Annotated in this window: 57 protein-coding genes and 1 tRNA gene (1 of these 58 only partly in view); 30 read left to right on the top strand and 28 right to left on the bottom strand. The window is 69.4% G+C overall.

Annotated features, from left to right (window positions below):
• The 9 genes from V7Z82_RS16145 to V7Z82_RS16105 form a co-directional block, all read right to left on the bottom strand.
• Positions 1–127, bottom strand: partial view of a tripartite tricarboxylate transporter permease gene (locus V7Z82_RS16145; protein ID WP_334152680.1) — the beginning only. The gene continues 1,538 nt to the left of window position 1, outside the view; 127 of the gene's 1,665 nt are visible here — the first part of the coding sequence; its start codon is at positions 125–127; the stop codon falls past the left edge of the window.
• Positions 124–660 (bottom strand): tripartite tricarboxylate transporter TctB family protein, encoded by a 537-nt coding sequence (locus V7Z82_RS16140; RefSeq protein WP_334152678.1) that lies wholly within the window; start codon positions 658–660, stop codon positions 124–126. Before V7Z82_RS16140 ends, V7Z82_RS16145 begins: the two co-directional genes overlap by 4 nt.
• A 17-nt stretch (positions 661–677) precedes the next feature.
• Entirely contained in the window at positions 678–1,646 is a 969-nt protein-coding gene (locus V7Z82_RS16135) for a tripartite tricarboxylate transporter substrate binding protein (RefSeq protein WP_334152676.1), read from the bottom strand.
• A gap of 108 nt (positions 1,647–1,754) precedes the next feature.
• A complete protein-coding gene (locus V7Z82_RS16130) occupies positions 1,755–2,417 on the bottom strand; it encodes a GntR family transcriptional regulator (protein WP_334152673.1) in 663 nt (220 codons plus the stop codon).
• Positions 2,418–2,464: 47 nt separating this feature from the next.
• Complete coding sequence (locus V7Z82_RS16125) at positions 2,465–2,890, bottom strand: heat shock protein transcriptional repressor HspR (RefSeq protein WP_334152671.1); 426 nt, start codon at positions 2,888–2,890, stop codon at positions 2,465–2,467.
• Positions 2,891–2,937: 47 nt separating this feature from the next.
• Positions 2,938–3,924, bottom strand: a complete 987-nt coding sequence (locus tag V7Z82_RS16120) for a DnaJ C-terminal domain-containing protein (RefSeq protein ID WP_334152670.1) — start codon at positions 3,922–3,924, stop codon at positions 2,938–2,940.
• 11 nt (positions 3,925–3,935) lie between these two features.
• On the bottom strand, positions 3,936–4,580 hold the full coding sequence (gene grpE / locus V7Z82_RS16115; protein ID WP_334152669.1) for a nucleotide exchange factor GrpE: 645 nt from the start codon (positions 4,578–4,580) through the stop codon (positions 3,936–3,938).
• A gap of 2 nt (positions 4,581–4,582) precedes the next feature.
• Positions 4,583–6,448, bottom strand: coding sequence for a molecular chaperone DnaK (gene dnaK / locus V7Z82_RS16110; RefSeq protein ID WP_334152668.1), 1,866 nt, complete (start codon positions 6,446–6,448; stop codon positions 4,583–4,585).
• A gap of 167 nt (positions 6,449–6,615) precedes the next feature.
• Positions 6,616–7,965: an HNH endonuclease signature motif containing protein gene (locus tag V7Z82_RS16105; RefSeq protein ID WP_334152667.1), complete on the bottom strand. Its 1,350-nt coding sequence runs from the start codon at positions 7,963–7,965 to the stop codon at positions 6,616–6,618.
• 165 nt (positions 7,966–8,130) lie between these two features.
• On the opposite strand from V7Z82_RS16105, the gene V7Z82_RS16100 reads away from it, so the two are divergent.
• From V7Z82_RS16100 to V7Z82_RS16090, 3 genes are all read left to right on the top strand, one after another.
• Positions 8,131–8,727, top strand: coding sequence for an HAD-IA family hydrolase (locus V7Z82_RS16100; RefSeq protein WP_334152666.1), 597 nt, complete (start codon positions 8,131–8,133; stop codon positions 8,725–8,727).
• Between the two features lie 132 nt (positions 8,728–8,859).
• Positions 8,860–9,789: an NAD(P)/FAD-dependent oxidoreductase gene (locus V7Z82_RS16095; RefSeq protein ID WP_334152665.1), complete on the top strand. Its 930-nt coding sequence runs from the start codon at positions 8,860–8,862 to the stop codon at positions 9,787–9,789.
• A 65-nt stretch (positions 9,790–9,854) separates the two neighbouring features.
• Positions 9,855–10,520 (top strand): hypothetical protein, encoded by a 666-nt coding sequence (locus tag V7Z82_RS16090; RefSeq protein ID WP_334152662.1) that lies wholly within the window; start codon positions 9,855–9,857, stop codon positions 10,518–10,520.
• Positions 10,521–10,551: 31 nt separating this feature from the next.
• Here V7Z82_RS16090 and V7Z82_RS16085 read toward each other — a convergent pair whose 3' ends face one another.
• Positions 10,552–11,013, bottom strand: coding sequence for a DUF3817 domain-containing protein (locus V7Z82_RS16085; protein ID WP_334152660.1), 462 nt, complete (start codon positions 11,011–11,013; stop codon positions 10,552–10,554).
• 108 nt (positions 11,014–11,121) lie between these two features.
• Between V7Z82_RS16085 and V7Z82_RS16080 the strand changes: the two genes are divergently transcribed.
• Positions 11,122–12,027 (top strand): helix-turn-helix transcriptional regulator, encoded by a 906-nt coding sequence (locus V7Z82_RS16080; protein ID WP_334152658.1) that lies wholly within the window; start codon positions 11,122–11,124, stop codon positions 12,025–12,027.
• Between the two features lie 24 nt (positions 12,028–12,051).
• Here V7Z82_RS16080 and V7Z82_RS16075 read toward each other — a convergent pair whose 3' ends face one another.
• On the bottom strand, positions 12,052–13,245 hold the full coding sequence (locus tag V7Z82_RS16075) for an MFS transporter (RefSeq protein WP_334152656.1): 1,194 nt from the start codon (positions 13,243–13,245) through the stop codon (positions 12,052–12,054).
• Positions 13,246–13,360: 115 nt separating this feature from the next.
• Between V7Z82_RS16075 and V7Z82_RS16070 the strand changes: the two genes are divergently transcribed.
• Entirely contained in the window at positions 13,361–14,461 is a 1,101-nt protein-coding gene (locus V7Z82_RS16070; protein WP_334152654.1) for a hypothetical protein, read from the top strand.
• Positions 14,462–14,637: 176 nt separating this feature from the next.
• On the opposite strand, the gene speB is transcribed toward V7Z82_RS16070, so the two are convergent.
• From speB to V7Z82_RS16050, 4 genes are read right to left on the bottom strand one after another with little or no spacing between them, the layout of a single operon-like run.
• Positions 14,638–15,588, bottom strand: a complete 951-nt coding sequence (speB, locus tag V7Z82_RS16065) for an agmatinase (protein ID WP_334152652.1) — start codon at positions 15,586–15,588, stop codon at positions 14,638–14,640.
• Positions 15,589–15,590: 2 nt separating this feature from the next.
• Positions 15,591–17,201 (bottom strand): thiamine pyrophosphate-binding protein, encoded by a 1,611-nt coding sequence (locus V7Z82_RS16060; RefSeq protein ID WP_334152650.1) that lies wholly within the window; start codon positions 17,199–17,201, stop codon positions 15,591–15,593.
• Complete coding sequence (locus V7Z82_RS16055; RefSeq protein ID WP_334152648.1) at positions 17,194–18,861, bottom strand: amidohydrolase; 1,668 nt, start codon at positions 18,859–18,861, stop codon at positions 17,194–17,196. Before V7Z82_RS16055 ends, V7Z82_RS16060 begins: the two co-directional genes overlap by 8 nt.
• A 51-nt stretch (positions 18,862–18,912) precedes the next feature.
• Positions 18,913–20,250, bottom strand: a complete 1,338-nt coding sequence (locus V7Z82_RS16050; protein WP_334152647.1) for an MFS transporter — start codon at positions 20,248–20,250, stop codon at positions 18,913–18,915.
• A gap of 222 nt (positions 20,251–20,472) precedes the next feature.
• On the opposite strand from V7Z82_RS16050, the gene V7Z82_RS16045 reads away from it, so the two are divergent.
• A complete protein-coding gene (locus V7Z82_RS16045; protein WP_334152645.1) occupies positions 20,473–21,372 on the top strand; it encodes an Lrp/AsnC family transcriptional regulator in 900 nt (299 codons plus the stop codon).
• Between the two features lie 148 nt (positions 21,373–21,520).
• On the top strand, positions 21,521–22,012 hold the full coding sequence (locus tag V7Z82_RS16040; RefSeq protein WP_334152643.1) for a DUF3253 domain-containing protein: 492 nt from the start codon (positions 21,521–21,523) through the stop codon (positions 22,010–22,012).
• A gap of 135 nt (positions 22,013–22,147) precedes the next feature.
• Here the strand turns inward: V7Z82_RS16040 and V7Z82_RS16035 are convergent, their stop codons facing one another.
• Positions 22,148–22,726 carry an ATP-dependent endonuclease gene (locus V7Z82_RS16035; RefSeq protein ID WP_334152641.1) on the bottom strand — a complete coding sequence of 193 codons (579 nt, stop codon included), beginning with the start codon at positions 22,724–22,726 and terminating at the stop codon, positions 22,148–22,150.
• Between the two features lie 92 nt (positions 22,727–22,818).
• Here V7Z82_RS16035 and V7Z82_RS16030 point away from each other — a divergent pair, with 92 nt between their 5' ends.
• Both V7Z82_RS16030 and V7Z82_RS16025 read left to right on the top strand, forming a co-directional pair.
• Positions 22,819–24,267 (top strand): MFS transporter, encoded by a 1,449-nt coding sequence (locus tag V7Z82_RS16030; protein ID WP_334152640.1) that lies wholly within the window; start codon positions 22,819–22,821, stop codon positions 24,265–24,267.
• Complete coding sequence (locus V7Z82_RS16025) at positions 24,264–25,187, top strand: cation diffusion facilitator family transporter (RefSeq protein WP_334152639.1); 924 nt, start codon at positions 24,264–24,266, stop codon at positions 25,185–25,187. The genes V7Z82_RS16030 and V7Z82_RS16025 overlap by 4 nt, the downstream gene beginning before the upstream one ends.
• Positions 25,188–25,202: 15 nt before the next feature.
• Here V7Z82_RS16025 and V7Z82_RS16020 read toward each other — a convergent pair whose 3' ends face one another.
• On the bottom strand, positions 25,203–25,751 hold the full coding sequence (locus V7Z82_RS16020) for a MarR family winged helix-turn-helix transcriptional regulator (RefSeq protein WP_334152637.1): 549 nt from the start codon (positions 25,749–25,751) through the stop codon (positions 25,203–25,205).
• Between the two features lie 106 nt (positions 25,752–25,857).
• On the opposite strand from V7Z82_RS16020, the gene V7Z82_RS16015 reads away from it, so the two are divergent.
• On the top strand, positions 25,858–26,619 hold the full coding sequence (locus V7Z82_RS16015) for a MarR family winged helix-turn-helix transcriptional regulator (RefSeq protein ID WP_334152636.1): 762 nt from the start codon (positions 25,858–25,860) through the stop codon (positions 26,617–26,619).
• A gap of 110 nt (positions 26,620–26,729) precedes the next feature.
• A complete protein-coding gene (locus V7Z82_RS16010) occupies positions 26,730–27,581 on the top strand; it encodes a hypothetical protein (protein WP_334152634.1) in 852 nt (283 codons plus the stop codon).
• Here the strand turns inward: V7Z82_RS16010 and V7Z82_RS16005 are convergent.
• Positions 27,557–28,186 (bottom strand): TetR/AcrR family transcriptional regulator, encoded by a 630-nt coding sequence (locus V7Z82_RS16005; protein ID WP_334152633.1) that lies wholly within the window; start codon positions 28,184–28,186, stop codon positions 27,557–27,559. The two genes, V7Z82_RS16010 and V7Z82_RS16005, sit on opposite strands and share 25 nt — an antisense overlap.
• A 96-nt stretch (positions 28,187–28,282) precedes the next feature.
• Here V7Z82_RS16005 and V7Z82_RS16000 point away from each other — a divergent pair, with 96 nt between their 5' ends.
• Complete coding sequence (locus V7Z82_RS16000) at positions 28,283–28,741, top strand: DUF6069 family protein (RefSeq protein ID WP_334152631.1); 459 nt, start codon at positions 28,283–28,285, stop codon at positions 28,739–28,741.
• Here the strand turns inward: V7Z82_RS16000 and V7Z82_RS15995 are convergent.
• The 4 genes from V7Z82_RS15995 to V7Z82_RS15980 are packed head-to-tail and all read right to left on the bottom strand — an operon-like array spanning position 28,719 to position 30,857.
• On the bottom strand, positions 28,719–29,153 hold the full coding sequence (locus tag V7Z82_RS15995) for a GNAT family N-acetyltransferase (RefSeq protein WP_334152630.1): 435 nt from the start codon (positions 29,151–29,153) through the stop codon (positions 28,719–28,721). The genes V7Z82_RS16000 and V7Z82_RS15995 overlap by 23 nt on opposite strands.
• A gap of 8 nt (positions 29,154–29,161) precedes the next feature.
• Positions 29,162–29,635 carry a hypothetical protein gene (locus V7Z82_RS15990; RefSeq protein WP_334152628.1) on the bottom strand — a complete coding sequence of 158 codons (474 nt, stop codon included), beginning with the start codon at positions 29,633–29,635 and terminating at the stop codon, positions 29,162–29,164.
• 1 nt (position 29,636) lies between these two features.
• Positions 29,637–30,242 (bottom strand): dCTP deaminase, encoded by a 606-nt coding sequence (dcd, locus tag V7Z82_RS15985; protein ID WP_334152626.1) that lies wholly within the window; start codon positions 30,240–30,242, stop codon positions 29,637–29,639.
• A 9-nt stretch (positions 30,243–30,251) separates the two neighbouring features.
• Positions 30,252–30,857: a TetR/AcrR family transcriptional regulator gene (locus V7Z82_RS15980; RefSeq protein WP_334152624.1), complete on the bottom strand. Its 606-nt coding sequence runs from the start codon at positions 30,855–30,857 to the stop codon at positions 30,252–30,254.
• 88 nt (positions 30,858–30,945) lie between these two features.
• On the opposite strand from V7Z82_RS15980, the gene pdhA reads away from it, so the two are divergent.
• The 7 genes from pdhA (at position 30,946) to V7Z82_RS15945 (ending at position 38,188) form a co-directional block, all read left to right on the top strand.
• A complete protein-coding gene (pdhA, locus tag V7Z82_RS15975) occupies positions 30,946–32,073 on the top strand; it encodes a pyruvate dehydrogenase (acetyl-transferring) E1 component subunit alpha (protein WP_334152622.1) in 1,128 nt (375 codons plus the stop codon).
• Positions 32,070–33,080, top strand: coding sequence for an alpha-ketoacid dehydrogenase subunit beta (locus tag V7Z82_RS15970; protein WP_334152620.1), 1,011 nt, complete (start codon positions 32,070–32,072; stop codon positions 33,078–33,080). Before pdhA ends, V7Z82_RS15970 begins: the two co-directional genes overlap by 4 nt.
• Positions 33,077–34,315 (top strand): dihydrolipoamide acetyltransferase family protein, encoded by a 1,239-nt coding sequence (locus V7Z82_RS15965; protein ID WP_334152618.1) that lies wholly within the window; start codon positions 33,077–33,079, stop codon positions 34,313–34,315. The genes V7Z82_RS15970 and V7Z82_RS15965 overlap by 4 nt, the downstream gene beginning before the upstream one ends.
• 123 nt (positions 34,316–34,438) lie before the next feature.
• Positions 34,439–34,512, top strand: a tRNA-Gly gene (locus tag V7Z82_RS15960).
• 157 nt (positions 34,513–34,669) lie between these two features.
• Complete coding sequence (locus V7Z82_RS15955) at positions 34,670–36,520, top strand: AMP-dependent synthetase/ligase (protein WP_334152616.1); 1,851 nt, start codon at positions 34,670–34,672, stop codon at positions 36,518–36,520.
• Between the two features lie 16 nt (positions 36,521–36,536).
• Positions 36,537–37,460, top strand: coding sequence for a DUF1295 domain-containing protein (locus V7Z82_RS15950; RefSeq protein ID WP_334152614.1), 924 nt, complete (start codon positions 36,537–36,539; stop codon positions 37,458–37,460).
• A gap of 44 nt (positions 37,461–37,504) precedes the next feature.
• Complete coding sequence (locus V7Z82_RS15945) at positions 37,505–38,188, top strand: SGNH/GDSL hydrolase family protein (protein ID WP_334152613.1); 684 nt, start codon at positions 37,505–37,507, stop codon at positions 38,186–38,188.
• On the opposite strand, the gene V7Z82_RS15940 is transcribed toward V7Z82_RS15945, so the two are convergent.
• Positions 38,128–38,619 (bottom strand): hypothetical protein, encoded by a 492-nt coding sequence (locus V7Z82_RS15940; protein ID WP_334152612.1) that lies wholly within the window; start codon positions 38,617–38,619, stop codon positions 38,128–38,130. The two genes, V7Z82_RS15945 and V7Z82_RS15940, sit on opposite strands and share 61 nt — an antisense overlap.
• Positions 38,620–38,707: 88 nt before the next feature.
• Here V7Z82_RS15940 and V7Z82_RS15935 point away from each other — a divergent pair, with 88 nt between their 5' ends.
• Positions 38,708–39,232: a hypothetical protein gene (locus V7Z82_RS15935; RefSeq protein ID WP_334152611.1), complete on the top strand. Its 525-nt coding sequence runs from the start codon at positions 38,708–38,710 to the stop codon at positions 39,230–39,232.
• Between the two features lies 1 nt (position 39,233).
• On the opposite strand, the gene V7Z82_RS15930 is transcribed toward V7Z82_RS15935, so the two are convergent.
• Positions 39,234–39,434 carry a hypothetical protein gene (locus V7Z82_RS15930; RefSeq protein ID WP_334152609.1) on the bottom strand — a complete coding sequence of 67 codons (201 nt, stop codon included), beginning with the start codon at positions 39,432–39,434 and terminating at the stop codon, positions 39,234–39,236.
• Between the two features lie 82 nt (positions 39,435–39,516).
• Here V7Z82_RS15930 and catA point away from each other — a divergent pair, with 82 nt between their 5' ends.
• On the top strand, positions 39,517–40,170 hold the full coding sequence (gene catA, locus V7Z82_RS15925) for a type A chloramphenicol O-acetyltransferase (RefSeq protein WP_334152608.1): 654 nt from the start codon (positions 39,517–39,519) through the stop codon (positions 40,168–40,170).
• 24 nt (positions 40,171–40,194) lie between these two features.
• On the opposite strand, the gene V7Z82_RS15920 is transcribed toward catA, so the two are convergent.
• Complete coding sequence (locus V7Z82_RS15920; RefSeq protein WP_334152607.1) at positions 40,195–41,199, bottom strand: LacI family DNA-binding transcriptional regulator; 1,005 nt, start codon at positions 41,197–41,199, stop codon at positions 40,195–40,197.
• A gap of 144 nt (positions 41,200–41,343) precedes the next feature.
• Here V7Z82_RS15920 and V7Z82_RS15915 point away from each other — a divergent pair, with 144 nt between their 5' ends.
• The 4 genes from V7Z82_RS15915 to V7Z82_RS15900 are packed head-to-tail and all read left to right on the top strand — an operon-like array spanning position 41,344 to position 46,422.
• Positions 41,344–42,597, top strand: coding sequence for a sugar ABC transporter substrate-binding protein (locus V7Z82_RS15915; protein WP_334152606.1), 1,254 nt, complete (start codon positions 41,344–41,346; stop codon positions 42,595–42,597).
• Between the two features lie 2 nt (positions 42,598–42,599).
• On the top strand, positions 42,600–43,721 hold the full coding sequence (locus tag V7Z82_RS15910) for a carbohydrate ABC transporter permease (protein ID WP_334152605.1): 1,122 nt from the start codon (positions 42,600–42,602) through the stop codon (positions 43,719–43,721).
• Positions 43,718–44,557, top strand: coding sequence for a carbohydrate ABC transporter permease (locus tag V7Z82_RS15905; protein WP_334152604.1), 840 nt, complete (start codon positions 43,718–43,720; stop codon positions 44,555–44,557). Before V7Z82_RS15910 ends, V7Z82_RS15905 begins: the two co-directional genes overlap by 4 nt.
• Positions 44,554–46,422: a glycogen debranching N-terminal domain-containing protein gene (locus V7Z82_RS15900; RefSeq protein ID WP_334152603.1), complete on the top strand. Its 1,869-nt coding sequence runs from the start codon at positions 44,554–44,556 to the stop codon at positions 46,420–46,422. Before V7Z82_RS15905 ends, V7Z82_RS15900 begins: the two co-directional genes overlap by 4 nt.
• A 28-nt stretch (positions 46,423–46,450) precedes the next feature.
• Here the strand turns inward: V7Z82_RS15900 and hutI are convergent, their stop codons facing one another.
• Genes hutI through hutH form a run of 3 tightly spaced genes read right to left on the bottom strand, consistent with a single transcriptional unit; the run spans position 46,451 to position 50,968 of the window.
• Positions 46,451–47,689, bottom strand: coding sequence for an imidazolonepropionase (gene hutI, locus V7Z82_RS15895; protein ID WP_334152602.1), 1,239 nt, complete (start codon positions 47,687–47,689; stop codon positions 46,451–46,453).
• Entirely contained in the window at positions 47,686–49,377 is a 1,692-nt protein-coding gene (gene hutU / locus V7Z82_RS15890) for a urocanate hydratase (protein WP_334152601.1), read from the bottom strand. The genes hutI and hutU overlap by 4 nt, the downstream gene beginning before the upstream one ends.
• Entirely contained in the window at positions 49,370–50,968 is a 1,599-nt protein-coding gene (gene hutH / locus V7Z82_RS15885; RefSeq protein ID WP_334152600.1) for a histidine ammonia-lyase, read from the bottom strand. Before hutH ends, hutU begins: the two co-directional genes overlap by 8 nt.
• Before the next feature lie 52 nt (positions 50,969–51,020).
• Between hutH and V7Z82_RS15880 the strand changes: the two genes are divergently transcribed.
• The 5 genes from V7Z82_RS15880 (at position 51,021) to V7Z82_RS15860 (ending at position 55,191) form a co-directional block, all read left to right on the top strand.
• Positions 51,021–51,809, top strand: coding sequence for an IclR family transcriptional regulator (locus V7Z82_RS15880; RefSeq protein WP_334152599.1), 789 nt, complete (start codon positions 51,021–51,023; stop codon positions 51,807–51,809).
• 68 nt (positions 51,810–51,877) lie between these two features.
• Complete coding sequence (locus V7Z82_RS15875) at positions 51,878–52,993, top strand: OmpA family protein (RefSeq protein WP_334152598.1); 1,116 nt, start codon at positions 51,878–51,880, stop codon at positions 52,991–52,993.
• Between the two features lie 19 nt (positions 52,994–53,012).
• A complete protein-coding gene (locus V7Z82_RS15870; protein WP_334152597.1) occupies positions 53,013–53,540 on the top strand; it encodes a DUF3060 domain-containing protein in 528 nt (175 codons plus the stop codon).
• Positions 53,541–53,542: 2 nt separating this feature from the next.
• The gene (locus tag V7Z82_RS15865) at positions 53,543–54,265 is read left to right on the top strand and encodes a response regulator transcription factor (protein WP_334152596.1); all 723 of its coding nucleotides are present in this window, start codon (positions 53,543–53,545) and stop codon (positions 54,263–54,265) included.
• Entirely contained in the window at positions 54,262–55,191 is a 930-nt protein-coding gene (locus V7Z82_RS15860; RefSeq protein ID WP_334152595.1) for a sensor histidine kinase, read from the top strand. The genes V7Z82_RS15865 and V7Z82_RS15860 overlap by 4 nt, the downstream gene beginning before the upstream one ends.
• The last annotated feature ends 132 nt before the right edge of the window (positions 55,192–55,323 follow it).

Here is a 55,323-nt window from a genome sequence, read left to right as displayed (position 1 = left end):
CGACCGCCATGGTCGCGGTGATGCCCGGGAAGGCTCCGACCATGAAGCCGAGCACGAGGCCGACGAGCATGTAGAGCAGGATCGAGATGTCGAGGAGCGAGTTCAGCCCCTCCATGAGTGCGTTCACAGGGGGATCCTCAGGAGCATCCCGAACACGACGTAGACGAACGCCGTGACGGAGACCGAGTAGATGATCAGGCTGATCCAGCGGCGGTGGCCGTAGAGGAGCATGAGAGCGGCCATCAGGACGGCGGCTGCGATCGGGAAGACCTCGATGCGATAGCCGAACAGGATGACGGTGCTGAGCGACCACAGGGCGACGAAGGCGCAGGTGATCACGAGCGTGGCGATGACTCGGACGTAGCCGCCCGGCTGGATGCGCTCGAGGTCTTCACGACCGGGAGCCGGTCGGGTGAGCGCCATGGCGAGGATCGCGATCGCGATGACGACAGCGGTGACGGCGATGACCGTCGGCCAGAAGCGGGCGTCGATCTGCCCAGGCGCCGCCTCACGGCGCAGCGGGATCTGCGTGGTGAGGAAGAGATAGCCGGCCGAGAAGGCCAGCGCGACGACGCCGAAGACGATCTCGAGCGGCCGGGATGCCGGTGCGCCCTGGTAGTCGTCGTCGGCGACGGCGACGCCCGCTTCTGGAGTGGACATGCTGGGTGACCGCCTTCTCAGCCCAGGAGGTCCTTGAACAGCGCGAACTGCTCGTCGACGAAGGAGGTCCACTCGGCGGAGTCGCGGTAGACCACCAGGTTGCCCGCGTCCTTCTGGAACTGCGTGTAGGTGTCGGACTCGACAGCCTCCTTGACGGCGGCCTCGAGCGTCGACTTCACGTCGTCGGGCAGGCCCTTGGGTGCGTAGATGCCACCCCAGCCACCGAACACGACGTCTTCACCGATGGCCTCTTCGACCGTCTCGACGTCTTCCGCATCGGGGTGGCGCTCGTCGTTCATGACGGCGAGGATGCGCACGGCCTCGCCCTGAGCGAGTGCTTCGCCGAGTCCGGAGACTGCGGCGACGGTCTCACCGGATGCCGCGGCGGCGACGGCGGTCGCGCCGCCGTCGTACGGGACCGGCGTGAACGTGGCGTCCGTGGCGTTGCCGAGGCCGATGGTCGCGGCCTCCCAGATCGAGCCTGCACCGGAGTTGGCGACCGTGACGGCACCCGACTCCGCCTGTGCGACCAGGTCTTCCAGGGTCTCGATGCCGCTGTTCGCGCCGACGGTGATGACGCCGGGCGCGAGCATGATCTGGCCGAGCAGGTCGAAGTCCTCCGGGAGGACGTTCGCGCTCTGCGTCGTGTTCAGCATCGCGATCTCGACGGGCGCGAAGCCGATGACGTAGCCGTCGGGGTCCTGCGCGCCGACGTACTCCATCGCGAGTGCACCAGCGGCGCCCGGCATGTTCTCGGGGATGATGCTGACGCCGAGGATCTTCTCGAGCTCGGTCGCGAGCGCGCGCGACGAGAGGTCGGAGCCGCCACCGGGGTTGGCCTGGATGATCAGTCGGATGTCGTTCTCGGGGAATGCCGACGCTGCGTCTTCACCCTCCTCGACCTTGGTGCAGGCCGAGAGGACGAGTGCGGTGGCTGCGAGGGCGGCGATCGCGGCGGCCGCCCGGGTGATGCGCTTGCGGGGCATCTTTGCTCCTCTACGTGGGTCGACCGTGTTGTCGACGTCCTGAGGCTAGCAGTGTTGACTGTTAACAGTCAACACTCGCGATCATGGCCGTGCCTCTCGTGACGGGGCTCAGCGCCGCGCGGTGATCTCGCTGAGCATCCGGTCGCGGGCGCCGTCGAGGTGCGAGGCGAGCACCTCCGCAGCCTGCTCCGGCGTGCCGGTGCGCATGACGTCGAGCAGCTTCATGTGGTCGCCGGAGGACTCGTGCAGATCCTCGTCATGATTGATCGTGACGTCGAGCAGCGCGGTGAACGTCGGCAGGTACTGGTTCCACGCGCCCTCGAGGCGCGGATGATCGGCGAGCGCGTAGATCTGCGAGTGGAAGTCGAGGTCGGCGGTGACGAAGGCCGCATGGTCGCCGTCGTCGGCCGCCGTGCCCATCCGGCCAACGGCGGCTGCCATCGGAGCCCAACGAGCGGCATCGTCGACCCGCATCGCCCTGGAGAGCGCGAGCTGTTCGAGTGCCCCGCGGAGGCTGTAGAGCTGCTCGACGTCATCGGGCGAGAGGCCCACGATGTACACGCCGCGAGGGCGCTGCACCTCGACGAGCTTCTCGAAGCTGAGCTGCGTGAGTGCGTCGCGGATCGGGCCGCGGCTCACGTCGAACTCCTCGGCGAGCGCCTCTTCGGTGATGCGGGCACCCGGCGCGAGCTCGCCGCGCACGATGCGCTGTCTCAGCACTCGGGCCACCTGTGCACCGAGGGATTCTCCACGCTTCACGCTCTGCGTCACGGTGACCTCCTGTTAACAGTTGACAGGATACACACCGGGCGCAGGAATCAGTCCCCTCGCGGGTTCCAGAGCACGACCTCGGTCGAGCGGCGCAGACGGCGACCGCTCGGCATCGGCACGACGCCAGCGGATCCGGCGGCGAACACTCGCACACCGGGCCGGTTGTCGCGCTCGGCGCGGATCGCGGCTTCGAGCTCGGAGACGCGGCGGCGCAGCATCCGATTCTCGTCCTCGAGGTCGAGCACGCGCGCGATCGCGGGCAGGCTCACACCCTCAGCGGAGAGCTGGGCGACCTCACGCAGCTGTTCGATGTTCCGAGGCGAGTAGCGGCGGGAACCGCCGGAGGTGCGCCCCGGCACCACGAGTCCGATGCGGTCGTACTGCCGCAGCGTCTGCGGATGCATGCCGGCGAGTTCGGCGGCGGCGGCGATCGCGAACACCGGGGTGTCGGCATCCAGTCGGCGGTCAGCCATGTCTGGTCACCTCGCCCCCGGTGTCGCGGTCATCGATGCGTCCATGATCAGCGGCGAGCCTTCGCCATCAGTTCGGCCCGAGGGTTCTCAACGGGCTCGAGCGCCTGGAACTTCTCCAGCGCCTCGCGCGCTGCCTCGTCGAGGTGCGACGGCACCGCCACCTGCAGCTCGGCGAGCAGATCGCCGGTGCCCTTCGAGGTGGTGACGCCTCGTCCCTTGACGCGCAGCACGCGCCCGGAGGGTGTGCCGGGAGCGACGCGGAGCTTGACGATGTCGCCGCTCAGCGTCGGCACCTCGATAGTGGCGCCGAGCGTCGCCTCGGTGAAGGTCACGGGGACCGTCAGCCGGAGGTTCAAGCCATCGCGGGTGAACACCGGGTGCGGGCGCACCGCGATCTGCACCACGATGTCTCCGCTCTCGCCGCCGTCCGGAGAGGGACGACCCCGGCCGCGCAGACGGATCTTCTGCCCGTCGGCGACCCCGGCGGGGATCTTCACCTTGAACGGCTTCCCGTCCTCGCCCTGCAGGGTGATGGTCTCACCCTGCACGGCGGTGACGAAGTCGAGCGTCGTGCGGGCCGTGACATCGGCGCCGCGCTGCGGTCCGCCGAAGCCGCGGTACCCACCGGACGTCTGACCGAAGCGGCCGTTCCCGAACGCTCCGCCCTGCCCTTGGTTGAACATCGCGAAGATGTCCTCGAAGTCGGCGGACTGACCGCCACGGCTCTGCTGGCCGTAGCGGCTGAAGACGTCTTCGAACCCGCCGGCACCCGAGCCGCCCGCCGTGAAGCGAGCGCCCGAGCCCATGGCGCGGATCTCGTCGTACTCCTTGCGCTGCTCGACATCGGAGAGCACCGAGTAGGCCTCGCTGATCTCCTTGAACTTGGCTTCCGCCTTGGCATCGCCCTGATTGGAGTCGGGGTGATACTTGCGGGCGAGCTTGCGATACGTCTTCTTGAGATCGGCAGCAGTGACGTCCTTGGAGACCCCGAGGGTCTTGTAGAAGTCCTTGTCGAACCAGTCCTGGCTAGCCACTGATCACCTGCCTACTCAGCCGGAACAGCGACGACGACCTTCGCGGGACGCAGCTCGACATCACCGAGGCGGTAACCCACCTCGACGACCTCGAGCACGGTTGCCTTGGCCGCACCGGGGGTGGGCTGCTGGAAGATCGCCTCATGGCGCTGCGGGTCGAATTCCTCACCCTTCTCACCGTAGGAGACGACGCCGAGGCGCTCCACGACCGCGCGCACCTTCTCAGCGATGACCGCGAAGGGCGTGCCGTCGACCAGGTCACCGTGGGTGGCGGCGCGGTCGAGGTCGTCGAGCACCGGGATGAGGCCCTTGACGGCCTCGCCCTTCGCCCGCTCGTTCTCGACCTGGCGCTGCTCCTCGGTGCGGCGACGGTAGTTGGCGTACTCGGCCTGCAGACGCTTGAGGTCGTTCAGCAGGGTCGACTCGAGGTCGGCGAGCACGGCATCCTCCGCCGCGGCCTCACCGGTCTGCGGTGCGCCGAGGATGTCGTCGACCGTGAGCTCGTCAGCGGCGCCGTCGACCGGCGTCTCGTCCGAGCCCTCGGCGGCTGCGGCCTGCGTGGAGTCGGGGTTGCCGAGATCCGGCTGGGGGCCGGACGCATTCGCGTCCGACCCCTCCGGAACTCCGGCGTTCTCGTCGAAGTTCTTGTCCGTCATGGTTACTTCTTGTCTTCCTCGTCGTCGACGACCTCGGCGTCGATGACATCCTCCTCGGAGGATGCGTCATCGGCCGCGGGCGTCTCGCCCTCGGCCGGAGCGCCGGCTGCGGCATCCGCCTGGGACTGCGCGTAGATGGCCTCGCCGAGCTTGCCCTGCGACTCGTTCAGCTTGTCGAACGCGGTCTTCACGGCCTCGTCGTCGTCTCCGGCGAGCGCGGTCTTGAGGGCGTCGACGTCGGCCTGGACCGATTCCTTGACGTCGGCGGGGAGCTTCTCGTCGTTGTCCTTGATCAGCTTGTCGATCGAGTAGGCGAGCGTCTCAGCCTGGTTGCGGACCTCGGCAGCCTCGCGGCGCTTCTTGTCCTCGGCCGCGTTCTCCTCGGCCTCGCGCACCATGCGCTCGATGTCGTCCTTCGACAGCGACGAGCCGCCGGTGATCGTCATCGACTGCTCCTTGCCGGTGCCCTTGTCCTTGGCGGACACGTGCACGATGCCGTTCGCGTCGATGTCGAAGGTCACCTCGACCTGCGGGATGCCACGGGGAGCCGGAGCGATGCCGGTGAGCTCGAAGGTGCCGAGCGGCTTGTTGTCGCGGGTGAACTCGCGCTCGCCCTGGAAGACCTGGATCGCGACGGACGGCTGGTTGTCGTCTGCCGTGGTGAAGGTCTCGCTGCGCTTGGTCGGGATCGCGGTGTTGCGGTCGATGAGCTTCGTCATCATGCCGCCCTTGGTCTCGATGCCGAGGCTCAGCGGGGTGACGTCGATCAGCAGGACGTCCTTGCGCTCGCCCTTCAGCACGCCGGCCTGGAGTGCGGCGCCGACTGCGACGACCTCATCCGGGTTGACGCCCTTGTTGGCTTCCTTGCCGGTCTCGCGCTTGACGAGCTCGGCGACGGCGGGCATACGGGTCGATCCACCCACCAGCACGATGTGGTCGATCTCGGACACCTTGATGCCGGCTTCGCGGATGACGTCCTCGAAGGGCTTCTTGGTGCGGTCGAGCAGGTCCTTCGTGAGGTCCTCGAACTTCGCGCGGGTGATGGTCTCGCTGAGCGAGACGGGGCCCGAGTCGGTGAGCGAGAGGTACGGCAGGTTGATGCTCGTGCTCGTGGAGCTGGAGAGCTCCTTCTTCGCCTGCTCAGCGGCCTCCTTGAGGCGCTGCAGGGCGATCTTGTCGCCCGAGACGTCGACACCGGTGGTGGACTTGAACTGCGAGATCAGGTAGTCGACGAGACGCTGGTCCCAGTCGTCACCGCCGAGGCGGTTGTCACCGGCGGTCGAGCGCACCTGGATCGTCGAGAAGTCGTCGTCCTTGCCCACCTCGAGGAGGGAGACGTCGAACGTGCCGCCACCGAGGTCGAAGACGAGGATGAGCTCGTCCTCCTTGCCCTTGTCGAGGCCGTAGGCGAGCGCCGCAGCGGTGGGCTCGTTGATGATGCGGAGCACGTTGAGACCGGAGATCTCACCGGCTTCCTTCGTGGCCTGACGCTCGGCGTCGTTGAAGTACGCGGGAACGGTGATGACGGCATCCGTCACCGTGTCGCCCAGGTAGGACTCGGCGTCGCGCTTCAGCTTCATGAGGATGCGCGCGGAGATCTCCTGCGGCGTCCACTTCTTGCCGTCGACGTCGAAGCTCCAGTCGGTGCCGACGTGACGCTTGACCGACGCGATGGTGCGGTCGACGTTCGTGACGGCCTGGCGCTTCGCGGTCTCGCCGACGAGCACCTCGCCGTCCTTGGTGAATGCGACCACCGACGGGGTGGTGCGGAAGCCCTCGGCGTTTGCGATGACCTTCGGCTCGCCACCCTCGAGGACGCTGACGACGGAGTTCGTCGTACCGAGGTCGATTCCAACAGCACGTGCCATGTGATTCTCTCCTTTGTTGCGGAAGTTGCGGTTTCGGAAGTTCGGAAATCCTTGGCGATCAGGAAAACCTGAGTCGCGATGACTCAAGGATACGCCGAGGCCCGGATGCTGTCAAACAAAGTTGATATGAATTGGCTCAACTTTGCTCCGGCGGGCGTTCGCGAGGCTCAGAACGGCGCGATCACGCCGTCTTCGACGAACGTCACCGTGGTCGGCGGCTGCGGACGGTCGATGTACGTCCTGCCCGTCGGACTCGTCCAGGCGAAGAGGCCGGCATCGAGCCGTTCGATGTGCCAGGGACTGTGGTGTTTCAGCATGTGATGTCGCCGGCACAGGTGGGCGAGGTTCTCTTCCCGCGTCGCCCCACCGAGCACCGCATCGTGCGTATGGTCGATGTCGCTTTCGTGTTGCGAGCGTCCGCAGCCCGGGAACCTGCATCGCTGGTCACGCGCTCGCAGATGTCGACGAAGATCGGCTCCCGGCCGGTAGCGATCGACCGCGAGCACGGCTCCGGTGATCGGATGCGTGAGCACGCGATCCCATCCGGAGGCCGCCCCCGCCAGCACTCGTGCGGTCTCGGCGTCGATCGGACGGCGTCCGTCGAGCTCCGCCGGCGTCTCGCTGCATCCCAGGAGCGTCATGACCGGGACGGTGACCGAGACGTGCGCGCGGATCGCGCCGAGCACTCCTTCCGCACCGATGGCACCGTCGTGGCCGACAGGGCTGCCCGAGAGCAGCACGTCGAGTGCGAGATCGGCACGGAGCTGGTCGAGTGAACGCTGGTCGAGTGGGTGCTGGTCGAGTGGGTGCTGGTCGAGCGCGCTGCCGGGGTCTTCGCCTGACGGCGCGTGCCCGAACTCGGCCTGTTCGGGCTGCGCCTGCACGGCCTTCGCCATTCCGGTCAGGCGGTCGAAGGCTCCCTGCACGAGTGCCGCCGGGCCGAGCAGGCCGAGTTCGGCCATGCCGTCGGGCGCATCCTTGATCCAGACCCGCCGCTGCTCCCGCGCATCCGCGTGGCGCTCGTCGAGCGTACGCGGCTGGAAGCGCTCGGCTGCCCGGCGGGCGATCCGCGTCAGCCGGTTCGGCGACTCGACCTCGGCGTTCACGACCATCTCCGCCGCATAGGCATCGCGATCCCCCGCATGCATGAGATGGGCTCCCGCCTCGACGATCACCCTGGCGTGCGCCGCACTGATGCGACCCGCGCCCTGCGCGGCCCAGACGAGCGGGAACCGAGTGACGAGGAACTCCGCATCCGCCATGCGCCGTTGCATGGTCCGATCACTCACCCGCAGCGCGGCACCGAGCTCGGCCGCGACCGATCTCGCCGCCATGTCACCGCAATCGGGATGCCTTCCCTGCTCGGCGATCTCGTGCGCCCACTGCGACGCGAGCGCGAGGACGCCGTCGCGCGCCGCCTGCAGGCTGGCGATCGCGCCCTCGATCGACTGCGCCATGTCGACCAGCGCGCCGAGCGTGGCCATCTGCTGGTCCGTCGCGTCGATCAGTGCTTCCATACCTCGATCCCACCAGTGCCCACCGACATTTCAACCCCAGCTCAGAGCAGAAAAGGGGCCGGTTCGAATCGCATTCCGGCATATCGCGAAGACCTCCAAGCCCCACCCCAGCCACCTCCGGCCCAGACGACCCGAGTGTCGGAGGCGGCAAGGCAGGATGGAGGGATGATCCGCGCCGTGCTGTTCGACCTCGACGGAGTGGTGCGCCACTTCGACCGCGACCCCGATCTGGAACGCCGACACGGGCTCGCAGACGGCGCGATCACGCAGGCCGCACTCTCGGCACCCCTGCTCGACGACGTCACCTGCGGTCGCATCACGCGCGCCGAATGGATCCGCATCATCGGCGACCGCATCGGCTCTCCCGAGGCCGCTGCGGAGTGGGGCCGGACGCCGTTCCACGTCGACCCCGATCTGATCGTGCTCGCCGCCGAGCTGCGCTCCCTCGGACTGGTCACGGCGATCCTGACGAACGGCACCGACACGATCCCGCAGGAGACGGCATCGTGCGACCTGGATCGCCACTTCGATCCGATCTTCAACACCGCGGAGATCGGATTCGCCAAGCCGGACCCTCGAGCGTTCACGCATGCACTCAACGCGCTGCCGCTGCCGGGAGACGCGGTCTTCTTCACCGACGACTCCCCGTCGAAGCTCATCGGCGCCCGCGAGGTCGGCATGCACGCGCACGCCTTCACCGGCATCCGCCCACTGCGAGCCGCGCTCCGCGATGCCGGGGTGCCGGTCGCCGGTACCGCCTGAGACCCGCCCAGCCCGGATGATGGCAGGATAGGACTTAGGCGAGCCTTACCCGAACAGGGCTCGCATGGCGGCGTCGCCTCGATCGTCGCCCGGCGTGCGATCCGACGCCGCTCCTCACGGGGAGGGATGCGAGTGACCGAGACAGCAGAGTACGACGTGCTCATCATCGGCGGCGGCCCTGCCGGCCTCTCCGCCGCGCTCAACCTCGGCCGCGCTCGCTCTCGGGTGCTCGTGATCGACGCCGACCGTCCGCGCAACGCGGCGACGCTGCGGTCGCACGGCTTCCTCACCCGAGACGGCATCGCTCCGCACGAACTGCGGCGCCTGGCGCGCGAGGAACTGGCCGCGTACCCGAACGTCGAGGTGCGCTCGCGGGTGCGTGTCGTCTCACTCCGTGGCACGGATGCCGGGTTCACGGCCGAGATCGGACGCCGCGAGCCCGCCGGCACCGCCTCGGCATCCACCGTCCTGCTCGCCACCGGCCTGCGCGAGACGCTGCCCGACGTGCCGAACCTGCGCGGCTACTACGGCATCAGTCTGTTCAGCTGCGCGGCCTGCGACGCCTGGGAGCTGCAGGATCGGAGGCTCGCCCTGATCGGGGAGTCCGACGACCTCGCTGACCGGGCACGTCTGATCGCGCGCTGGACCGAGAGCCTCACCGTGTTCACGAACGGCGCCGCCGTCGTCACCGCCACGGAGGAGGCCGAACTCGCCGCCGCCGGGGTGACGGTGCAGCGGCAGCCGATCGTCGAACTCATCGGTGATCGCGGCCGCATCGAGGCCGTTCGCCTCGCCGACGGCACGAGCATCGCGGTCGACGGCGGCTTCGTGCGTCCCGAATGGGAGACCGAGCTGTCGTTCCTCGACGGCATCCACCCGGCGATCGACGATGCGGGCAACCTGCTGACCGACCGGTCCGGTCGCACCGACGTGCCGGGTCTCTATGCGGCGGGGGACGCCGCCACCCCCGGGCCACAGCAGCTCATCGTGGCGGCCGGCGCCGGAGCCCGCGTGGCCGCCGTGATCGTGCACGACTCGGTCGGGGTCGCGACAGCGCATTGACGGCCCCACCTGATGGGCAATGCACCCCATCGTGCAGGTCACGGCCGAGGGCTATCCTGACTCGCATGACCCCGTCCCGACCGCTGCTCCGTCTCGTCACGATCGCCGCCGTCGCGGCGACGACCCTCTCGCTCAGCGGATGCCTGTCCGCGCAGATCCCCACGGACGTCCCGGTATCCGATGCACCCACCGACGCTCCCACCGACGCCCCCGCCGACGAACCGACCGGCGATCTGCCGCTCACGCTCGGTTTCGCGGAGGGCGCTGAACTCCCGACGACGGCCTACATCGAGTGGGGCGACGGGTTGATGACCGACGACGGCTGGGTGACCGAATCGCCGGATGACGGCAACGGCGGATGGAGCTACGCCACGGCCGACGGCTCCTGCACCGCGCAGTTCTGGCAGGGCCGCACCTCGGATGTGGCCGTCGTCGCCGGCGACGACAGCGCGTCGTCAGATGCTGTCCTCGCCGTGCTCCTGCAGTCGACCGCGGCCGAGATCACGCCGCTCGCCACGACCGGCGAGTTCAGCTACCAGGTCGGCGGATCCGGGGGCGTCGAACACCGTCAGGTCGTCGGCGCCGAGGGCGAGCGCACCTGGGTCATGGCCGCACGCGCGTTCACCGCGGTCGGGGTCGGCCTGTACGTGATCGTCGACTGCAGCGCCGGCGACGCCGCCGCGATCATGGCCGAGGTCGCCGACAAGAACGCGATCGTCGTCACGCCCTGAGCAGCAGGACCCCGGCGCGATCGGGTCGAGCTCACTTGCCTCCCGGCGGACCGACCAGCAGCAGGATCACGTACAGCGCGACGATGCCGACCGCGAGCAGCACGGCGAGCACCCAGGGGCGACGCAGGAACCATCGCATCAGCCGGTCGACCCAGCGCCGGTCGCGGGGATCGTCGCCGGGCTCGAGCCGCCACTCCCCGTCGAGGCGCCCGGTGCGGTGCAGCCAGATCTCGGTCGGGATCGTGGCGTACGGGATCACCGCGCTGACCACGGCGAGCGCTGCGACACCGAGATGCCAGCGCTGGTTGAGCGCGACGAGGATCGCGGTCGCGGCGTAGGCCAGGAAGATGAATCCGTGGATGCCGCCACCGACCGTGACCACGATGCCAGGTGCACCGACGGCCCTGGCGATGATCGCGGCGATCAGGATGGTCCAGGTGATCGCCTCGGCGATCGCGAGGGCACGGTACAGACGGGCGGGCGAGCGGAACACGGGACTCCTCGGGTGGGGTCGGGGGTCCTTCCAGGGTATCGGCGGCGCGCCGATGCTCCCGGCCGCTGGAATACCAGCACGCGGGCGGGCGTTGCCGAAGGCATGGTGATGGTGGATGCCGACGCGCTCTCGCAGCTGCTCCGCTCCGTCGACCTCGAGGTCGGCGTGGCGCGACGCGTCGCGCTGCCCGCCGGCGGCCTGCTTCCCCTCGCGGGCGACGCGGTCACGCTCGTCTACATCGCGGGCGGCAGCGTGCACGGGCATCCGGCGCTCGGATCGCGCTGCCACCTCGACGTCGATCGCGCGTCCCAGCAGCTCGCCGTGACCGCGGGATCCGACCGCCTCGTCGTCGGAGACGCGTTCCTCACCCTCGGCGGATCGGCCATGACGCTGCGGGCGGATGCCGGAGCCAGCGTGCTGGTCATCGACCTCGTGCTCTCCGACACCGCGTCGCGCCTGAGCGCCGTGCTGCCCGGGATCATCACCGTCACCGGGTTCGACGCCCTCGAGCCGTCGGCCGCCGCACTCGCCGCGACCATGGGCGTCGTCGACCCTGCCACCTGCCCCGTCCGGCAGGGCGATCCGCTGATCTGCCGCATGATGGCGACGACCGTGCTGCTGTCGGTCATCCGGGCCTGGGCCGCCAACGGCTGCGCGCCGGTCGGCTGGCCGTCGGTGTCGAACGACCCCTTCCTCGACCGCGTGGTCGACGCGATCCACGAGGCACCTGGCCGCGAGTGGACCGTCGAACGGCTCGCCAGCGTCAGCGCGATGTCGCGGTCCGCGTTCGCCGAGCGCTTCCGCACGGTGATCGGCCGCTCCCCCGCGGACTACGTCACCGAGGTGCGCGTCGACACGGCGAAGCGGATGCTCGACGCCGGCCGCTCCGTGTCCGAGACCTCCCGCGAGCTCGGCTACGCCTCGGACGAGGGATTCAGCCGCGCCTTCCGCCGCCGCACCGGCATGACGCCCTCCGCCTGGCGGGCCGCGCACCGGACGCCGATCCCGGCGTAGTGCGCGACCGGCGCGAAGGCTCGCTCAGACGGTCGTGCGCACCCGGTTCGAGGCGCCGAACAGCACAGCGCCGACCACGAGCATGATCGCCCCGACCACGTAGACGAGCTCGACGCTCAGCGTGTCGACGAGCAGTCCGCCGAAGCCTGCTGCCAGCGCGATCGCGCCCTGGAAGCCGACGACGACCAGGCTGCCGCCGGCTTCGAGGCGGTCCGGCATCCGATGCCCGACCCAGGTGTTCGCGACGATCAGCCAGGACGAGAAGAAGAAGCCCCACACGAGCACGACCACGGCGACGCCGATGATCGAGCCGGACAGCAGGATCATCGCGAGCACCGAGACCGCGATCACGAGCGGTGCGAACACCGAGAAGAACGCGAAGGAGCGGTCGATCACCAGCCCGATCGTGATGTTGCCGGCCAGTCCGCCGAGTCCGAAGAGCGCCAGCAGCACCACGATGGTCGAGGCATCGACGTCGGGGATGCGCTCCAGCGCCAGCCGCACGTAGGTGTAGGCGGAGAAGTGTCCGAGCACCACGAACACATGGCCGAGCATGCCGAGTCCGATGCCAGGACGGCGCATGGTGTCGACGAGCAGACGCAGACTCGAGGCCTGCGCCGCCGGCACCGATGGCAGCGCGAACCGCAGCGCGACCGACAGCAGCACCATCAGCACGCCGGCGATCGCGAACACCATCCGCCAGTCGACGAGTTCGCTGAGCATCACGCCGAGTGGGACGCCGGCGACGGTCGCGAGCGAGACGCCGGCCGAGGTGAACATGACGCCGCGGCCGAGATGCCGGGGCCCGGCGAGCGTCGATGCGACCGTGATCGACATCGCCCAGAAGGCGCTGATCGCGGCGCCGAGCAGGAACCTCGCCAGCAGGATGATGATCAGGTTCGGCGAGATGGCCACGATGAGGTTCGACACGGCTGCGGCGAGCGCCATCCACACCAGCAGCGACCGGCGGTCGAGGCGGGGGAACATCAGGCCGATGGTCGGTGCGACGACGAGTCCGACGAGCGCGGTGACCGTCACGGTCTGCCCCGCCTGGCCGGGCGTCACGTCGAGCGCCTCGGCCATCTCGGTGAGCACGCCGTTCGGCAGGAACTCGGCGGTGACCAGCAGGAAGCCCATCAGCATCAGCATGATGAGGCCGCCGTAGCGGATGCGCTCCGCGGCGGACGCGGCAGTGGGGATGGGCGCAGTGGTTGTCATGGTCTCAACACTCGCAGTCGGCGGGTGCCGGCGCCCGACCAGGCGTCCGCGGCATCCGACCATTCGTCCGGCGTGGTCCCTGCCGGTTCCCAGCCGGGGCTTGCAGAGTGGTGGCATGCGGGTTCGGGGACGGGTACTGCGGCGGATGCTGCTCGGTGCCGCAGTGGTCGCGGCGATCATGCTCGCCTCCGGATGCACCCCGAAGCCGACCGCCGGCCCGGACGATTGGACGCTGGAACCGATCCCGTTCCAGAGCTCGTTCACCGGATACGGAACGGAGGCGGTCCCAGCCGGTCAGCCGATCGATCTCGGGTACGGGATGCACGTGCTCTCGGCGGATGGCGACGGCGGATTCTGGACCGCATCGTCGGGGTCCTGGCTGCACGTCGGAGCCGACGGGAAGACGCTCGCCCGCTTCAACACCGAGCCGGGTGACCCGCTCACCCAGATCGAGGCGATGGCTCCCCTGTCGGCGACCGAGCTCGTGGTGGTGCAGGGTGACCGGGTCCACGTCATGCCGATGCTGTCGGTGCTCGACACCACCACCATGACGATGCGAGACCTGCCGGGCGACATCGTGGGCGACGAGGGAGACTTCGACTACGGGGACTTCGAGTTCGGTGACGTCGCAGTGCAGGAGGGCGATGCCATCGTGGTGCGCTACCAGCCGCGTCCCCCCGACGAGTACCTCGACTACGAGGTACTGCGCGTCGACCTCGACAGCGGCGCACGCACCCTGCTGCACAGCGGCCCGGTCGACCTCGACGATGCGCCGGGTGCTCGGCCAGGCGTCCCGCCGATCGACATCGATGTCGACGACGCCGGGCGCGTGCATCTCGCGACCCCGTCCGCACGGATCGTGCTCGCGGCAGACGGCACCGAGCTGAGCCGGGTGCCGCAGGTCGCGAACGATCCGCTCGTCGCGGTCGCCCCGGACGGGACCGCACTGTGGTGGGGCGGGGCGCCAGAGCAGTCCGACGCGCACGGCGTGATCGTCGGCGGCTCGTCCGAGGCGCGAGCAGCGATCGAGCGCACGCAGTGCCACGGGAGGTCGAGCGATGATGCCCTCCGCGTCACTGACACCACCGGACAGCATCCGCTGCCATTCCTGTGCGGCGCGAACGCCGCCGTCTGGACGGGCGAGTCGTGGGTGGTCGCGATCGGCGGCGAGGGCGACGGGGTGCTCGTGCGGCTCACCCCGCCCTCAGGGAGCTGACCGCGCCGGCCTCAGGGAGCTGACCGAGCCAGCCCTCAGGGAGCTGACCGCGCCAGCCTCGACTTCTGCGGCCGACAGCATCTTCTGCGGCCAGCTGAGACTGATCTGGCCGCAGAAGTTCGAGTTGGCCGCAGACATTCGAGTTGGCCTCAGACGTCGACCAACGGATGCCCGGACTACGGCTGTGCGACCTGCGCGGCCAGCAGGCACACGAGCTCGTAGACGACGTGGCTCGCGGCGATCCCGGTCATCTGCGCGTGGTCGTACGCCGGCGACACCTCGACCACATCCGCGCCGACGATGTCGCGGTCGCCGAGCGCACGGAGGATGCGCAGCAGCTCACGGCTCGTGAGCCCGCCGGCCTCCGGGGTGCCGGTGCCCGGCGCGTGGGCCGGGTCGAGCACGTCGATGTCGATCGAGACGTACAGCGGCTTGTCACCGATGCGCTGCAGGATGCGGGCGATCGCCGACTCGACGCCATGCTCCTCGATGTACTCGCTCGACACGATCGAGAAGCCGAGCCGCTCGTCATCCTCGAGATCCTGCTTCGAGTAGAGCGGACCACGGGTGCCGACGTGGCAGCTCGCCGTGAGGTCGATCAGCCCCTCCTCGCTCGCGCGGCGGAACGGTGTGCCGTGCGTGATCGGCGCGCCGAAGTAGGTGTCCCAGGTGTCGAGGTGCGCATCGAAGTGCAGCACCGCGACCGGGCCGTGCTTCGCGGCGACAGCGCGCAGCAGCGGCAGCGCGACCGTGTGGTCGCCGCCGATCGTGACGATGCGCTGCACCTGCTCGCCGAGTGCGATCGCGGCAGTCTCGACCTCGGACACCGCGGCGGTCAGGTCGAACGGGTTGACCGGGATGTCGCCGGCATCCACCACCTGCGCGATCGCGAAGGGCGACACATCCTGTGCCGGGTTGTATGGCCGCAGCAGTCGCGAGGACTCGCGCACGTGCGACGGACCGAACCGGGTGCCCGGCCGGTAGCTCACGCCGGAGTCGAAGGGGATGCCGACGACGGCGATATCGGCACGAGGCACGTCCTCGATCCGCGGCAGTCGCGCGAAGGTCGCGATCCCGGAGTACCGCGGGTTCACGGAGGCGTCGATGGGGCCCACGTTGTCGGTCATGTTCAGTCCTGTCTTCCGGTGGGGATGTGCACGAGCTGCACGCCGCCCTCGGCGATCGCTGCTCGGATGCTGTCGGCGATGTCCTCGCGGCGTTCGACGCGGCGTCCGACGCCGCCGAATGCGGTGGCGAGCGCTGCCCAGTCGGGCTGCACCAGGTCGACGCCGACCGGCGTGATGCCGCGGTCGACCTCGTTCTGACGGATCTCGGCATAGCCGCCGTTGTCGACGCACACGATCGTGACATCGAGGCGCTGCTCGATCGCGGTGGCGAGCTCGTTCACGCAGAACATGAGCGCGCCGTCACCGATCACCGTCACCACCGGGCGCTCGGTCTGGGCGACACGGGCGCCGATCGCGGCGGGGAGGCCGTAACCGAGGGTCGCGTACGTGGGCGTGTAGAGGAGGGAGTGCGGATGCTGCGCCCGCAGCACGTTCGCGAGCGCCAGGTACACGATCTGCGAGGAGTCGCCGGCGACGATCGCGTCACCCGGCAGCGCCGCGGCGATGACCTCGGCGAGCTCGACGGCCTCCGGCGCGGCCTCGCGTGTCTCCTGCGCGATCGCCGCCCGCGCGGCGGAGACGTCGCGCGGCTCGCGCGCATCTGCCGGGAGCCGGTCGAGCAGCGCACGGGTCACCGCGACGGCATCTCCGGCGATCCCGACCGTCGCAGTGAGGTTCTTGTCGAGCTGCGCAGCCGAGATGTCGACGCGCACCACCGCACCGCCGGCCTCGAGCCGCGGCGCCCACAGCTCGGCCTCGCCGAGCTTCGAGCCGATCACGAGCAGCACGTCCGCCGCCTCTGCGACCGCACGCGCAGCGGCCAGCCGCAAATTCGAGCCGAGCGACAGCGGATGCCCCTCGTCGAGCACGCCCTTGCCGTTCAGCGTCGTGACCACGGGGGAACCGAGCCGTTCGGCGAGCGCCAGGATCTCGTCGGCGGCGCGTGTGGATCCGCCACCGGCCACGATCACGGGGTGAACCGCGCGGGCGAGCAGTCGCACGGCCTCGGCGACGGCATCCGCATCGCCTGCCTCCGGGGCCGGTGCCGGTCGCGCCTGTCGCCGCTCGGCCGGCACGTCCGCCGGCGATTCGAGCACGTCGAGCGGGATCTCGATGTGCACCGGCCGCGGCCGCCCGGTGCGGAACAGCGCGAACGCGTCGTGCACCGCCTCGACGGCCTCGGCGGCCGAGCGGACCCGGCGCGACCACTCGGCGATGGCGCCGACCATCGCCGTCGCGTCCTTCGTCTCGTGCAGTGTGCCGACATCGGCGAACTCCGCGCCGAGTGCCACACCGGGCGACAGCACGAGCAGCGGCCTGGACTCGCAGAAGGCGGTGCCGATCGCGCTCATCGCGTTCTGCAGACCGGGCCCGGAGGTGGTGATGACCACGCCCGGCAGGCCGGTCTGCTGCGCCCAGCCGTCGGCACCGTAGCCGGAGCCCTGCTCGTGCCGGTTCGTCACGGCACGGATGCCGAGGTCGGCGAGCGGCCGATAGAGCTCGAGGTTGTGCGTGCCAGGGATGCCGAAGATCGCCGTGACCCCGTAGGCGCGGATGGTCTCGAGGACCGCCCGGCCGGCGGTGTCGGCGTAGGTCTCCTCAGAATCAGGCATGGTACCGACGCTCGCCGTCGACCCAGGTCTCACGCACGGTGATCGCGGCGATGTCCTCGCCGGCCACGGCCAGCGGATCCGCCGAGAGCACGGCGAAGTCCGCGTACTTGCCGACCTCGAGCGAGCCGAGGTCGTCTTCGCGGCCGATCGAGATCGCGCCCTCGATCGTGTGGGCACGGAGGGCCGCGAGCGCCGAGACCCGCAGGTCGTCCGGGCCGAGCGTGTGGCCGCGTCGCGTCACGCGGGTGACCGCGGTCTGGATGGCCTCGAGTGGAATCGGCTCGGCGACCGGAGCATCCGAGGAGATCGTGAACGGCACGCCGGCACGCTCGAACTCGCCGAGCGGATTGAAACGCTCGCCCGGAGTTCCGATGGCCTCCTCGACGCCCTCACCCCAGTTGAAGTAGTGCTGCGTCTGGTTCACCGGACGGATGCCGGCGACGGCCATCCGCTCGATCTGCTCCGGCGTCGGCAGCCCGCAGTGCTCGATGCGGTGACGGGCATCGGCATCCGGATGCGCAGCGAGCGCGGCTTCGATCGCCGACACCACCATCTCGATCGCGGTGGGCGACTGCGCGTGCGTCGCGGTCTGGAGTCCTGCGGCGTGCGCCTTGCTGATGAGCCCCGCGTACTCGGCGGGCTCATGGTAGAGCTGGCCGGTGCGGCAGGGGTCGCCCACGTACCCGTCGGGGAAGTACGCGGTCCAGCCGCCGAGCGTGCCGTCGGCGTAGAACTTGATGCCGGCGAAGCTCAGGTGGGCGTTGCCGAACTGGCCGACCATGCCCATCTCGAGCGCCTCGTCGAGCAGGTGCGACAGCAGGTACATCGAGACGCGCAGCTCGAGGCGACCCGCTTCGGCCAGCCGCAGGTACATGTCGAACTCGCGCCGGGTGACCTGGCAGTCGCCGATCGAGGTGACGCCGCCGGCGAGGAAGCGCTGCGTCGCGGCATCCAGCTGCCGCAGGTGCTCCTCCGGCTCGTCGGCCAGGTGGAAGTTCGGACCGTGGTGGCCGATCTTCACGCCGTGCACTCCGGTGAGGATGTTGCACGCGGCATCCGAGAGCTCACCGGTCAGCTCGCCGTCCGCGTCGCGGAAGAACTCGCCGCCGTCCGGGTTCGGGGTGTCGCGGTCGACGCCGTTGATCGCGAGGGTGTGCGAGTTCACCACACCGCCGTGGCCCGAGGCGTTCATGAGATACACCTCGCGGTCGGCGGCGACCTCGTCGAGCTCGAAGCGGGTGGGGTGCCGCTTCTCGGCGAGGTTGCGCTGCTCGTAGCCGTAACCGCGCACCGGACGCCCCGCGGGGAGATCGGCAGCTGCCGCCTGCAGCAGCGCGACGATCTCGGGGATGCTGCGCGCCTTCTCCGGACCGCAGTCGACCCAGCTCATCATCTGCCCGTACATGAGCGGATGCGCGTGGGCATCGATGAAGCCCGGGACGATCGCGGCCCCCACGAGGTCGACGCGCTCCGGCGTCAGCCCCGCCCGCTCGGCCGCCGCCTCGCAGTCCGCCGGGGTGCCGATCGCGAGGATCCGCCCCCGATCGGTCAGCATCGCCGTGGCGGTCGTGTCGGCGGCATCCGCCGTCCGGATCACCTCGGCGGTGATCAGACGCGGGGTGGTCTGGGCCGAGCGGTCGAAGGGGGTGAGCTTTCTCATGGGAGCCTGTTCGCGGTCGTTGCTGTGCGGGCGGTCGAGGATGCGGGCCGGTCAGGGCAGCCGGTTCGCGGTCGTGTCGGTGCGAGCCGTGAAGGAGCCGGTGACGGGGGCCTCGTCGGAGTGCTGCGGTGCGAGCTTCGTGCAGATGCCGGCGATGATCGCCATGCCGGCGAACATCGCGAGGACCGACCAGATGTTGCCGGTCCAGGCGATGAGCTGCGTCGCGAACCAGGGCGAGAAGCCTGCCCAGATCGCGGCGCCCACGCCGTAGGACAGCGCGATCGAGGTGTACCGCGACTGCGGGCGGAACATCTGCGCGAGCAGCGCCGCGATCGGGGCGTAGGTCGCGCTCATGGCGATGCGCACCAGCGAGGCGAACAGGAAGATGAGCGGTTCGACGCGTCCTGGCATCACGAGCATGAACGGCACGAAGGTGAGCACCGAGGTGATCAGGCCGATGTACATGATGTTCTTGCGCCCCCACTTGTCGCCGAGCCAGGCGATCGGGAGGGTCACGACGAACTCCACGAAGGACGCGATCGTCATGGCGTCGAGGATGACCTGCTCGCTGATCGCGATCGTGTCACCGGTGGCGTAGGCCGTGGCGAAGGTGGTCGCCAGGTAGTAGCCGCCGGTCGAGATCGGGAGGATGCCGATGCCCAGCAGGATCGGACGCCAGTTGGTGCGGAGCGCGTAGGCGAGCGGCATGGACTGTTTGCGGCCCTCGACCTTCGACTCGAAGACGGGGGTCTCCTCGACGCGGTAGCGGACCCAGAACCCGACGCCGACCAGCACGATCGACAGCAGGAAGGGGATGCGCCATCCGCCGTTCATGATGAAGTCGTCGCCGACGCGCGACATGATCGCGAAGATGCCGGAGGCCAGCAGCGCGCCGGCCGGGTTGCCGAGCTGCGTGAATCCGCCGTAGAAGGTCTTGGACTTCTCGGGAGCATGCTCGACGCTCATGAGCACGGCGCCGCCCCACTCGCCGCCGACCGCGAGTCCCTGGATCGCGCGAAGCAGGATCAGGAGGATCGGGGCGAGGATGCCGACGTTCTCGTAGGTGGGCAGGCAGCCGACCAGGACGGTCGCCGCCCCCATCAGCAGCAGGGTGATCACGAGCGAGGTGCGCCGCCCGAGCTTGTCGCCGATGTGGCCGAAGATGATGCCACCCAGCGGGCGGACCAGGAAGGCCACCGCGAAGGTCGCGAAGGCGGCCGCCGTCTCGGCGAGACGATCACCGCTCGGGAAGAACAGCGGTCCGAACACGAGGGCGGCGGCCGTCGCGTAGACGTAGAAGTCGTACCACTCGATGGTGGTGCCGACGAAGGCGGCGAAGCCAGCGCGACGCGCTCTGCTGTGAGTGCCGCTGTGGGTGGTGGAAGCCATGTGGGCCCGCTCCTTTGCGGAAGATGTCGGATAGCGATGGATGCTACGGCGGTTCGAACCCACTCGGCAAGGCCAGAACTCCAGTGCAAACGATCATTCACTGGAGTTCTGATCAGAACATCGCACAATGCGGGCCTACCCCACGGCGACAGCAGTCTCTACACTGAGGATGCGCGCAGTCGCGCGTGCGTTCCGGGGAAAGTGACCTTTCAGGAGAGATCCATGGATTTCGACGCGGACCTGATCCGTGCGCTGCAGGAGGACGGCCGTGCCAGCATCCGCTCCCTCGCCGCTCGCCTCGGGCAGTCACGAGCCGCGGTGGCCGCACGCCTCAAGGCGATGCTCGACGATCGCACCGTGCGGGTGGTCGCCGCGGTCGACCCGGTGTTCCTCGGCCAGCACGTGCTCGCGCATGTCTCGATCCGCACCGATGGCGCAGTCGAACTCGTGGCCGAGCAGCTGCGCGACATGAACGAGACCGTGCTGGTGTCTGCCGTCGGCGGCGCGCACGACCTCGTGACCGAGGTCAGGCTCGGCTCGATGGAGGAGCTGCACGACCTGCTCGCCACCATTCGCGCGATCGACGGCATCCTCGACATCAACACCATCATCTACTCGACCGTGGTGAAGGGGTTCTTCGTCTCGGAGTACCACGGCGACATCACGCTCGACGCGATCGACGAGGCCCTGATCGAACAGCTGCAGGCCGACGGGCGGCAGAGCTTCCGGGCGCTGGGCGACGAGGTGCGGCTCTCTCCCTCGGCCGTCGCGACCAGGGTGCAGCGACTGATCGACGGCGGCGTGATCAAGATCAGTGCGGTCGAGGCGCGCGGCCTCGCGCACCGCCAGCTGTCGATGGGCGTCGGGATCAACCTGGGCGACGACGACGACGCGGTGATCGACGCCCTGCGCGGTGGACGCGGCGTGGACTTCGCGGCCCGCACGCTCGGACGCTTCGACGCGATCGCGACCCTCGTCGAGCCGTCGGCCGGCGCGCTCTACGCGAGCCTCGAGCGCCTGCGCGCCCTGCCTGGTGTGACGCGTATCGAGGCGTGGCTGCACCTCGCCGTGCTGAAGGAGGACTACGCCCGCACGCTGCGCGCCCCGCTCTCCCCAGAGTGATGTCGTGCCCGCCCCCTTGTGCCGACCCACCCCTTTGTGTGCCGAGCCACCCCTTTGTGTGCGAGCCACCCCTTTGCGAACGTTCAGAAGGGGGCCGCTCGCGCGCAAGGGGGTGGTTCGGCACGGAGTGGGAAGGGATGCTGATCGGATGACGGAGAGCGACGAGCCAGCACGCACCGCCGACGGGCACCACATCATCGTGAACGGACGGCGGTGGCGGGCGACGGATCCGACGATCCCCGAGAAGCTGCGGCAGGAGCTCGTGGACGAGCTGATGGCGGCGCGGCGCGCGGTGAAGGCATCCGAATCCGATGCGCGGCGGCGGGTGCACGACGCGAAGACCGCGCTCGGCGAACGCGGCGCGCCGTGGTGGGAGGAGTCATCGGATGCGGACTTCGCCGAGCGGGCTGCCGCGGCGATCCGCGCCCTCACCCGCAAGCGCGACGAGTCGTCGATCTGCCCGAGCGACGTCGCCCGCGCGATCGGCGGCGAGTCCTGGCGGTCGCGGATGGACGAGGTGCGGCGCGTCGCCGGGGAGCTGGCCGAGCGCGACGAGGTCATCGTGACGCAGCAGGGCGAGCCCGTGCAGATCGCGGAGGCGCGGGGTCCGGTGCGGATCGTCCGCGGTCCCGCGCTCTGAATCGCGGGGGGAAGTCGCGATCCCGGCCGAGGTGCCGCGCCGAGCCACCCCTTTCCGCGCGAGCCACCCCTTTGCGTCCGTTCGCAAGGGGGCCGCTCGCACGGAGAGGGGCCGCTCGGCACGCAGGGAACGCGGTCACGAGGCGGGCAGCGCAGCGCGCAGCAGGGCGGTGAGCGGCGGCGGCATGCGGTCGATCGGAAGGACGTCGATCACGTCGGCCGCGAAGCGCGCCTTGCGCCCCGCGGCGGTGCCGGCGAAACGATGCAGCTGATCGTCGACCGGCTTGCCGCGCTGGGCGGGCTGCCCCTGGAACACGCGGAACCGCTCGAGCTCGCCCCGCGCAGCCAGCGTCTCGAACACGAGCTCGGCGCCGGCCGCTCGGATCACCTCGGCCTCGAGATCGCGCTCGCACCCGAAGAACCCGACGTCGGCAGGATGCGTCGCTCCGCCGGCCAGCATCCCGATATCGGTCAGGATCCGGATGACGTACGCCTCCTCCGCCGCGTCGTAGAGTCCGAGCACACGCACGGCGTCGTCAGCCTCGCGAAGCGCCGAGACGCGCGTCCGCAGGTTCGTGATGCCACCCATGTCGACGAGCTGCACGACATCCGGAGAGACCCAGCACCGCCGCGCCACCGCCTCGAACGCGAGCCGGTCGCTTCGACCCTCGAACAGGATGACGGTGCGCTGCTCCACTGCATCCCCCGCCGTCATGCGTCGACCCTACGCACCCGCCGATCTCCAGCGGGCGGAATCGTGCGGCGCGCCGTCACCGGCCGTTCACCGCAGACGGCCAGACTTCGATCATGAGCGAACCCGAATCTCGCCCCGTCGTTCCGGAGCCACCGGCGATCGCGAACAGCGGCGCCGTCGGCGTGATCGGCCTCGATCTGCGCGGCGATACCCCGGCTCCGAAGAAGCAGGTCTACTCCTGGGCACTGTGGGACTGGGCGACGCAGCCCTTCAACACGGTCATCCTCACCTTCGTGTTCACGGCGCTCTACCTGACGACCGATTCGTTCCTCCCGGCCGACCTCGCCGCCCTCGACCCGTCGAGCAAGGCGTACGACACCGCGATCGCCGGCCTCACCTCGAGCCTCGGCCTCGGGTCGACCATCGCCGCCTTCGGCATCCTGCTGCTCGCACCGGTGCTCGGACAGCGAGCGGATGCCGCCGGGCGCCAGAAGCTGTGGCTCGGCATCGGCACCGGAGCCCTCATCTTCTGCATGCTCGGACTCTGGTTCGTCGAGCCGACCCCGAACCTGTTCTGGCTGGGCGTCGCGCTGATCTCGGCCGCCACCGTGTTCCAGGAGATCGCGGCGGTCAATTCCAACGCCATGCTGATCGGCATCGCGAATCCGAAGAACGTCGGGCGCATCTCCGGGCTCGGCTGGGGCTTCGGGTACCTCGGCGGCATCATCGCCCTGGTGATCGTCGTGGTGCTCGACACCTTCGACTGGTTCGGCATGTCGACCGACAACGGCCTCGCCTACCGACTGATCGCCGTCGGCTGCGCGGTCTGGGCGATCATCTTCAGCATCCCGATCTTCCTCAACGTGCCGGAGCCCTCGCTCGGGCGACCGGAGCGCAAGGTCGGCTTCTTCAGGTCGTACGTGCTGCTCGTCAAGGACGTCGCCGGACTCTACCGAGACCCCGAGACGCGACCCACGTTCTGGTATCTGCTGTCGAGCGCGGTGTTCCGCGACGGCCTCGGCGGCGTCTTCGCATTCGGCGCGATCATCGGCACCGCGGTGTTCGGCTTCGAGACTCAGGAGATCATCGTCTTCGGGATCGCGGCGAACCTGATCGCCGGGGTCTCGACGATCCTCGCCGGCCGCCTCGACGACCGGGTCGGCCCGAAGCGCATCATCCTCGCCTCGATCGGGTCGATGATCGTCGCCGGACTCGCGGTCTTCCTGCTGCGCGACGGCGGGACGATGGTGTTCTGGATCGGCGGACTCATCCTGTGCGCGTTCGTCGGACCGGCGCAGGCCGCAGCCCGCTCGTTCCTCGCCAGGGTCACCCCGGCCGGACGCGAGGGCGAGATCTTCGGCCTGTACGCCACGACCGGGCGCGCCGCGAGCTGGATGGCCTCCGGCGCCTGGACGGTGCTCATCGTCCTCACCAGCCAGACCGCCTTCGGCATCCTCGGCATCATGGCCGTGCTGATCATCGGCTTCCTGCTGCTGCTCCCGGTGAAGGCGCCGCGCTGCGCGAAGAAGCACACCGCGGACCGGAGTAGCCTGACCGCGTGACAGTGATCATCGCGTTCCTCGCAAACATCCTGGTCGCGATCGCCAAGACGGTCGCGGCGATCATCACCTCGTCCGCGTCGATGGTGGCCGAAGCCGCGCATTCGTGGGCGGATGCCGGCAACGAGGTGTTCCTGCTGATCGCCGACCGGCGAGGTGGCAAGGCGAAGGACTCTCGGCATCCACTCGGCTACGGACGCAACGCGTTCGTGTGGTCCTTGATCGCCGCGTTCGGCATCTTCACGGCCGGCTCGATCGTGTCGATCATGCACGGCATCCAGGAGCTCTCGGAGACCGGGCCGGTCGAGAGTCCACTCGTCGCCTACATCGTGCTCGGCATCTCGTTCGTGCTCGAGGGCGCATCGTTCACGCAGGCGATGGTGAAGTCCCGCCGCCTGGCGAAGGAGCGCGGCTCGTCGACCTGGGACTACGTGCTCGAGACGAGCGACACCACACTGCGGGCCGTGTTCTTCGAGGATGCCGCGGCGCTGATCGGCCTGGCCCTCGCCGGCGGCGCGATCCTCCTGCACCAGGTCACCGGCGTCGCAGCCTGGGACGCCATCGGTTCGATCCTGGTCGGCGTGCTGCTCGGCGTGGTCGCGATCATCCTGATCCGGCGGAACATCGCGTTCCTGGTCGGCGCCAACGCCTCGCCCACGCTGCGTGCGCGGGTCGGCGATGCGCTGCTCAGCCTCCCGCAGATCGAGCGCGTGACGTATTTGCACATCGAGTACGTCGGGCCGAACCGGCTGTTCCTCGTCGCCGAGATCGATCTGGCCGGCGACGCCCGAGAGCACGACGTGGCCACGCAGCTGCGCGACATCGAGCAGCGGATCGAGGCGCACGAGGCGATCGAGACCGTCGTGCTGTCGCTCTCGGTCGACGACGAGACGTCGCTCGAGTTCGTGGAGGGCGCGGAGTAGATCCCGGGCAGCCGGTCAGTGCTGCCAGTTGTCGGCGAGCTTGTTCAGGAGCCGAGCGAGCTCGGTGCGCTCTTCGTCGGTGAACGACTCGAGCGCGCGTCCGAGGTACTCGCGCCGCTCACCCCGCAGGCCGCGCGCGAAGCGGCGCCCCTCGTCGGTGAGCGCGATGCGCGTTCTTCGAGCGTCGTCCGGGTCGGCCTCGCGGCGCACCAGGCCGTGGTCGACACCCTGTTGCACGAGGCGTGACGCGCGCGGCTGATCGACGCCGATCGCCTCGCCGAGCGCGCTGACGCTGAGCGGAGTGGATGCTGCGGCGAGCGCCTCCAGCATCCGCATCCTGGCCGGCCCGCCCATCCGAGCCGAGGGGTCGCCCACCCAAGGCGGCGGCCCGGGAAATCCACGGTGGCCGAAGGGCTCGCCGTGGGGGTGGTCATGGCCGTGCCCTCCGCCATGCCAGCCGTGCGGACCGCCGCGTCCGGCACCGCGCTCGCCTGGCCGCCGTCCGCGAAGACGCGAGAGGGCGTGGGCGATCGCTTCGGCTGGATCGATGTCGTCGGAGGTCACAGCACGATTTTACATGCGACTTGACATGCATTGCGACTCCATGTCACACTACATGTACATGCACTGTGACATACACATGCACACTGACAACAAAAGGACTTTCCCGATGAACACCTCTGAATCACAGAACAACGAGAACACCTCCCGCCCCTTCGGCTACTGGCTGAAGGCCGCCGACCGCCTGATGGCGGCCGAGTTCGCCACCGCCTTCGAGGACGAGCGAGCGAGCCGCCGCGACTGGCGCCTGCTCAACGTGATCGACGGCACCGCCCCCGCACGTCGCCCGCTCACCGAGCACAAGCTCCACGGGCTGATCGAGCGCGGCTGGGTCACCGCCGAGGGCGACGGCTGGACGCTGACCGATGAGGGCCGTGCCGCGAAGGATCGCCTCGGCGCGATCGTCGACGGCATCCGCTCGAAGGTCACCGACGCCGTCTCCGAGGAGGAGATGGCCACCACGCTCGCATCGCTCGAGAAGATCGCTCGCGCGTTCGGCTGGGACGAGGAGACTCGTCTCCCCCACGGACGCCGCCACGGCTTCGGCGGGCACGGACGAGGCCACGGCTTCCCGCGCGGCTTCGGTCGCCCGTTCGGTCGCGGCTTCGGTCCGGGACACGGCTTCGGCCCGCGTGGGGGCATCGACCCGCGCGAGGGCTTCGGCCCGCGCCACGGCTTCGGCCCGCGCCACGGCGGCGAGCACCAGCACGACTGCGAGCACGGACGCGACGCGCGCCACGGCGAGCACGGTCACGACCACGGAGACCACGGTCACCGCGGCCACGGCGGACCGCTCCGCGCCGCCCGCCACGCGCAGCACGCCTATGAGCGCGGCTTCGACGCCGGCTTCAGCCGCGGTCGCGACGCCTGACAGCTCCTCACGAGACGCCTCACCAGACACACGTCGGGTGGGGCGTTTCTGACGTGTGCCGGACAGCCAACGTTGCGAGGACGAACGTGCCGAGTTGCTAGGTTCTCCACATGATCGATGGAGTCGAACCATTCCGCAGCGACACCAAACAAGATGACTCGTTCATCGCGCGCGCAAGCGACTACAACGGGGAGACCGAGGTCATCCTCGCGCCATGGCCGTCCACGATCCATGAGCGGTCCCAGAAGGAACGGCAGCAGATCCTGGACGACTGGTTGGACCTGCTGTCCCGCCCCACTCCGATCAGGAAACTCACTCTGTGGTGCCACGTGAACGACAGGCTCCTGGGTGGGATCCGCGCCCAGACGCAGATCGACCACCTCAGGATCCACTGGGGCTCGTATACGGACTTGAGCCCGATCGCAGGCATGGCCTCGATGAAGCAGCTGATCCTCGGTGGCGCCAGTGCGGTCACCGACCTCGCTCCGCTTCGAGCCTTGCGAGCCATCACACACCTGGAGATCGAGAACGGCCGCGCGCTGCGCGACTACGCACCGCTCGGCGACCTTTCCAGCCTCCGGTCACTGAGAGTGACGAGAAGCCTCACGGGCAGTCGAACAAACGCCGATTCTCTGGAGTTCATCCGGTCGCTCACCGACCTCGAGGCGTTGTATTGGGACCCTCGCGTCGCAACGTCCGACTATTCACCCCTCCTCTCCCTGACGAAGGCGAAGATCATCGGAGTGACGAATCTCAAGGGCATGACCCCATCGTTCGTGGACCTTGAATGGGCACTCTCCGGCGTACAGGCCCACGAACGCTTCCTCGCCGAGAGGGTCATCCCAATCTCTGTGGATGGCGAGGGAGTACGAGGCATCGTGAGAGACGTGACCGGCCGTAAGGTCTACGCGTCACCGGATTCGGTGCCATCTCCCGATCAGCCTGAAGACCTCGAGGCCTGATCCCGCCGCGAAGCCGCGTAGCCCTGGCGCAGCGCAGGGAGCATCACGTGGTCGACGAGATCCGTCACGGTCGCCGGGTCGAGCGATCGTCGACGAAGGCTGATGCTGCCGAACGCCGCCGTCGGCACGATGCCGGCGATGAGCGCGACCGGCACATCGGCCGGCACCGCGCCGCGCTCGATCCATCGTTCGATCACCGCCGTGATCGCCGCGACCGGCGGCCCGCCGATGAACCGATAGGCGACGTCTCGCAGCTCCTCGTCGCGACCGATCTCGCTCAGCAGGCTGGCGAGCACTGCGGCTGAGCGCTCATCGGCGTCGGCGAAGTGCATGCCGGCGGCGATCAGGTCTTCCCGGAGACTCCCGGTATCGGGCTGCTCCGCGGTGACCTGCAGCGCACGCATCGCGGCGACCACGAGCTCCGCCTTCGTCTCCCACCGCCGGTAGATCGCCGACTTCCCGCACCGCGCGCGGGTCGCCACGGCCGAGATCGTCATACCCGCGTACCCGTGCTCGATCAGCAGATCCTGCACGGCGACGAGGATGCTCGGTTCGAGCCCGGGGTCGCGAGGGCGTCCAGCCGCCCTGGTCTCTTCGGTGTCCATGTGTGGCCATTGTATCTTTCGGTACCGAGCAGTACCGTAAATATCGGTACCGGTTGGTACCGATATCGGATGCACCACCTGACGAAGGAGACTCCCATGGCCATCATCGCCCCCACCGAGCGCCCGTCGACGCGGCCCCGCCTGCGCGCCGGCATCATCCTTCTCGCGGCAGCCGTCGTCGCGATCCTCCTGAACGCGGCGGTCGCCGCCGTGGCCGTCGCCGCAGGGGCACCATCGGGCTACGGTCCACTCACCCCGCCCGCCTACGGACTGTTCACCGTACTCGGCGTCGGCATCGGCTGGCTCGGATGGCGCCTCGTGCTCAGTCGCGCACGAGACCCGCGCCGCACCCTGTCGGTTCTGGCGCCGGTCATCCTCGTCGCCTCGTTCATCCCGGACATCCTGCTGCTCATGCTGCGGTTCATCCCTGGCACGACGATGTCAGCCGCGGTCGCGCTCATGGCGATGCACGTCGTGGTCGTGCTCGTCGCGGTTCCCGCCTACATGCTCGCAACACGTCAGCGGACGCAGGTCAGGTCAGGATCCTCGTCATGAAGACGTCGACCTCGTCCTCACTGTCGACGTCGAAGCCAACACGCTCGTAGAGCCGCCGCGCCGGGCTCCCCTGCAGCACATTGAGTCGGAAGGTCGCCGACGAATCCGCCGCCAGCACCTGCGCGAGCACCGCGGATCCGATCCCACGCCCCTGGAACACCGGGTCGAGGTAGAAGTGCTCGACCCACACCGCGCCGGCATCGTCGGTGCGCAGCGTGATCGAGCCGGCATCCGCGCCGTCGATCACGATCACGCTGGTCGACGCGGGATCGAAGGCGTCGAGGAATCGCCGACGCACCCGAACCGGGTCGTAGCGTCCGAGGCGCTCGAGGTCATCGAGCAGCACGACCGCCCGGAGCTCGGCGATCCAGGTCGCGTCCGCCATGGTGCTCGGGCGCAGCTTCCACGCCATCCGCCCACTCAGAGCGGCAGCACCCCGCCGACAGCCTGCGCGGCGACGTCGACCGCGGAACCCGCTGCGAAGGGGAACGTCATGGTCGTCGCGAGGAAGATGCCGACGCCGACCGCCGCGACGAGGAGGATCAGCAGGAATGCGAAGATCGCCACGGTCAGACCGCGGTAGCCACCGGATGACGGCACCTCGGGCGCGACGGATGGCTTCGCCCAGTCATCGGCGACGGCCGAGGGCTGCTCGCCCTCGAGGATCGCTGGCTTCCGACGCGTGCTGCGCGACGACGGGAGCATCGCCTCCGGCGGTGGCGGCGGGATGACGTCGTCGGCCGGCGGGATGTCGGCAGGTGGCGGCGGGATCACCGGCTCAGCGGAGATGAGCCCCTCCGGGATCGGGGTCTCGGGCGGGGCCGGCGGGATGACAGCGTCCGGCGGGCTCTGCGGGTTCTGCGGATCCTGCGGGTTCGTGCTGTCATCACTCATGTCAGCCTCCGACTGCGCCGTTGTCGGTGATCCCGACGTCTGTCCTGTGGAAGTTCTGGAACGACCGCGACGCCGTCGGGCCGCGCTGCCCCTGGTAGCGGTTGCCGTAGGGGCCGGAGCCGTACGGGTTCTCGGCCGGCGAGGTGAGCCGGAAGAAGCACAGCTGCCCGATCTTCATGCCGGGCCACAGCTTGATCGGCAGGGTCGCGACGTTCGCGAGCTCGAGCGTGACGTGGCCGGTGAACCCCGGGTCGATGAACCCGGCGGTGGAGTGCGTGATGAGGCCGAGGCGTCCGAGCGACGACTTGCCCTCGAGTCGTGCCGCCACGTCGTCCGGCAGCGTGACCTGCTCGAAGGTCGCGCCGAGTGCGAACTCACCGGGGTGCAGGATGAAGGGCTCGTCTGGTGCGACCTCGATCAGGCGCGTGAGCTCGGGCTGATCCTCGGACGGATCGATGAACGGGTACTTGTGGTTGTCGAACAAGCGGAAGTACCGATCCAGGCGCACGTCGATGCTCGACGGCTGGATCATCTCCGGCTCGTGCGGCGCCAGACCGATACGGCCTGATGCGAGTTCTGCCTTGATGTCGCGATCGCTGAGAAGCACGGCCCCAGCCTAGTTGTCCGCGCCGCCCTGATGTCCGAGCAGCCGCAGTGCGCGCTCGGCCTGGGCCCGCGCGGCCGCGCGATCCGGCGCAGGCACGAGGCCGAGCAACCGGCGCCGGTGCGGCTCGCCGAGCAGGAGGCCGAAGAGGGCTTCCGCACGCTCGGCGGTGTCGTCGCCGGCGAGGTGCTGCTGCAGCATCCCGATGTAACCCTCCGGTCCGCTGGCGTAGAAGCGCGCGGCCAGATCCGGGAACTGCGCGGACTCGCCGATCATCAGGCGATGCATGCCGACGGCATCGTCGGAGTGCAGCACGAAGACCATGCGTGCGGCGGCGTCGAGGAGGCTCGAGCCCGCGGCGTCCGGTTCCGAGAGCGCAGTCGTCCTGAAGCGCTCGATGACGGCCGTGAACACCTCCGCCCGGTCGCCGAAGTACGTGTAGATGGTGCGCTTCGTGACGCGGGAGGATGCGGCGATCTCGTCGATCGTCACCTGGCCGAGCCCTCGGGCGACGAACAGCGCGACGGCTGCATCGAGAATCTGGTCTCGCCGTTGCTCGCGCTCCTCGGGCGTCGGTCGGCCGCGCTTGCGCGGGGCTCCTGGTGACGCGGCGTCCATGGTTCTCCTCGGTTCGAAGCCATGCGATCTGCACTCCTCCGTCCCATCATATAATGAGACGGATTCGTTTCATTATTAGGAGGTCCGCATGGCCACGCGCACATCGGCTGCCAAGCGGCGCACGGAGACCCCGTCGCCCCACCCCGAGACGAGGGACACCGACGCCCTCCTCGGCTTCTACCGCCAGATGGTGCTGATCCGCCGGTTCGAGGAGCGGGCGGCCCGCGCGTACACCCAGGCCGAGATCGGTGGCTACTGCCACCTGAACCTCGGCGAGGAAGCGACGGTCACCGGCCTCATGTCCGCGATGGATCCGAGCGACTACCTCTTCACGAACTACCGCGAGCACGGGTACGCGATCGGCCGCGACATCGCGCCCGGCCGAATCATGGCCGAGCTCTACGGTCGACGCGACGGCGTCTCGAGGGGGTGGGGCGGGTCCATGCATCTGTTCGATCTCGAGGCGCGGCTGCTCGGCGGCTACGGCATCGTCGGCGGCCAGGTGCCGCTCGCGACCGGCGCAGCCCTGGCGATCGACTACCGCAGCGGGCCAGAGGCGGTCGTCTGCGTCATGGGCGATGGCACCACGAACATCGGCGCCTTCCACGAATCGCTCAACATCGCCTCCCTCTGGAACCTCCCGATCGTCTACGTGGTCGTCAACAACGGCCTCGGCATGGGCACGACGGTCGAGAAGGCGGCCGGCGAGCCGGAGCTCTACAAGCGCGCGGCGTCGTATCGGATGCCGTCCGCGCGCGTCGACGGCAACGACCCTGTTGCGGTGCGCGAAGCGGCTCTCGCTGCGCTGGCATCCGCCCGGTCCGGCCGCCCGTTCCTGCTCGAGACCGTGAGCGAGCGGCTGAAGGGGCACTCCGTCGTCGACCCTGCCAAGTACCGCACGCGCGACGAGGCCGAGGCGCTCAAGGCCGCCGACCCGATCGCCGCCTTCGCGGTGCGTCTGGCCGCCGACGGGCTGCTCACGGACGAGCTGATCGCCGAGGTCGACGCTGACGCCATGCGCGTCGTCGCGGATGCCGTCGCCTTCGCCGAGGCCAGTCCGCACCCGTCCGTCGACACCCTCTTCGACTACACCTACGCGACCCCGGTGCCCAACGACTCACGCCGACTGCCGGGAGAACCGCTGTTCGCACCGGCGCCCTTCCCCTCGGCATCCTTCCCCTCGGCATCCTTCCCCTCGAACGGAGCATCCGCATGAGCATCATGACCTACCGGCAGGCACTGCACGACACCCTCCGCACGGAGATGCTGCGCGACCCCGACGTGCTGCTCCTCGGCGAGGAGATCGGCGTCTTCGAGGGTTCGTACAAGATCACCGCCGGACTCCTCGACGAGTTCGGCGAGAAACGCGTGCGCGACACCCCGATCGCCGAGGAGGGGTTCACCGGTGCCGCGATCGGAGCCGCGATGCTGGGCCTGCGCCCCGTGGTCGAGATCATGACGATCAACTTCTCGCTGCTCGCGCTCGACCAGATCGTGAACCACGCGGCCAAGATCTACGGCATGTTCGGCGGGCAGGCGCGCGTGCCGCTCGTGATCCGCACGCCCGGCGGCGGCGGGCAGCAGCTCGGTGCGACGCACTCGCAGAACATCGAGCTGTACTACGCCTTCGTCCCCGGCATGAAGGTCGTCGCTCCCTCGAGTCCCGCCGACGCGAAGGCGCTGCTGCTCGCCGCGATCCGGGATGACGACCCGGTGCTCTTCCTCGAGAACCTCGCCCTCTACAACACGAAGGGCGAGGTGCCCGACGACGACACCCCGGCCGAGATCGGCCGCGCCGCCATCACCCGCAGCGGCGCCGACATCACCGTCGTCGCGTACTCGCGGATGGCGGCCGTCGCCCTCGACGTGGCCGAGCGCCTCGCCGAGACCGACGGGATATCGGTGGAGGTGGTCGATCTGCGGACCCTGCGGCCGCTCGACCGCGAGACCGTGATCGCGTCGGTGCAGAAGACGCACTGCGCGGTCGTGCTCGAGGACGACTGGCTGACCTACGGCATCGGCGCGGAGATCGCCGCCACGATCTCGGACGGCGCGTTCGACTGGCTGGATGCTCCGGTGCGCCGAGTGGCCATGGCCGAGGTGCCGCTCCCATATTCGAAGCCGCTCGAGACCGCGGCGCTCCCATCATCCGACGATGTGGCCGCCGCCATCCGGCAGACGCTCGCCGCCGTCGGCCACCGTTCGCAGAAGGACCCCCGATGATCGACATCCTCATGCCCCGCCTGTCCGACACCATGGAGGAGGGCGCGATCTCCACCTGGCACAAGCAGCCTGGCGACCAGGTCGAGGTCGGCGACATCCTCGTCGAGATCGAGACCGACAAGGCCACCATGGAGTACGAGGCGTACGACGCAGGCATCCTGCGCGAGATCCTCGTGCCGGAGGGCGAGCAGGCCACGATCGGCATGGTCATCGCGGTGCTCGACGACGGGACGCCTGCGCGCCCGGCTGCCGCGCCGGTTGCGGAGCCCGAGAGGCCGACAGCGGCGCCCGAGGCGCCGTCCGGAGAACCCGAGGCGCCGGTCGAGGTGCCAGTCGAGGTGCCGCCGCGTGTGCTCGCCACTCCCCTGGTGCGCCGGCTCGCCAGCGAGCAGGCGATCGATCTCGCGAACATCGAGGGATCCGGCCCTGGCGGCCGGATCATCCGCGCCGACCTCGATCGTCTTCCGGCGGCGCAGGCTGCGGCATCCGTCGCTCTGCCGGCCGCCGCAGAGCCTCGCCGCACCGACGACGCCCGACGGTCGACCGCGGTGCCGTTCGATCGCACCCGCCAGGTGATCAGCCGCCGCCTCACCGAGAGCGCAGCATCCGTCCCGCATTTCACCGTGACATCCGCTGCCGTCGTCGACGACCTCCTCACCCTCCGTGCCGAGCTCAACGCCCGCCTCGACGCGGCGGGGCGTGCCCGCATCAGCGTGAACGACCTGGTGGTCCGCGCGTGCGCGATCGCGCTCACGGCATTCCCGGGCGTCAACGCCTCGTACTCCCCCGAGGGCGCGGGGACGACGCTCCAGCACGGACGCGTGAACATCGGGATCGCGGTCGCCTCGGATGCCGGACTCGTCGTCCCCGTGATCGCCGATGCCGACCGCAAGCCGGCGTCGCAGATCGCGACGGAGGCCCGACGCCTCGCGGATCGCGCCAAGCAGCGCGGGCTCACCGCCGACGACATGACCGGAGGCACCTTCACGATCAGCAACCTCGGGATGTTCGGCGTCGAGCAGTTCACCGCGATCATCAACCCGCCGGAGGGCGCGATCCTCGCCGTGGGCGCGGCCATGGCGGAACCGGTCGTCATCGACGGGGCCGTCGAGGTGCGACGGCGGATGCGGTACACGCTCTCCGCCGACCACCGGATCATCGACGGGGCGCTGGCCGCGCAGTTCCTCGCCATGCTCACCGACCTGCTCGAGCATCCGCTGGACATCATCGCCTGAGCAGCACCGCCCGCCGGCATCCTGCCCGCCCGCCCGACCGCCCGACCGCCCGACCGCCCGAGCTTTGGCCAACCGGCGGCGGGCGGGTAGGCTTGCGTTCACCCGCTCCTCGGATGCGGGTTCGGGACTGTAGTTCAATGGCAGAACTTCTGCTTCCCAAGCAGATAGCGCGGGTTCGATTCCCGTCAGTCCCTCCATGAGACCCCCGGACCTCCGGGGGTCTTCTCGTCGGCAGGGCCGCTTCGTGCCACGCACGACAGCGCTCCCATCCGAATCCTCATCGGTTCCGAACAAGAGCAGGTGGGCGGTACTCGCGCGCCCAGCGAACCGCCCGTACGACCGAGAGGAGCCCCGATGATCGAATCATCGACCCCGCCGCTGGCAGCCCTCGACGGCTACCGCAACGTCACCGACCTGCTGGTCGCGCGCGTCGCCGCAGCACCGGACCACATCGCGTTCGAGGTCGACGCAGCGGCTGCCGGGACCTCCGGCTCGTGGCGGCCGATCACGACACGGGCGTTCTCCGACGAGGTTCGCGCGCTCGCGAAGGGGTTCATCGCCCAGGGAATCCAGGCGGGCGACCCGATCGCCATCATGGCGCCGACGCGCTACGAATGGGCGGTCGCCGACCTCGCCTCGTGGTTCGCCGGTGCGGTCGTCGTGCCGATCTACGAGACCTCGTCACCGTCGCAGGTGAACGCCATCGTCGCGGATGCCGGCGTGCGGCTGGCGATCGGCGGCACCTCCGCGCACGCGGCGCTGCTGCAGGCGGCACTCGCACAGACGGACGACGTCACGCTCGGCGCGTGGACGATGGACACCGCCGCATCGGATGCCGCGGCATCCGGCACGCTCCTCGACCTCGTCGCGCTCGGCGTCGACGTCGCCGATGCAGCGCTCGAGGTCCGCAGGGCATCCGCCGCGCAGGACGACCCTGCGACGATCGTGTACACCTCCGGCACGACGGGCGAGCCGAAGGGCGTCGTCCTGACCCATCGGAACTTCCTCGGCCAGGTGCTCAACATCGCCGCGGCGTACCACGAGATCGTGAACGACGACGGGAACACCGTGATCTTCCTGCCGCTCGCCCATGTGCTGGCGCGCGGGCTGCAGCTGATCTGCCTGGCCAGCGGCATGCGCATCGCGCACCTCTCCGACCCGTCGACCGTCGTCGCCACCCTCGACACGCTGCGTCCGACCTTCCTGGTCGTCGTGCCGCGGGTGCTGCAGAAGATCCAGGCTGCCGCCGCCACCAAGGCTGCGGACAAGGGCCTGTCGCGAGTCTGGGCGAAGGCCGAGTCGACTGCCATCGCGTGGGGACGCCGCGCCGAGCAGATCGACGCCGGCCGAACGCCCGCCACGAACCTCGCACTCAGCCTGCGCCACCGCCTGTTCGACGCCCTCTTCTACCGCCGGCTTCGCACCGTGATGGGCGGACGGGTCGGCTACATCCTGTCGGGCGGTGCAGCGCTCGACGCGGAGCTCTCGCTCTTCTTCCGCGGCATCGGCGTCCCGGTCATCGAGGGCTACGGACTGACCGAGACGACGGCGCCCCTCACCGGCAATCTTCCCGGCCGCATCGCGTCGGGCAGCGTCGGCTCGCCCCTGCCGGGCCTCACCGTCCGCATCAGCGACGAGGGCGAAGTGCTCGCCCGCGGCGTCGGCGTCTTCGACGGCTATCGCAACCCGGCCCACGATGAGGGAGCCTTCCTCGACGGCTTCTTCCGCACCGGCGATCTCGGGCGCCTCGACGAGCAGGGCCGGCTGATCCTCGAAGGTCGGCTCAAAGACGTGATCGTGACGTCGAACGGCAAGACGATCGTGCCGACCCGCTGGGAGAGTGCGGTGGAGGCCAACCCGCTCGTCTCGCATGCGGTGATGGTCGGGGAGGGCAAGCCGTACCTCTCGGCGCTGCTCGTCCTCGATCCGGAGCAGACCCTGGCGTGGGCGGATGCCGCGGGCGCCAGCATCCCCGCCGTCACCCAGCCGGACATCCGCGAGGTGACCGACCCGACGCTGCGCGCTCACCTGCAGCGCGCCGTCGACGCGGCCAACGCCCTCGTGGCGCGCAGCGAGCAGGTCCGTCGGTTCAGCGTGGTGTTCGCTGACCTCGAGGACCGCGGCCTCGTCACCCCGACCATGAAGCTCAAGCGGAGCGTCGTGCTGGATCGCGCGGCCGTCACCGTCGAAGACCTGTACCTCTGAGAACAGAAAGCACACCATGTCCTCCCCGACGCCCACCAATTCCAAGTCCTCCCGCTCGTCGCTCATCGCGATCATCGCCGCACTCGTGATCGGAGCGCTCGTCGCCCTCGCCGGCAGCCAGAACGGTGAGACGATCGGCGGCATCCCGCTGTTCACGATCGCTGTCGCCGCGGCGTTCGCGATCCAGGTCATCGCATTCATCCCGGCGATGCTCCTGCGCACCGAGCGGTTCTTCGATCTCACCGGCAGCCTCACCTTCTTCGTGATCTCCGGTGCACTCGTGCTGCTCACGCCCATGCCGGACGCGCGCAGCTGGATCCTCGCCGCGATGGTGATGCTGTGGGCCGTCCGCCTCGGATCCTTCCTCGCCATGCGCGTGCACAAGGCGGGATCGGATGGCCGATTCGACGAGATCAAGGGCTCGCCGCTGCGCTTCCTTCAGGTGTGGGTGATCCAGGGCGCGTGGGTGTCGCTGACCGCGGCCGCCGCATGGATCGCGATCAGCACGGATGCCGCATCGCGGGCCCCCATCGGATGGCTGACCGTCGTGGGAATCATCGTGTGGATCATCGGCATGGCGATCGAGATCGTCGCCGACGCGCAGAAGTCGGCCTTCCGCGCCGACCCGAGCAACCGGCACGAGTTCATCCGCTCCGGACTGTGGTCGAGGTCGCGCCACCCCAACTACTTCGGCGAGATCGTGATCTGGGTCGGCGTGTTCCTCACGGCCGCGCCCGTGCTCGCCGGATGGCAGTGGGTCGCACTGCTCTCGCCGCTGTTCGTGATCCTGCTGCTCACGCGCGTGAGCGGCATCCCGCTGCTCGAGGCACGCGCCGAGAAGAAGTGGGGCGATCGCGCCGACTACATCGAGTACCGCGAGAGCACGCCGGTGCTGATCCCGAAGCTCACCCGGCCCGGCGTGCGGGAGACCGCGGCCTAGCGGCCGTCTCCCATCCGCCTCGCGCTCCGCGCCGAACAACGGGCATGCGCCGTCTCCGCTCGCTCGCCTCCGTGGTCGCCATCGCCCTCGGGCTCACGGCCTGCGCCGCTGCGCCCGCACCGGACACATCGCCGACACCGGGCGCAGGGCCGGTCGTCGCCTTCTACGGGGACTCGTACACGCTCGGCACCGGCGCGAGCGACCCGGCGCTTCGGTGGTCGACCGTCATCAGCGAGGAACGCGGATGGCGCGAGTTCAACCCGAGCGTCAACGGGCTCGGGTTCGTCAATCACCGCTCCGACTTCGGCGAGAACGACCTGCCCGAGCTCGTCATCGGGCAGCATCCCGACATCGTCTTCGTGACGATGGGACTCAACGACAACTTCAGCTTCGACAGCCGGGCGGACTTCATCCGCGAGACCATCACGACCGACCTGACCCGTCTGCGCGACGCCTTGCCCGCCGCGCGGATCATCGTCGTCGAACCGTTCTGGTACACCGATGAGCGCCCCGAATCGGTCGAGACGATCATCGGCTGGGTGCAGGATGCCGCCGCCGCGATCGATGCGGACTGGATCCCCGGCGCGAGTCGCTGGCTCGACGGGCACTATGCCGGATCGGACGACAGCTGGATGGCCGCTGATGGCATCCACCCGTCCGACACCGGCTATCGGCAGATGGCCGAGCAGATGGATGCTGCGCTCGCGCGCCTCGACCCTGCGCTGTGACGGGGCGGGAGAGGCTCAGTCCTGCGCGCGAGCCGGCTGCGGCCCCGCCCCGGAATCGATGTCGAATGCGAGCGCCCGCGCGACGGCGTCGGTGTGCACGCGGAGACGGTCGAGGGATCGGAGGTCACCCGGTCGTGGGCGTCGATCCGGACGATGCGCGGTACCCGGCTCAGACTCGGCGCGTAGGCCAGCGTCCAGTTCGTGCTCTCGCCGTCGCGGCTGAGCGACATCTGCAGGAGATCGGCACGGAACGCGCGCCGCTGCACGAACTGCAGCCAGGAGCGCTTCGCGACAGTGCGAGACACGGCATCCGCCCACGACTCTGGACCGGCGAACCCCTCGTGCGGCCAGATGTGCGGCACCCAGATCCAGGAACTCGTGTCGTAGTCGACCAGGCGGATCGTCACGATGTCAGGTTCGGTGGCGCTCATCCGATTCAGCTCAGGAGGCACAGCGCTGCCCACGGAGCGTCGCAGGCTGCGCCCCATAGAGTGGAGAGCGCGAAGAGAGGGGGCTCTCATGATCAGCAGACATCGGACTGCGCTCGTCGCCGCCGTGGCGCTCATCGTCGCCGCAGTCCTCAGCGGATGCTCCTTCATCGGCGCACCTGCCCCGGCGTCCACTCCGGCAAGCCAGGAAGGCGCCAGCCGGACGCTCGCTGACGTCGAAGACGCCCTCGCCGAGATCCCCGGCGTGCAGTTCACCGCCGCACGCGCCTGGGACGGCACGACCGCGTCCGTCATCGCGACGCTCTCCGCGACCGATGCCTTCACCGGCGACCCCGCGGCGCTCATCGACTACGCACTCGCGCAGCTCGCCTCGCAGGGCGAGGTCGACCGCGGGCGCCTCGTGCGCTTCACCTTCGACGCTCCAGGCCAGACTGCCGACACCACCCGAGCGCTCCTCGCTTCGCTCGACATCGACGCCGAACGGTACGCGGGCGGGTCATCCCTCGAACTCGCCAGTGCGGACCTCGACCGCCGATACGGCGCCTGGCCCGCCGCTGTGCCCGAGCTTCCGCCGACGCTCGGCGGCGCGGGCTGAGCTACTCCGAGCCCTTGCGCTTCGACGACGCGTCGAGCGCGACTCCCAGGCACAGCCCGATCGCGAGTCCGAAACCCGCTCCGAGGCCGATGTTGTCGAAGAGCAGCATCCCCATCACGGCGCCGATCGGCAGCCCGAGCGCGATGCCGAGCGCGACCCCATAGCCCGACTTCTTCTCAGATCCTTCTTCTGAATCAGTCATGCCATCGACGCTACGCAGCGGTGACGCCCCCGCGCATCCCCCGAGTGGGGGACACGCGCGGATCCGCGCGAGAATGGACCGCATGGCATCCCCACAGCTGATCGACGTCGACACCTGGCCGCGACATGCCCAGTTCCAGCACTATCTGCGCTCGGTCGCGTGCACGTACGCGATGACGGTCGAACTCGACGTCACGGACGTCGTCGACGCACTGGCCGGCTCGACGCGGAAGACGTACATCGCCCAGATCTGGGCCCTCGCCACCGTCGTGAATCGGCACGCCGAGTTCCGGATGTGCCTTGCCGAGGGCGGCGCCCCGGCCACCTGGGACGTCGTGCATCCGTCCTTCACGATCTTCAACGCAGCGCGTGAGACGTTCTCGAGCGTCTGGACGCCGTACGACCCCGATTTCGCCGTCTTCCACGATGCGGCAGCCGCCCTGCTGGCCGAGCACCGCGAGACGACGGAGTTCTTCCCGCAGGGCGCCCCGCCACCGAACAGCTTCGACGTGTCGAGCCTCCCGTGGGCGTCGTTCACCGGCTTCACGCTCAACATCCGCGACGGATGGGAGCACCTCGCTCCGATCTTCACGCTCGGCAGGTACGTGCAGCGCGAGGGACGGATGCTGCTGCCGCTCGCGATCCAGATCCATCACGCCGCAGCAGACGGGTTCCACACGAGCCGACTCGTGAACGAGCTGCAGGAGCTGTTCGCCGACACTTCCTGGATCGGCTGAGGAGCGCTCGGCTGACGAGCGGTCTCAGCGCACCACGAGTTCCGGCGTGATCAGGGCATGCGCTGATCCGGCCTCCACGCTGCGCGGCACGACGATCTCGCCCGTCGGCCCGAGGAGGAGCTCGAGGATCGCTGTCGCGACATCCTCGGGTCGCTGCTCCACACTCGAGAACCCGAGCGCCTCGGCGGTCGGGGTGTTGTCGAAGCCGATCACGGGCAGCCGCAGCCCCGCATCAGCGACCGCGAGCAGCGCACCGACCGCGAGCGAATCGCTGGCGCACACGATCGCGTCAGGTGCGGCGCCTGCGGCGAGCGCGGCGTCGACACTGGCACGCGCGAACGGCACGCCCTCCTCGGCGACGAGGCGATCGCCCTGCGCGCTGGCGGAGGACATCGCCTCGAGCCATCCGCGCTCGCGATCATCCCCCGTCCCCGATCCGGACGGCCAGCCGAGGAAGGCGACGTCCCGTCCGCGGCTGAGCGCGTGCTCGGTCGCGGCACGGGTACCGGCGGCGCCGTCGACGTCCACCCACAGGTGGCGGGGATCGGCGATGTCGTCTTCGCCCCACGGCCGGCCGAAGGAGATGAAGGGCAGACCGATCTCGTCGAGCCTGCGCACCCGGGGATCGTCGCGCTCGGTCGCGGTGAGGATCGCGGCATCGATCTCGGATCCGTCCCAGAGCTCGCCGAGACGCACGAGCTCCTCCTGCGGAGTCCGTGCGGCGTAGACCAGCATCCGCATCCCGCGGTCGCTCGCACGCTCGGTGATCGCGTGCACGAATCGGTCGAGCACGACGCCCGAGACGCCGCCGAGATAGGAATGCAAGCGGATGCCGATGGTGGAGCTGCGTCGCAGTCGGAGGCGGCGAGCCGCGGCGTGCCGACGGTAGCCGAGCGCATCGATCGCGGCGAGCACCCGCTCACGCGTCGCCGGGCGCACGATGTCCGGGGTGTTCAGCACGTTCGACACGGTCTGCCTCGAGACACCGGCGTGCGCGGCGACGTCTTCGACCGTGGGCGCCTTCGCCATCCGCACCTCCTCCATCCGGGCGGGCTTGACACTCCCGCACCCCGCGCCTAGCCTAGGCCACGCGGAGTTTGATCGATCAAATTTCTGCCATGAAGACGTACAGCCCCCTCGGGCACCGCAGTGACTCATCAAAGGAGAGAGACCATGACTCGGCCAACCACACGCGCACTTCTCGGCACCGGAGCGGTGCTGCTGACCAGCGCCCTCGTCCTGACCGGCTGCGGATCCGGCTTCTCCGGCGATGACAGCGCGACGCCGGATGCCGAGGGCCTCACCTCCTCGGACGACGCACTGACGGTGCTCATCGGCTCGTCGGGCGACGCCGAGACGGCAGCAGTGCAGTCGGCCGTCGACGCCTGGTCGAAGGACTCCGGCGTCGACGTCTCGCTCCAGGTCGCCAGCAATCTCGACCAGGAGATGTCGCAGGGCTTCGCCGCCGGCAACCCGGCCGACCTGTTCTACCTGTCGGCCGATCAGATGGCCGGCTACGCCTCGAACGGGTCGCTCAAGGCGTACGGCGACCAGCTCGAGAACAAAGCCGACTTCTACCCCTCGCTGGTCGAGAACTTCACCGTCGACGGCACGTTCTACTGCGCGCCGAAGGACTTCTCCACCCTCGCCCTCGTGATCAACACGCAGATGTGGACCGACGCCGGACTCACCGACGCCGACATCCCGAAGAGCTGGGACGACCTCGCCGCGGTCGCGAAGACGCTGACCACAGCCGACCACGTCGGTCTCGCATTCGGCGCCGAGTACCAGCGCCTCGGTGTCTTCATGGCTGAGGCAGGCGGCGGCCTCGTGCGCGACGGTGCGGCGATCGCCGATGATGACGCGAACGTCCAGGCGCTCGACTACGTCAAGACGCACCTCGCGGACGGCACGTTCGCGTTCGCGAAGGACGTCGGTGCAGGATGGGGCGGCGAGGCGTTCGGCAAGCAGTCCGCTGCCATGGTGATCGAGGGCAACTGGATCACCGGCGCGATGTCGAACGACTACAGCGACGTCGACTACACGGTCGCCGAGCTGCCGTCCGGCCCCTCCGGTCAGGGCACGCTGCAGTTCACCAACTGCTGGGGCATGGCCGCCGACAGCCCCAACCAGCAGGCGGCGCTCGAACTCGTGCAGTACCTGACCAGCGCCGACAGCCAGCTCGCGTTCTCGAAGGCCTTCGGCCCGATGCCGTCGATCACCTCGGCTGCCGATGCCTGGACCGCAGACAACGCGGCCCTCGTGCCGTTCCTCTCCGGCGCCGACTACGCCCAGTTCCCGCCGAACCAGGACGGCGCCGCCGATGTGATCGCCGACTTCAACTCGCAGCTCGAGTCCCTGAAGTCGACCGAGCCGTCGCAGATCCTCGACTCGGTCCAGTCCAACCTCGAAGCGGTCGTCGAGTAGTCATGACCGCGCAGACCGCACCTCGTCGCGGCGGGGCCTCGGGGCTCCGCCGCGGCGGGGCGTCAGGACTCCGCCGCGGCGAGGCAGCCGCCGGATGGCTGTTCACCGCGCCGGTGATCGCGATCCTCGGCGTCTTCCTGCTCGTGCCGGTGCTCATGGCACTGTGGGTGAGCGTCTCCGACTGGGCCGGGCGCGGCAGTCCCCTGTCCGGCGACGTCTCGTTCGTCGGCACCGAGAACTACGCCGCCGTGCTCACCGACGGCGGCCTCGCGACCCGCGACTTCGGCACCGCGCTGCGCAACAACGCCTGGTACGTGGTGCTGGTCGTGCCGCTGCAGACCGCGCTCGCGCTCTTCCTGGCCGTGCTGGTCAACCGTGCGATGCTCCGCGGCCGCGGGTTCTTCCGCACCGCCTACTACTTCCCTTCGGTGACGAGCTCTGTCGCCATCACCGTGCTGTGGATGTTCCTGTTCTCGGCCAGCGGTGCCGTGAACGACGTGCTCTCCTGGTTCGGCGTCACCGGTCCGAACTGGTTCAACGACCCCCGCGGCATCCTGCATCTGCTGCTCGGCACCGTCGGCGTCGAGAACGGTCCTGGTGCTCTCACCCAGGGCGGCACGCTCGGCGTCTCGTGGTGGGACTGGCTCGCCGGTCCCTCGATCGCGATGAGCGCGTACATCCTGATGGCCGTGTTCACGACCTCGGGCACGTTCATGCTGCTGTTCCTGGCCGGCCTGCAGAACATCGGCGCCGACGTCGATGAGGCCGCGATGATGGACGGCGCGAACGGCTGGCAGCGCTTCTGGCGCGTGACCCTCCCGCAGCTGCGCCCGACGCTGTTCACGGTGCTGACGCTCGGTCTGATCGGATGCTGGCAGGTGTTCGACCAGATCTACGCCGGCACCCAGGGCGCGCCGAGCAAGACGACCCTGACACCGGCGTTCCTGTCGTATCAGACCGCGTTCACCAAGCAGGAGTGGGGGCAGGGCGCGGCAATCGCGTTCATCCTGTTCGTCATCATCGTGGTGTTCACGCTGCTGCAGCGCTGGGTCCTGCGCGACCGCCCGGTGTCGCGCCGACGGCTCCGTGCCTACGAGATCACGCGCAAGGGAGGGGTGTCATGAGGCTCTCCCCCAAGCAGCTCACGTGGCAGATCGTGCTCTACGCGGTGCTGATCCTGCTCGCGATCATCTACATCTACCCGTTCCTGGTGCAGGTGGCGACGAGTTTCAAGACGGATCAGGATGCCGCGAGCTCCGGCATCTCGCTCATCCCCGATGTCTGGACGTTCGCCGCCTACGAGCGTCTCTTCGCGAACTCGACGTTCCCGTCGTGGTTCGTGAACAGCGCGGTCGTGACCGTGTTCGTCACGATCGGCCGGGTCTTCTTCAACTCGCTCGCAGGCTACGCGCTCGCACGCCTGCGCTTCCGCGGTCGCGGCGTCGTGTTCGCCGCGCTCGTCGCGGTGATGGCGGTGCCGACGGTCGTGCTGCTCATCCCGAAGTTCCTCGTGATCAACCAGCTCGGCATGTTCAACTCCTATGCGGGCATGATCCTGCCCCTCCTCGTGGATGCCGCCGGCGTCTTCATCATGAAGAACTTCTTCGAGTCGATCCCAGCGTCCGTCGAGGAGCAGGCGAGGATCGACGGCGCAGGCACGTTCCGCATCTTCTGGTCCGTGGTGCTGCCGATGGCGACGCCCGCACTCGTCACGATCATCATCCTGTCCTTCCAGGGGTCGTGGAACGAGCTGAGTCACTTCATCGTCTCGACGAACGACCCGGCCCTCACCACCCTCACCAAGGGCGTCGCGTCCCTCGCGAGCGGCCAGCTCAGCCAGGGCACGCAGTATCCGATCAAACTCGCCGCTGCACTCATCATGACGATCCCCGTCGCCGTGATGTTCTTCATCTTCCAGCGCCGCATCATGAACACCACAGAAGGAGCCGTCAAGGAATGACCCCCACCCCGCCCCTCCAGCCGCTGCTGGACGACGCCGTGATCGTGCTCGAGGCACCGACCCAGGTCTGGTCGGATGCCACCGGCCGCATGGGGACCGCTCCGATCCACGGGATCTATCACGGCGATGTCCGCCACGTCCGCGGCATCGAGCTCTCGGTCGACGGCACGGCGCTGGAGTCGATCGCGTGCTCCTCGCCCGACCCGAGGCTCGTGGTGCTCACCGACGTGCTCCGCGGCATCGACGACGACTCCGCCGACCCGAAGGTGCGTCTCGATCGCGAACGCCGCGTGGCGGCCGGCTCGTTCGGCGAGAGCATGCAGGTCTCCTCGCATCTGGCCGCGCCGGTCTCGGTCGGCATCACGATGCGCATGACGCCGGACTTCGCACCGATGCAAGAGGTGAAGGCCGGAGCATCCGTCCAGACGGAATGGACCTGGGACGGGAGCGTCTGCCGCGCCGGCGACGCCTCGTTCGCGGTGTCGGCGCCGGACGCCGCGATCACCCACGACGGCGATGCGCTCGTGTTCCGCTGGGAGCTGACCGTTCCCGCTCGTGGACGGAGCGAGGTGCGCTGGGAGCTGGCGCTGAGCGATCCGACGCTCGTGGTGACCGCCGCCCGCCCATCCGCTTCGGTGGAACGGGGCGAGACTCCGACCGATCCCCGCGCTGCCCGCTGGCTCGCGCAGGCTTCGGCCGATCTCGATGCGCTCCGGCTCGCGCTGCCGGCGCACCCGGAGGACGCGTTCTACGCCGCCGGTGCCCCGTGGTTCTTCACGCTGTTCGGCCGGGACTCGATCTGGGCGGCGCGGCTCGCGCTCGACACGGATCCGACGATGGCGGCGTCGACCCTGCGCGTGCTCGCCCGCCTGCAGGGGACCACGAAGGACCCGTCGACCGCCGAAGCACCGGGCAAGATCGCGCACGAGCTGCGCAGCGGCGTGCTGTCGCTGCCGAACGAGGGCGTGCACCTGCCGCCGCTCTACTACGGCACGGTCGATGCGACGCCGCTGTGGGTGTGCCTGCTGGCTGACGCGAAGGATGCCGGGATGCCGCAGCAGGAGGTTCGCGAGCTCCTCCCCGCGCTGCGCGCTGCGCTGGGCTGGATGACCGAGCACGGCGATGCCTCGGGCAGCGGATTCATCGACTACGTGGACGAGACAGGGCACGGCCTCGCGAACCAGGGTTGGAAGGACTCCGGTGACTCGATCCAGTGGCGTGACGGACGCCTGGCCGAGGGCCCGATCGCGCTCAGCGAGGTGCAGGCCTACGCCTACGAGGCCGCGACGCGCGGCGCCGACCTGCTCGATGCACTCGGGGAGCCCGGCGGAGAAGAGCTGCGCGAGTGGGCCGCGGATCTGCGTCAGCGGTTCCGAGACGTCTACTGGGTGACGACGCCGGAGGGGCGCTATCCCGCGATCGCACTGGACGCGCACGGCGCCCCGGTCGACACCCTCACCAGCAACATCGGCCATCTGCTCGGCACCGGGCTGCTCGACCCCGACGAAGAACGAGCGTGCGCCGAACTGCTCGTCGGTGCGTCGCTGTCGAGCGGCTACGGCATCCGCACGATGTCGACCGGCGCCGACGGCTACTGGCCGCTGAGCTATCACGGCGGCAGCGTCTGGGTGCACGACACCGCGATCGCACTGCACGGGATGCTGCGGTCCGGTCTCGAGGAGCACGCAGGGACGGTCGCGCTCCAGCTGCTGGACTCGGCCGAGGGGTTCGACTACCGCGTTCCCGAGCTGCAGTCAGGGGACACGCGTGTTCCCGGCGGCCGTCCCGTCCCGTATCCCGCGGCCTGCCGACCGCAGGCATGGTCGGCCGCGGCGGCTGTCGTGTGCGCACAGGCGCTGCGGTGACGCGACGGACGGTGTCGCGGTCGGGATCTCACCCGATCGCGACGCCGTCCTTCCACACCCGATGCACGAGCGGGACCCCAGGACGATAGGCGAGGTGGATGCGCGTCGGCGCATCGAGCAGCACGAGATCCGCTCGGGCGCCTGGCACGATCACGCCGACGTCGTCGCGGCGCAGCGCTCTCGCGCCGCCGGCGGTCGCCGCCCATACGGCCTCCGCCGGCGTCATGCCCATGTCGCGGACCGCGATCGCGATGCAGAACGGCATCGACGACGTGAAACTCGAGCCAGGGTTCGTGTCGCACGCGATCGCGACCGTGACCCCCGCGTCGATCAGGCGGCGGGCGTCCGGATACGGCTGACGGGTCGAGAACTCGACACCGGGCAGCAGGGTCAGGACGGTGTCGGATGCGGCGAGCGCCGCGACGTCGTCGTCGGTCAGGTAGGTGCCGTGGTCGACGGATGCGGCGCCGAGCTCGACGGCCAGGCGCACGCCCTCGCCGGGTCCGAGCTGGCTCGCGTGCACGCGCGGGGCGAGTCCTCGGGCGATGCCGGCCTCGAGCACCCGTCGCGACTGCGGCACGGTGAAGGCTCCGGTCTCGCAGAACACGTCGATCCACTTCGCGTGCGGCGCGCAGGCGTCGAGCATCGGCCCCGTGACGAGGTCGACGTACGCATCTGGGCGATCCGCGTACTCGGCCGGCACGACGTGCGCGCCGAGGAAGGTCACCTCCGGCGTCACCTCGGCGGCGAGGCGCACGAGGCGCTGCTCGTCCGCGACGCTCAGCCCGTAGCCGCTCTTGATCTCGACCGTCGTCGTGCCCTGGGCGAGCATCTCGTCGAGGAACCCGCGCAGCCTGGCGCGCAGTTCGTCGTCGCTCGCGGCACGGGTGGCTGCGACGGTGGAGCGGATGCCGCCGGCCGCGTACTTCTGCCCAGCCATCCGCGCCTCGAACTCGGCGGCGCGGTCCCCCGCGAACACGAGGTGGCTGTGGCTGTCGACGAACCCGGGGATCACGGCACGACCCTCGGCATCCACGACCCCGTCGGCCGCCGGGGCATCCGCCGCCGCACCGACCCAGGCGATGCGATCACCGTCGATCAGCACGGCTGCGTCGTGCAGGGTCCGGGCCCCCGAGCTCGCACCCTGGGTCCCCGGGCTCGCACCATCGGGCCCTGCTCCCGCACCCTGGGTCCCTGAGCCTGTCGAAGGGCCGACCGGCTCGTTCGTCGTCAGCTCGCCGATGTTCGTGATCAGCACGGTGCTCACAGCATCGGCACCTTCAGGCCGCGCTCGCGCGCGACGTCGCGTGCGTGCTCGTACCCGGCATCCACGTGACGCATGACACCGGTGCCGGGGTCGTTCGTGAGCACGCGCTCGAGCTTCTGCGCCGCGAGCTCGGTACCATCGGCGACCGTGACCTGCCCCGCGTGGATGGATCGGCCGATGCCGACGCCGCCGCCGTGGTGCAGCGAGACCCAGGATGCTCCGGATGCCGTGTTCAGCAGCGCGTTCAGCAGCGGCCAGTCGGCGATCGCGTCCGATCCGTCCTTCATGGCCTCGGTCTCACGGTACGGCGATGCCACCGAACCGGAGTCGAGGTGGTCACGGCCGATCACGATCGGAGCCGCGAGTTCGCCGGAGGCGACCATCTCGTTGAACTTCAGTCCGGCGAGGTGGCGTTCTTTGTAGCCGAGCCAGCAGATGCGCGCAGGCAGGCCCTCGAAATGCACCTTCTCTCCCGCTTTCTGCAGCCAGCGGTGCAGCGCGGCGTCCTCGGGGAACAGCTCGGCGATGGCACGGTCGGTCTTGTAGATGTCCTCGGGGTCGCCGGAGAGCGCAGCCCAGCGGAAGGGTCCGCGGCCCTCTTCGAACTGCGGACGGATGTACGCCGGCACGAAGCCGGGGAACTCGAAGGCACGGTCGAAGCCGCCGAGCTCCGCCTCGCGCCGGATCGAGTTGCCGTAGTCGAAGACGGCGGCCCCGGCATCCTGGAACGCCACCATCGCGGCGACGTGCGCAGCCATGGATTGGCGGGCGCGGCGGGTGAACTCCTCCGGGTCGCGGTCGGCCTCCGCCTTCCAGTCGGCCACGGTGATGCCGACCGGGAGGTACGCGAGGGGGTCGTGCGCGCTGGTCTGGTCGGTCACGATGTCGATCGGCACGCCGCGGCGCAACAGCTCGGGGAACAGCTCTGCGGCGTTGCCGACGATGCCGACCGAGAGCGCCTCGCCTGCCTCCTTCGCGGCGACCACGCGAGCGATCGCTGCGTCGAGATCGGTCGTGTACTCGTCGAGGTAGCCGTGCTCCACGCGGCGAGCCAGTCGCGACTCATCGACGTCGACGATCAGCACCACGCCGTCGTTGAGGGTCACCGCGAGCGGCTGCGCTCCACCCATGCCGCCGGCACCGCCGGTCAGGGTGAGGGTGCCGTGGAGCGACTCGCGTCCGAGCGACCGGGCCACCGCGGCGAAGGTCTCATACGTGCCCTGCAGGATCCCCTGCGTGCCGATGTAGATCCAGGAACCAGCGGTCATCTGGCCGTACATGATGAGCCCGAGTTCTTCGAGCTTGCGGAACTCGGGCCACGTCGCCCAGTCGCCCACGAGGTTCGAGTTCGCGATCAGCACCCGCGGCGCCCAGTCGTGCGTGCGGAACACCCCGACCGGCTTGCCAGACTGCACGAGCAGCGTCTCATCGGGTTCGAGCTCGTCGAGCGTGCGCACGATCGCGTCGTACGCGGCCCAGTTGCGTGCGGCCTTGCCGGTGCCGCCGTAGACGACGAGGTCTTCCGGATGCTCGGCGACCTCGGGGTCGAGGTTGTTCATCAGCATCCGCTTGGCAGCCTCCGCGCCCCAGCTCTTGGCTGTGCGCTGGTTGCCTCGTGCGGCGCGGATGCGGCTGCGATCGACGTCGCTCGTCGCGGTTTCGGCGGAGGGTGCAGTGGTGTCAGGCATTCGTGTGCTCCTTTGCGATGCGGGCGACGGCGCCCGACTGGACGAGTGCGGTGACGGCTTCGATCTCCGGGGAGAGGAAGCGGTCGGGGCCAGGCCCTTCGGCCACGGTGCGGACGAGGTCGCGCACGGCGCCGGTCGCTGGACCGGCCTGCAGCGGGGCACGCAGGTCGAGGGCGCGGGCGCCGGTCAGGATCTCGATCGCGAGCACGCGGCCGAGGCCGTCGATCGCTCGGCGGAGCTTGCGCGCGGCTGCCCAGCCCATCGAGACGTGGTCCTCCTGCATCGCGGACGAGGGGATCGAGTCGACGGATGCCGGCACGGCCAGGCGCTTGAGCTCGGACACGATGCCGGCCGAGGCGTACTGCGCGATCATGAGTCCGGAATCGACGCCGACCTCGTCGGCGAGGAACGGCGGCAGACCGCGGTTGCGAGCGGGGTCGAGCGCGCGGTCTGTGCGGCGCTCGGAGACGGACGCGACGTCGGCGATCGAGATCGCGAGGAAGTCGAGGACCGCGGCGACCGGCGCACCGTGGAAGTTGCCGTTCGACTCGATGCGTCCGTCGACCGTGATCACCGGGTTGTCGATCACGCTCGCGAGCTCGCGTCCGGCGATCATGTCGGCGTGCGCCATGGTGTCGCGGGCTGCACCGTGCACCTGCGGCGAGCAGCGGAGCGAGTAGGCGTCCTGCACGCGGCCGTCTTCCGGTCCCTTGTGGCTCGCGACCATGGGCGAGTCGCCGAGGAACGCGCGCAGATGCGCGGCGGACTCGGCCTGTCCCGTCTGCGGACGCAGCGCCATGAGGTCGGCGGCGAAGACGGCATCCGTCCCGAACTGCGACTCGATCGACATGGCCGCGGCGACATCAGCCGTGAGCAGCAGCATCTCGAGGTCGTGCAGCGCGAGCACGAGCGAGCCGAGCATGCCGTCGGTGCCGTTGATCAGCGCGAGCCCCTCCTTCTCCACGAGCGTGAGTGGGGCGATACCGGCCTCGGCCAGCGCCTCGGATGCGGGGATGACCACTGAGGGTTGCTGAACCGCCGCGCCGGGTTGCTGAACCGCCGCGCTGGGTTGCTGAGCCTGTCGAAGCACACGCACGTCGCCCTCCCCCATCGCGGCGAGGGCGATGTGGGCGAGCGGTGCGAGGTCGCCGGAGCAGCCGAGCGAGCCGTACTCGCGCACGATCGGGGTGATCCCGGCATTGAGCATGGCCGCGTAGGTCTCGACGACGATCGGACGCACCCCGGTGCGGCCGGACGCGAGCGTCTGCAGGCGCAGCAGCTGAAGACCGCGCGTGACCTCCGGCTCGATCTCGGCGCCGGTTCCCGCGGCATGGGAGCGGATCAGGCTCGCCTGGAGCTGGAGGCGACGGTCGGGCGCGATGAATGTCGTCGCGAGGGCGCCGAAGCCGGTCGAGACCCCGTAGTGCGGATGCGGATCGGCGGCGAGACCGTCGATGACGTGTCGCGTCTGGGCCACCCGCTCGAGCGCCGCATCGTCGATCACGACGTGCGCACCGTGGCGTGCGACGGCGACGAGGTCGGCGGGAGACAGCGGCTGCGCGCCGAGGACGACGGAGGGAAGAGCACTCATGTTCTGATTCCACACCCGTGGTGTCGCTCGCGACAGCAGTTCATGGCATCCTGTGTCTGTGATCCCAGACAGCGACGAACGCGCACGACGCCGGGATCCGCAGGTCCCTGCGGCAGAGCAGACGCTGCGGATCCTCAGCTATCTCGCCGGCCGTCCGGCACCGGTCGCTGCATCCGCCATCGCCCGCGAGCTGGCGCTCCCCAGGTCGACGGTCTATCACCTGCTCAACACGCTCGCCGCGCACGGGTTCGTGCTGCACTTCCGGGATGAGCAGCGTTGGGGGCTCGGCACCTCGGCATTCGAGCTCTCGGGTGGCTACGCACGGCAGCAGCCCCTCGCGAGACTCGGGCGGCCGCTGGTGGCTGCCCTCTCCGATCGGCTCGGCGAGAGCGCGCACCTGGCGATCATGAGCGGCGGGGACGTGCTGTACATCGTCGAGGAGCGAGCGCCGCGACGCACGGCACTCGTCACGGACGTCGGTGTGCGACTGCCGGCGCACCTCACTGCGAGCGGGCGGGCGATGCTGGCCGCGCTTCCCCGCGAGCAGGTGCGCGCGCTGTACCCGAGCGCGTCCGCATTCCCCGACCGCACCGGCCGCGGGCCGCGCACACCGGGCGAGCTGCGGGAACTGCTCAGGGAGGTGCGCTCACGCGGCTATGCCACGGAAGACAGCGAGGTGGCCGAGGGGCTGCGCTCCGTCGGAGCGGTGGTCCGCGATCACGCCGGCTGGCCGGTCGCTGCGGTCGCGGTCACGTGGGCAGGCGAAGCGCTCGAGGAGCGGATGCTCGCTGACGCCGTGATCGAGACCGCCGGGATCCTGCAGTCCCGGGTGCAGCGGTGAGCGGCGTTGTCTCAGGCTTGCGACAACTCCGCGACAACGCCACCACACCGGCTGGATACGCTCGTGTCATGACCACCTCCACACGTCCCGAATCGACTGCATCCCGCCGCCGTCGCGGAGTCGCGTTCGGGCTCCTCGCAGCCCTCGTCATCACCGGCTGCGCCGCGGCACCGGCACCGGCACCGGCACCGGCGCCGAAGCCGAGCGCCGCCTCGACGCCGAAGGAGACGTCCGAGCCCGCTGTCGCCACCGTCCCCGGGTACGACGTCGGTCAGTTCCCGCCCGTTCCGCTGTTCCTCCTTCCCGATCTGTCACTGTTGGGCTCCTCGGCCTCGGCGTTCGCGATCGAGGTCAACGACGCGCTCGCCGGCATCCCCGGTGCGATCGCCACACCCGCGCACTGCGATGCGGGCGGCAGCGTGATCTCGGGCAACGGCACCGCGCTGCTCTATGGCGACGGCTCGGGCACGTTCACCGGCCCGGACGGGACCGTGCAGAACTTCGGCGACGGCTCAGGCACCTCCACGATCAATGGCGTCACGATCCAGAACTTCGGCGACGGCTCCGGCAACTCCACCGACGGCGAGGTGACCATCCAGAACTTCGGCGACGGCTCCGGCAACTACACCGACGGCACCACGACGATCCAGAACTTCGGCGATGGGTCCGGCAACTACACCGATGGCGACGTCACGATCCAGAACTTCGGGGACGGCACCGCGCAGGTCGACGGCGAGCGTGTGGAGGCCGAGCCGCTGCCGGTCGTGCCGCCACTCGGGGTGTTCCCACCCCTCGGCACACTCGCCCCACTGGAATCGTGCGGCACGACCGTGACGTTCGAGGACGGCGTGCTGTTCGACTTCAACCGGAGCGACATCCGGGCGGATGCCGCCACGACGCTCGAGGCCGTGGCCGGGGTGCTCAGCACGCTCGACGTGGCGCAGGCCTCGGTGTCGGGCCACACGGATTCGGTCGGTTCGGATTCGGAGAACCAGACGCTGTCTGAGGAGCGAGCGGATGCGGTCGTCGCCGACCTCGAGAAGCGAGGAGTCCGCACGACGCTGACCGCCGAAGGATACGGTGAGAGCCGTCCGGTCGCGGCGAACGAGATCGACGGAGCCGACAACCCGGCCGGGCGTCAGCTCAACCGACGCGTCGAGATCTTCATCCCGGCGACGCTCTGAGCACGACAGGATGGATGACATGCGCTCCGCACGCCGACCGACCGCCGCGACCGTCGTCCTCCTGACCGTCGTACTGATCAGCGGATGCACCGTCAGCATCATCGATCCGACCGACCGCGACCGACCGAGCGAGACGCCGAGCAGTGCGGAGACGCCGGCCGACGCATCGCCTCAGGAGACGGACGACGATCCAGACACGGCCGAGACACCGGCCACCTCGGGATACTCCCCCGAGCACGCGGCCGAGCGGGCGCGCTTGATCGACGGCGCGACGGTGACGATGTCGTGCCCGTCGGGCGTGCTCGCCCAGGACGGCGCGGTCATCCGCGTCGAGGGCTCCTGCGAAGAGCTCGTGATCGAAATGGATGCCGGGGTGGTGATCACGGATGACGTGGAGCAGCTCACGATCAGCGGCGACGGCACCGTCGTCTATGCCGAGACGATCGGCACTGTGACCGTGTCCGGGAGTGCCGACCAGGTGTACTGGACGGGGCCGACACCGGTCGTGCAGGACTCCGGCACCGCGAACGCGCTCGGACGGGGCTGACCGTGATCGAGGTGGCGGAGCGCCAGCGCATCCTGCTCGTCGACGATGACGAGGCCATCACGGATGCTCTCGCGGCGTTGCTCGGGAGGAGCGGCTTCGACGTGCGCATCGCAGAGGACGGGCGAGCCGGGCTCGCCGAGGTCGAGCGCGAAGTCCCGGATCTGGTCGTGTGCGACGTCATCATGCCGCATGTCGACGGACGCGAGTTCGTGCGTCGCATCCGCGCCCGGCAGCTGTGGCTGCCGATCATCCTCCTGACGCAGGTCGGCGAGTCGTGGGAGCGCAGCGCCGCCCTCGACGAGGGTGCGGATGACTATCTGAACAAACCGTTCGATCCGCATGAGCTGATCTCACGGATCCGAGCGGTCCTCCGCCGAACGGCACAGGGGGCGGGATCGCTTCGATCGGCGCAGCGCCTGCGAGCGCTCGACGTCACGATCGACCGCACGGCGCGCCGGGTGTGGCGGGGAAGTGTCGAGGCGACGCTGACGCCCAAGGCGTTCACATTGCTCGAGTACTTCATGCTGCATCCGCAGGAGGTGCATTCTCGGGAGCGCCTGCTCTCTGCCCTCTGGGGGTTCGACTTCGCGTCGTCCAGCCGTGCGGTGGATCACCGGATCGCCGAGCTGCGTCGGGTGCTGGGCGACACGTCAGGCGAACCGCGACTCATCGAGACTGCGCAGAGCATGGGATATCTGTTCATCGCGCGGGTGGTGGCCGCATGACGGATCGTCCCGGCGTCGCGCTCGGTGTGCTCGCGGCTGTGCCGGTGGGACTCTGCGCCATCGCGGCCGGCGTGATGGCGGCAGCAGGCGAGCAGCGAGTGCTCGCGATCGACCTGGCCCTACCGGCTGCGGTGCTCATCGCAGGCGTGCTGGTGTCGGCCGTTCCCGGCACGATGCTGCTCGGCCGGCGCGCGGGGCGGCGTGCACGCCGGGCCGCGGATGCCGCGGTCGCCGAGGCGGCATCACACGCAGCGCTGCAGGAGCGGGCGAATCATCAGCGGTTCCTTGCACGCCTCGACCATGAGCTGAAGAACCCGATCACCGCGATCCGTGCGACGGCCGCCGTGGCGCAGAGCGAGAACGCAGCAGACGAGTGGCGAGTGATCGACGCCCAGGCCACGAAACTGAGCGCACTCGTCCGCGATCTGCGAAAGCTGGCAGAACTCGAGACCCGTCCACTCGAACTCGAGCTCGTCGATCTCGAGCAGCTCCTCGCGGAGTCCATCACGGCACTCGCTCTGCAGAACCCGCTGGCCGGCGCACGAATCGCGTTCGCGGTCACGCGGGTGCCGTGGCCCGTGCCACCGCTGAGCGCCGATCTCGACCTCGTGTCGCTCGCGATCGACAATGTCCTCAGCAACGCCGCCAAGTACTCATCCGACGCGCCGATCGAAGTCCGCCTCCGTGAAGAGCACGGCTGGGCCGTGATCGACGTCGCGGATGCCGGTCGCGGCATTCCGGCCGCTGATCTACCCGCGGTGTTCGACGAGCTGGCGCGTGCGCAGAACGCCAGAGACGTCAATGGCTCAGGCATCGGTCTCACCGTCGTGGCAACCGTGATGCGGCGGCATGGCGGTGACGTCCAGCTGCGATCCGTGGAAGGCGCCGGCAGCGTGGTCACGCTTCGACTGCCGATCCGCCGCTGACCGAATCGCTCGTGAACGACGAAGAGCCACCCATCGCTGGGTGGCTCTTCTCGTGTTTCGATTGCTCCAGGCAGAATGCAAAATGGCCACCCATCGATGGGTGGCCATTTTGACTAAAAGGAGTCCGGCGGT

The organism is Microbacterium sp., assembly GCF_036823965.1.
Classification (GTDB): Bacteria; Actinomycetota; Actinomycetes; order Actinomycetales; family Microbacteriaceae; genus Microbacterium.
The sequence above is the reverse complement of the archived record's forward strand: the minus strand, read 5'-3'. Positions and strand labels throughout refer to the sequence as shown.

Excerpts from the sequence above, each read along its gene's own strand:
- V7Z82_RS16080 (WP_334152658.1), top strand. The coding sequence starts at position 11,122 with ATGGTGGATGCCGACGCGCTCTCGCAGCTGCTCCGCTCCGTCGACCTC.
- V7Z82_RS15940 (WP_334152612.1), bottom strand. The coding sequence starts at position 38,619 with ATGAGCGCCACCGAACCTGACATCGTGACGATCCGCCTGGTCGACTAC.
- V7Z82_RS15870 (WP_334152597.1), top strand. The coding sequence starts at position 53,013 with ATGCGCTCCGCACGCCGACCGACCGCCGCGACCGTCGTCCTCCTGACC.
- V7Z82_RS16075 (WP_334152656.1), bottom strand. The coding sequence starts at position 13,245 with ATGACAACCACTGCGCCCATCCCCACTGCCGCGTCCGCCGCGGAGCGC.
- V7Z82_RS16035 (WP_334152641.1), bottom strand. The coding sequence starts at position 22,726 with ATGACGGCGGGGGATGCAGTGGAGCAGCGCACCGTCATCCTGTTCGAG.
- speB (WP_334152652.1), bottom strand. The coding sequence starts at position 15,588 with ATGACCGACAACGTGGGCCCCATCGACGCCTCCGTGAACCCGCGGTAC.
- V7Z82_RS16005 (WP_334152633.1), bottom strand. The coding sequence starts at position 28,186 with ATGGACACCGAAGAGACCAGGGCGGCTGGACGCCCTCGCGACCCCGGG.
- V7Z82_RS15905 (WP_334152604.1), top strand. The coding sequence starts at position 43,718 with ATGAGGCTCTCCCCCAAGCAGCTCACGTGGCAGATCGTGCTCTACGCG.
- V7Z82_RS16050 (WP_334152647.1), bottom strand. The coding sequence starts at position 20,250 with ATGGCTTCCACCACCCACAGCGGCACTCACAGCAGAGCGCGTCGCGCT.
- V7Z82_RS15990 (WP_334152628.1), bottom strand. The coding sequence starts at position 29,635 with ATGAGTGATGACAGCACGAACCCGCAGGATCCGCAGAACCCGCAGAGC.
- V7Z82_RS15875 (WP_334152598.1), top strand. The coding sequence starts at position 51,878 with ATGACCACCTCCACACGTCCCGAATCGACTGCATCCCGCCGCCGTCGC.
- V7Z82_RS15945 (WP_334152613.1), top strand. The coding sequence starts at position 37,505 with ATGCGCCGTCTCCGCTCGCTCGCCTCCGTGGTCGCCATCGCCCTCGGG.
- V7Z82_RS16135 (WP_334152676.1), bottom strand. The coding sequence starts at position 1,646 with ATGCCCCGCAAGCGCATCACCCGGGCGGCCGCCGCGATCGCCGCCCTC.
- V7Z82_RS16060 (WP_334152650.1), bottom strand. The coding sequence starts at position 17,201 with ATGCCTGATTCTGAGGAGACCTACGCCGACACCGCCGGCCGGGCGGTC.
- V7Z82_RS16010 (WP_334152634.1), top strand. The coding sequence starts at position 26,730 with ATGATCGATGGAGTCGAACCATTCCGCAGCGACACCAAACAAGATGAC.
- V7Z82_RS16030 (WP_334152640.1), top strand. The coding sequence starts at position 22,819 with ATGAGCGAACCCGAATCTCGCCCCGTCGTTCCGGAGCCACCGGCGATC.
- hutU (WP_334152601.1), bottom strand. The coding sequence starts at position 49,377 with ATGCCTGACACCACTGCACCCTCCGCCGAAACCGCGACGAGCGACGTC.
- V7Z82_RS16055 (WP_334152648.1), bottom strand. The coding sequence starts at position 18,861 with ATGAGAAAGCTCACCCCCTTCGACCGCTCGGCCCAGACCACCCCGCGT.
- V7Z82_RS15935 (WP_334152611.1), top strand. The coding sequence starts at position 38,708 with ATGATCAGCAGACATCGGACTGCGCTCGTCGCCGCCGTGGCGCTCATC.
- V7Z82_RS15900 (WP_334152603.1), top strand. The coding sequence starts at position 44,554 with ATGACCCCCACCCCGCCCCTCCAGCCGCTGCTGGACGACGCCGTGATC.
- V7Z82_RS15860 (WP_334152595.1), top strand. The coding sequence starts at position 54,262 with ATGACGGATCGTCCCGGCGTCGCGCTCGGTGTGCTCGCGGCTGTGCCG.
- V7Z82_RS16125 (WP_334152671.1), bottom strand. The coding sequence starts at position 2,890 with ATGGCTGACCGCCGACTGGATGCCGACACCCCGGTGTTCGCGATCGCC.
- V7Z82_RS15965 (WP_334152618.1), top strand. The coding sequence starts at position 33,077 with ATGATCGACATCCTCATGCCCCGCCTGTCCGACACCATGGAGGAGGGC.
- V7Z82_RS15950 (WP_334152614.1), top strand. The coding sequence starts at position 36,537 with ATGTCCTCCCCGACGCCCACCAATTCCAAGTCCTCCCGCTCGTCGCTC.
- V7Z82_RS16045 (WP_334152645.1), top strand. The coding sequence starts at position 20,473 with ATGGATTTCGACGCGGACCTGATCCGTGCGCTGCAGGAGGACGGCCGT.
- V7Z82_RS15980 (WP_334152624.1), bottom strand. The coding sequence starts at position 30,857 with ATGGACGCCGCGTCACCAGGAGCCCCGCGCAAGCGCGGCCGACCGACG.
- V7Z82_RS16015 (WP_334152636.1), top strand. The coding sequence starts at position 25,858 with ATGAACACCTCTGAATCACAGAACAACGAGAACACCTCCCGCCCCTTC.
- V7Z82_RS15910 (WP_334152605.1), top strand. The coding sequence starts at position 42,600 with ATGACCGCGCAGACCGCACCTCGTCGCGGCGGGGCCTCGGGGCTCCGC.
- V7Z82_RS15955 (WP_334152616.1), top strand. The coding sequence starts at position 34,670 with ATGATCGAATCATCGACCCCGCCGCTGGCAGCCCTCGACGGCTACCGC.
- V7Z82_RS15995 (WP_334152630.1), bottom strand. The coding sequence starts at position 29,153 with ATGGCGTGGAAGCTGCGCCCGAGCACCATGGCGGACGCGACCTGGATC.
- V7Z82_RS16140 (WP_334152678.1), bottom strand. The coding sequence starts at position 660 with ATGTCCACTCCAGAAGCGGGCGTCGCCGTCGCCGACGACGACTACCAG.
- catA (WP_334152608.1), top strand. The coding sequence starts at position 39,517 with ATGGCATCCCCACAGCTGATCGACGTCGACACCTGGCCGCGACATGCC.
- V7Z82_RS15915 (WP_334152606.1), top strand. The coding sequence starts at position 41,344 with ATGACTCGGCCAACCACACGCGCACTTCTCGGCACCGGAGCGGTGCTG.
- V7Z82_RS15970 (WP_334152620.1), top strand. The coding sequence starts at position 32,070 with ATGAGCATCATGACCTACCGGCAGGCACTGCACGACACCCTCCGCACG.
- V7Z82_RS16000 (WP_334152631.1), top strand. The coding sequence starts at position 28,283 with ATGGCCATCATCGCCCCCACCGAGCGCCCGTCGACGCGGCCCCGCCTG.
- dnaK (WP_334152668.1), bottom strand. The coding sequence starts at position 6,448 with ATGGCACGTGCTGTTGGAATCGACCTCGGTACGACGAACTCCGTCGTC.
- pdhA (WP_334152622.1), top strand. The coding sequence starts at position 30,946 with ATGGCCACGCGCACATCGGCTGCCAAGCGGCGCACGGAGACCCCGTCG.
- V7Z82_RS16090 (WP_334152662.1), top strand. The coding sequence starts at position 9,855 with ATGACCCCGTCCCGACCGCTGCTCCGTCTCGTCACGATCGCCGCCGTC.
- grpE (WP_334152669.1), bottom strand. The coding sequence starts at position 4,580 with ATGACGGACAAGAACTTCGACGAGAACGCCGGAGTTCCGGAGGGGTCG.
- V7Z82_RS15930 (WP_334152609.1), bottom strand. The coding sequence starts at position 39,434 with ATGACTGATTCAGAAGAAGGATCTGAGAAGAAGTCGGGCTATGGGGTC.
- V7Z82_RS16100 (WP_334152666.1), top strand. The coding sequence starts at position 8,131 with ATGATCCGCGCCGTGCTGTTCGACCTCGACGGAGTGGTGCGCCACTTC.
- V7Z82_RS15920 (WP_334152607.1), bottom strand. The coding sequence starts at position 41,199 with ATGGCGAAGGCGCCCACGGTCGAAGACGTCGCCGCGCACGCCGGTGTC.
- V7Z82_RS16040 (WP_334152643.1), top strand. The coding sequence starts at position 21,521 with ATGACGGAGAGCGACGAGCCAGCACGCACCGCCGACGGGCACCACATC.
- hutH (WP_334152600.1), bottom strand. The coding sequence starts at position 50,968 with ATGAGTGCTCTTCCCTCCGTCGTCCTCGGCGCGCAGCCGCTGTCTCCC.
- V7Z82_RS16070 (WP_334152654.1), top strand. The coding sequence starts at position 13,361 with ATGCGGGTTCGGGGACGGGTACTGCGGCGGATGCTGCTCGGTGCCGCA.
- V7Z82_RS16105 (WP_334152667.1), bottom strand. The coding sequence starts at position 7,965 with ATGGAAGCACTGATCGACGCGACGGACCAGCAGATGGCCACGCTCGGC.